The organism is Pseudomonas sp. CHM02 (genome assembly GCF_000612585.1).
Lineage (GTDB): Bacteria > Pseudomonadota > Gammaproteobacteria > Pseudomonadales > Pseudomonadaceae > Aquipseudomonas.
In genome coordinates this window covers 1-57671 of record NZ_JFCA01000020.1, presented here as the reverse complement: position 1 = coordinate 57671, position 57671 = coordinate 1, and the positions used below count along the sequence as shown (strand labels likewise).

At 55.6% G+C, this 57671-nt stretch carries 54 protein-coding genes, 3 tRNA genes and 1 pseudogene (1 of these 58 running past the window's edge); 42 read left to right on the top strand and 16 right to left on the bottom strand.

The window, feature by feature from the left end:
- From accD to BM70_RS0113210, 12 genes are all read left to right on the top strand, one after another.
- Positions 1–888, top strand: partial view of an acetyl-CoA carboxylase, carboxyltransferase subunit beta gene (gene accD, locus BM70_RS0113265; protein WP_025856447.1) — the 3' portion only. The gene continues 33 nt to the left of window position 1, outside the view; only the last 888 of its 921 coding nucleotides appear in the window; its start codon lies beyond the left edge, outside the window; it ends in the stop codon at positions 886–888.
- On the top strand, positions 885–2192 hold the full coding sequence (folC, locus tag BM70_RS0113260) for a bifunctional tetrahydrofolate synthase/dihydrofolate synthase (RefSeq protein WP_025856446.1): 1308 nt from the start codon (positions 885–887) through the stop codon (positions 2190–2192). Before accD ends, folC begins: the two co-directional genes overlap by 4 nt.
- Entirely contained in the window at positions 2176–2838 is a 663-nt protein-coding gene (locus BM70_RS0113255) for an SPOR domain-containing protein (protein ID WP_025856445.1), read from the top strand. The genes folC and BM70_RS0113255 overlap by 17 nt, the downstream gene beginning before the upstream one ends.
- A 202-nt stretch (positions 2839–3040) precedes the next feature.
- Positions 3041–3598: a CvpA family protein gene (locus BM70_RS0113250; RefSeq protein ID WP_003192538.1), complete on the top strand. Its 558-nt coding sequence runs from the start codon at positions 3041–3043 to the stop codon at positions 3596–3598.
- A gap of 41 nt (positions 3599–3639) precedes the next feature.
- The gene (gene purF / locus BM70_RS0113245; protein ID WP_015884965.1) at positions 3640–5145 is read left to right on the top strand and encodes an amidophosphoribosyltransferase; all 1506 of its coding nucleotides are present in this window, start codon (positions 3640–3642) and stop codon (positions 5143–5145) included.
- A gap of 65 nt (positions 5146–5210) precedes the next feature.
- Positions 5211–6422, top strand: a complete 1212-nt coding sequence (locus tag BM70_RS0113240) for an O-succinylhomoserine sulfhydrylase (protein ID WP_025856444.1) — start codon at positions 5211–5213, stop codon at positions 6420–6422.
- Positions 6423–6433: 11 nt separating this feature from the next.
- Positions 6434–7198, top strand: coding sequence for an SDR family oxidoreductase (locus tag BM70_RS0113235; protein ID WP_043274239.1), 765 nt, complete (start codon positions 6434–6436; stop codon positions 7196–7198).
- A 107-nt stretch (positions 7199–7305) separates the two neighbouring features.
- Positions 7306–7381, top strand: a tRNA-Val gene (locus BM70_RS0113230).
- Between the two features lie 55 nt (positions 7382–7436).
- Positions 7437–7513 (top strand) — tRNA-Asp (locus BM70_RS0113225).
- A gap of 105 nt (positions 7514–7618) precedes the next feature.
- Positions 7619–7695, top strand: a tRNA-Asp gene (locus BM70_RS0113220).
- Positions 7696–7928: 233 nt separating this feature from the next.
- The gene (locus BM70_RS0113215; RefSeq protein ID WP_025856442.1) at positions 7929–9239 is read left to right on the top strand and encodes an integrase arm-type DNA-binding domain-containing protein; all 1311 of its coding nucleotides are present in this window, start codon (positions 7929–7931) and stop codon (positions 9237–9239) included.
- Between the two features lie 197 nt (positions 9240–9436).
- Entirely contained in the window at positions 9437–10414 is a 978-nt protein-coding gene (locus BM70_RS0113210) for an IS5 family transposase (protein ID WP_025856441.1), read from the top strand.
- Between the two features lie 220 nt (positions 10415–10634).
- On the opposite strand, the gene BM70_RS0113205 is transcribed toward BM70_RS0113210, so the two are convergent.
- The 4 genes from BM70_RS0113205 to BM70_RS0113190 form a co-directional block, all read right to left on the bottom strand.
- Positions 10635–11369, bottom strand: a complete 735-nt coding sequence (locus tag BM70_RS0113205) for an SDR family NAD(P)-dependent oxidoreductase (RefSeq protein ID WP_025856440.1) — start codon at positions 11367–11369, stop codon at positions 10635–10637.
- Between the two features lie 381 nt (positions 11370–11750).
- Positions 11751–12104, bottom strand: a complete 354-nt coding sequence (locus tag BM70_RS0113200; RefSeq protein WP_051556755.1) for a putative quinol monooxygenase — start codon at positions 12102–12104, stop codon at positions 11751–11753.
- 76 nt (positions 12105–12180) lie between these two features.
- Positions 12181–12642 (bottom strand): putative quinol monooxygenase, encoded by a 462-nt coding sequence (locus BM70_RS0113195; protein WP_025856438.1) that lies wholly within the window; start codon positions 12640–12642, stop codon positions 12181–12183.
- A 106-nt stretch (positions 12643–12748) separates the two neighbouring features.
- Positions 12749–13522 carry an SDR family NAD(P)-dependent oxidoreductase gene (locus BM70_RS0113190; RefSeq protein WP_025856437.1) on the bottom strand — a complete coding sequence of 258 codons (774 nt, stop codon included), beginning with the start codon at positions 13520–13522 and terminating at the stop codon, positions 12749–12751.
- Positions 13523–13667: 145 nt separating this feature from the next.
- On the opposite strand from BM70_RS0113190, the gene BM70_RS0113185 reads away from it, so the two are divergent.
- Together BM70_RS0113185 and BM70_RS0113180 are read left to right on the top strand one after the other, a co-directional pair.
- A complete protein-coding gene (locus BM70_RS0113185; protein WP_025856436.1) occupies positions 13668–14549 on the top strand; it encodes a LysR family transcriptional regulator in 882 nt (293 codons plus the stop codon).
- Between the two features lie 115 nt (positions 14550–14664).
- Positions 14665–15060, top strand: a complete 396-nt coding sequence (locus tag BM70_RS0113180) for a lysozyme inhibitor LprI family protein (RefSeq protein ID WP_155952155.1) — start codon at positions 14665–14667, stop codon at positions 15058–15060.
- A gap of 136 nt (positions 15061–15196) precedes the next feature.
- Here BM70_RS0113180 and BM70_RS32345 read toward each other — a convergent pair whose 3' ends face one another.
- The 4 genes from BM70_RS32345 to BM70_RS0113165 all read right to left on the bottom strand — a co-directional run bounded on the left by BM70_RS32345 (position 15197) and on the right by BM70_RS0113165 (position 17923).
- Complete coding sequence (locus tag BM70_RS32345) at positions 15197–15511, bottom strand: YciI-like protein (RefSeq protein WP_081782063.1); 315 nt, start codon at positions 15509–15511, stop codon at positions 15197–15199.
- Between the two features lie 72 nt (positions 15512–15583).
- On the bottom strand, positions 15584–16606 hold the full coding sequence (locus BM70_RS0113175; RefSeq protein ID WP_025856434.1) for an aldo/keto reductase: 1023 nt from the start codon (positions 16604–16606) through the stop codon (positions 15584–15586).
- A 93-nt stretch (positions 16607–16699) separates the two neighbouring features.
- Entirely contained in the window at positions 16700–17257 is a 558-nt protein-coding gene (locus BM70_RS0113170) for a flavin reductase family protein (RefSeq protein WP_025856433.1), read from the bottom strand.
- A gap of 15 nt (positions 17258–17272) precedes the next feature.
- A complete protein-coding gene (locus BM70_RS0113165; RefSeq protein ID WP_025856432.1) occupies positions 17273–17923 on the bottom strand; it encodes an NAD(P)H-dependent oxidoreductase in 651 nt (216 codons plus the stop codon).
- Positions 17924–18491: 568 nt separating this feature from the next.
- On the opposite strand from BM70_RS0113165, the gene BM70_RS0113160 reads away from it, so the two are divergent.
- From BM70_RS0113160 to BM70_RS0113150, 3 genes are all read left to right on the top strand, one after another.
- On the top strand, positions 18492–19340 hold the full coding sequence (locus BM70_RS0113160; RefSeq protein ID WP_025856431.1) for an SDR family oxidoreductase: 849 nt from the start codon (positions 18492–18494) through the stop codon (positions 19338–19340).
- A gap of 133 nt (positions 19341–19473) precedes the next feature.
- A complete protein-coding gene (locus tag BM70_RS0113155) occupies positions 19474–20529 on the top strand; it encodes an aldo/keto reductase (RefSeq protein ID WP_025856430.1) in 1056 nt (351 codons plus the stop codon).
- Between the two features lie 225 nt (positions 20530–20754).
- A complete protein-coding gene (locus BM70_RS0113150; RefSeq protein WP_025856429.1) occupies positions 20755–21885 on the top strand; it encodes a mandelate racemase/muconate lactonizing enzyme family protein in 1131 nt (376 codons plus the stop codon).
- Between the two features lie 216 nt (positions 21886–22101).
- Here BM70_RS0113150 and BM70_RS0113140 read toward each other — a convergent pair whose 3' ends face one another.
- Together BM70_RS0113140 and BM70_RS0113135 are read right to left on the bottom strand one after the other, a co-directional pair.
- Positions 22102–23031 (bottom strand): AraC family transcriptional regulator, encoded by a 930-nt coding sequence (locus BM70_RS0113140; RefSeq protein ID WP_025856428.1) that lies wholly within the window; start codon positions 23029–23031, stop codon positions 22102–22104.
- 337 nt (positions 23032–23368) lie between these two features.
- A complete protein-coding gene (locus tag BM70_RS0113135; RefSeq protein ID WP_025856427.1) occupies positions 23369–24493 on the bottom strand; it encodes an NADH:flavin oxidoreductase/NADH oxidase in 1125 nt (374 codons plus the stop codon).
- 983 nt (positions 24494–25476) lie between these two features.
- Between BM70_RS0113135 and BM70_RS0113125 the strand changes: the two genes are divergently transcribed.
- Together BM70_RS0113125 and BM70_RS0113120 are read left to right on the top strand one after the other, a co-directional pair.
- Positions 25477–26022 carry a hypothetical protein gene (locus BM70_RS0113125; protein ID WP_025856426.1) on the top strand — a complete coding sequence of 182 codons (546 nt, stop codon included), beginning with the start codon at positions 25477–25479 and terminating at the stop codon, positions 26020–26022.
- 46 nt (positions 26023–26068) lie between these two features.
- Complete coding sequence (locus BM70_RS0113120) at positions 26069–26974, top strand: N-acyl homoserine lactonase family protein (RefSeq protein WP_025856425.1); 906 nt, start codon at positions 26069–26071, stop codon at positions 26972–26974.
- Positions 26975–27026: 52 nt separating this feature from the next.
- On the opposite strand, the gene BM70_RS0113115 is transcribed toward BM70_RS0113120, so the two are convergent.
- On the bottom strand, positions 27027–27992 hold the full coding sequence (locus BM70_RS0113115) for an LLM class oxidoreductase (RefSeq protein ID WP_025856424.1): 966 nt from the start codon (positions 27990–27992) through the stop codon (positions 27027–27029).
- Between the two features lie 71 nt (positions 27993–28063).
- Positions 28064–28816 (bottom strand): SDR family NAD(P)-dependent oxidoreductase, encoded by a 753-nt coding sequence (locus BM70_RS0113110; protein WP_025856423.1) that lies wholly within the window; start codon positions 28814–28816, stop codon positions 28064–28066.
- A gap of 423 nt (positions 28817–29239) precedes the next feature.
- Between BM70_RS0113110 and BM70_RS0113105 the strand changes: the two genes are divergently transcribed.
- The 8 genes from BM70_RS0113105 to BM70_RS0113070 are packed head-to-tail and all read left to right on the top strand — an operon-like array spanning position 29240 to position 38590.
- A complete protein-coding gene (locus BM70_RS0113105) occupies positions 29240–30445 on the top strand; it encodes a CaiB/BaiF CoA-transferase family protein (RefSeq protein WP_218187291.1) in 1206 nt (401 codons plus the stop codon).
- Between the two features lie 46 nt (positions 30446–30491).
- Positions 30492–31970, top strand: coding sequence for an aldehyde dehydrogenase (locus BM70_RS0113100; protein WP_025856421.1), 1479 nt, complete (start codon positions 30492–30494; stop codon positions 31968–31970).
- Between the two features lie 35 nt (positions 31971–32005).
- A complete protein-coding gene (locus BM70_RS0113095; protein ID WP_025856420.1) occupies positions 32006–32509 on the top strand; it encodes a MaoC family dehydratase in 504 nt (167 codons plus the stop codon).
- The gene (locus BM70_RS0113090) at positions 32506–33726 is read left to right on the top strand and encodes a CoA transferase (RefSeq protein WP_025856419.1); all 1221 of its coding nucleotides are present in this window, start codon (positions 32506–32508) and stop codon (positions 33724–33726) included. Before BM70_RS0113095 ends, BM70_RS0113090 begins: the two co-directional genes overlap by 4 nt.
- A 54-nt stretch (positions 33727–33780) precedes the next feature.
- A complete protein-coding gene (locus BM70_RS0113085) occupies positions 33781–35181 on the top strand; it encodes a GntP family permease (RefSeq protein WP_025856418.1) in 1401 nt (466 codons plus the stop codon).
- A 43-nt stretch (positions 35182–35224) separates the two neighbouring features.
- Positions 35225–36886, top strand: a complete 1662-nt coding sequence (locus tag BM70_RS0113080; RefSeq protein WP_025856417.1) for a GMC family oxidoreductase — start codon at positions 35225–35227, stop codon at positions 36884–36886.
- 9 nt (positions 36887–36895) lie between these two features.
- Complete coding sequence (locus tag BM70_RS0113075; protein ID WP_025856416.1) at positions 36896–37717, top strand: MaoC family dehydratase N-terminal domain-containing protein; 822 nt, start codon at positions 36896–36898, stop codon at positions 37715–37717.
- Between the two features lie 30 nt (positions 37718–37747).
- Positions 37748–38590 carry a CoA ester lyase gene (locus BM70_RS0113070; RefSeq protein ID WP_051556756.1) on the top strand — a complete coding sequence of 281 codons (843 nt, stop codon included), beginning with the start codon at positions 37748–37750 and terminating at the stop codon, positions 38588–38590.
- Positions 38591–38607: 17 nt separating this feature from the next.
- Here BM70_RS0113070 and BM70_RS0113065 read toward each other — a convergent pair whose 3' ends face one another.
- Positions 38608–39558, bottom strand: a complete 951-nt coding sequence (locus BM70_RS0113065; protein ID WP_025856414.1) for a LysR family transcriptional regulator — start codon at positions 39556–39558, stop codon at positions 38608–38610.
- Between the two features lie 130 nt (positions 39559–39688).
- On the opposite strand from BM70_RS0113065, the gene BM70_RS0113055 reads away from it, so the two are divergent.
- The 10 genes from BM70_RS0113055 (at position 39689) to BM70_RS0113010 (ending at position 50217) form a co-directional block, all read left to right on the top strand.
- Positions 39689–40471, top strand: coding sequence for an SDR family NAD(P)-dependent oxidoreductase (locus tag BM70_RS0113055; protein ID WP_025856412.1), 783 nt, complete (start codon positions 39689–39691; stop codon positions 40469–40471).
- 35 nt (positions 40472–40506) lie between these two features.
- Entirely contained in the window at positions 40507–41496 is a 990-nt protein-coding gene (locus BM70_RS0113050) for a quinone oxidoreductase (protein ID WP_025856411.1), read from the top strand.
- Positions 41497–41535: 39 nt separating this feature from the next.
- Complete coding sequence (locus BM70_RS0113045) at positions 41536–42285, top strand: SDR family NAD(P)-dependent oxidoreductase (RefSeq protein ID WP_025856410.1); 750 nt, start codon at positions 41536–41538, stop codon at positions 42283–42285.
- 43 nt (positions 42286–42328) lie between these two features.
- Positions 42329–43078, top strand: coding sequence for an SDR family NAD(P)-dependent oxidoreductase (locus tag BM70_RS0113040; RefSeq protein ID WP_025856409.1), 750 nt, complete (start codon positions 42329–42331; stop codon positions 43076–43078).
- A 48-nt stretch (positions 43079–43126) separates the two neighbouring features.
- Entirely contained in the window at positions 43127–44296 is a 1170-nt protein-coding gene (locus BM70_RS0113035; RefSeq protein WP_025856408.1) for an ABC transporter substrate-binding protein, read from the top strand.
- Between the two features lie 76 nt (positions 44297–44372).
- A complete protein-coding gene (locus BM70_RS0113030) occupies positions 44373–45248 on the top strand; it encodes a branched-chain amino acid ABC transporter permease (RefSeq protein ID WP_025856407.1) in 876 nt (291 codons plus the stop codon).
- Positions 45249–45250: 2 nt separating this feature from the next.
- Entirely contained in the window at positions 45251–47254 is a 2004-nt protein-coding gene (locus BM70_RS0113025) for an ATP-binding cassette domain-containing protein (RefSeq protein WP_025856406.1), read from the top strand.
- A 2-nt stretch (positions 47255–47256) separates the two neighbouring features.
- A complete protein-coding gene (locus BM70_RS0113020; RefSeq protein ID WP_025856405.1) occupies positions 47257–47979 on the top strand; it encodes an ABC transporter ATP-binding protein in 723 nt (240 codons plus the stop codon).
- Positions 47980–48004: 25 nt separating this feature from the next.
- Positions 48005–48307 carry a DUF1330 domain-containing protein gene (locus tag BM70_RS0113015; RefSeq protein WP_025856404.1) on the top strand — a complete coding sequence of 101 codons (303 nt, stop codon included), beginning with the start codon at positions 48005–48007 and terminating at the stop codon, positions 48305–48307.
- Between the two features lie 266 nt (positions 48308–48573).
- Positions 48574–50217 (top strand): acetolactate synthase large subunit, encoded by a 1644-nt coding sequence (locus BM70_RS0113010; protein ID WP_025856403.1) that lies wholly within the window; start codon positions 48574–48576, stop codon positions 50215–50217.
- Between the two features lie 234 nt (positions 50218–50451).
- Here BM70_RS0113010 and BM70_RS0113005 read toward each other — a convergent pair whose 3' ends face one another.
- Positions 50452–51354, bottom strand: coding sequence for a LysR family transcriptional regulator (locus BM70_RS0113005; protein WP_025856402.1), 903 nt, complete (start codon positions 51352–51354; stop codon positions 50452–50454).
- Between the two features lie 345 nt (positions 51355–51699).
- Between BM70_RS0113005 and BM70_RS0113000 the strand changes: the two genes are divergently transcribed.
- The 4 genes from BM70_RS0113000 to BM70_RS31240 all read left to right on the top strand — a co-directional run bounded on the left by BM70_RS0113000 (position 51700) and on the right by BM70_RS31240 (position 55008).
- A complete protein-coding gene (locus tag BM70_RS0113000) occupies positions 51700–52389 on the top strand; it encodes a nitroreductase (protein WP_025856401.1) in 690 nt (229 codons plus the stop codon).
- A gap of 434 nt (positions 52390–52823) precedes the next feature.
- Positions 52824–53666 (top strand): fumarate hydratase, encoded by an 843-nt coding sequence (locus tag BM70_RS0112995; RefSeq protein WP_025856400.1) that lies wholly within the window; start codon positions 52824–52826, stop codon positions 53664–53666.
- Between the two features lie 10 nt (positions 53667–53676).
- Entirely contained in the window at positions 53677–54240 is a 564-nt protein-coding gene (locus BM70_RS0112990) for a fumarate hydratase C-terminal domain-containing protein (RefSeq protein WP_025856399.1), read from the top strand.
- A 45-nt stretch (positions 54241–54285) separates the two neighbouring features.
- On the top strand, positions 54286–55008 hold the full coding sequence (locus BM70_RS31240) for a GntR family transcriptional regulator (RefSeq protein WP_051556754.1): 723 nt from the start codon (positions 54286–54288) through the stop codon (positions 55006–55008).
- 73 nt (positions 55009–55081) lie between these two features.
- Here the strand turns inward: BM70_RS31240 and BM70_RS0112980 are convergent, their stop codons facing one another.
- Entirely contained in the window at positions 55082–55465 is a 384-nt protein-coding gene (locus tag BM70_RS0112980) for a helix-turn-helix domain-containing protein (protein ID WP_025856398.1), read from the bottom strand.
- 577 nt (positions 55466–56042) lie between these two features.
- On the opposite strand from BM70_RS0112980, the pseudogene BM70_RS32340 reads away from it, so the two are divergent.
- Positions 56043–56280: pseudogene (locus tag BM70_RS32340) on the top strand (IS3 family transposase); the annotation flags it as partial.
- 511 nt (positions 56281–56791) lie between these two features.
- Here the strand turns inward: BM70_RS32340 and BM70_RS32335 are convergent.
- Positions 56792–57259, bottom strand: coding sequence for a MarR family winged helix-turn-helix transcriptional regulator (locus BM70_RS32335; RefSeq protein WP_081782062.1), 468 nt, complete (start codon positions 57257–57259; stop codon positions 56792–56794).
- Positions 57260–57671: the final 412 nt, after the last annotated feature.

The following is a 57671-nucleotide window of genomic DNA, read 5'->3' as shown; positions in this document are numbered from 1 at the left end:
TCGATCATGCGTTCCGAGGTGAAGAAAAGCTCGGTTCCTGAAGGTCTGTGGCACAAGTGCCCATCCTGCGACGCGGTGCTCTACCGTCCGGAGCTGGAAAAGACCCTGGATGTTTGCCCCAAGTGCAACCACCACATGCGTATCGGCGCCCGCGCCCGCATCGACATCTTCCTCGACGCCGAAGGCCGTAACGAACTGGGCGCCGACCTGGAACCGGTTGACCGTCTCAAGTTCCGTGACGGCAAGAAGTACAAGGACCGCCTGACCGCTGCGCAGAAGCAGACCGGCGAGAAGGACGCGCTGATTTCCGTCAGCGGCAAGCTGCTGGGCATGCCTGTCGTGGTGTCGGCGTTCGAGTTCTCGTTCATGGGCGGTTCCATGGGCGCCATTGTCGGCGAGCGCTTTGTCCGCGCCGCCAACTACGCCCTGGAAAACCGTTGCCCGATGATCTGCTTCGCCGCCTCCGGTGGCGCGCGCATGCAGGAAGCCCTGATCTCCCTGATGCAAATGGCCAAGACCTCCGCGGTACTGGCGCGTCTGCGCGAAGAAGGCATCCCGTTCATTTCCGTGCTGACCGACCCGGTCTACGGCGGCGTATCCGCCAGCCTGGCCATGCTGGGTGATGTGATCGTCGGCGAGCCAAAGGCACTGATCGGCTTTGCCGGCCCTCGTGTGATCGAGCAGACCGTGCGTGAGAAACTGCCGGAAGGCTTCCAGCGCAGCGAGTTCCTGCTGGAGCACGGCGCGATTGACCTGATCATCCCGCGCGGTGAACTACGTCCACGCCTGGGCAACCTGCTGGCACAAATGATGGGCCTGCCGACGCCTGTCTACGTCGCACCTAAAGTCGAGCCGATCGTTGTGCCGCCGGTGCCTGCGAACCTATGACCCAGCGTACCCTGGGCGAGTGGCTCGCCTACCTTGAGCAGTTGCATTCGTCCGCTATCGACATGGGCCTGGAGCGCTCGCAACAGGTAGCGACCCGCCTTGGGTTGGGCCGCCCGGCGCCGCGAGTGATCACGGTGACCGGCACCAACGGCAAAGGCTCTACCTGCGCCTTTGTCGCGGCGCTGCTGCAGGCCCAGGGCCTGAAAGTCGGCGTCTACAATTCCCCGCACCTGCTGCGTTACAACGAGCGCGTACAGCTCAATGGCGTTGAAGCCACGGATGAGCAGCTCTGCGAAGCCTTTGCCGCACTCGATGCCGGCCGGGGCGAGACTTCCCTGACTTACTTCGAGATGGGCACCCTGGCGGCGTTCTGGCTGTTCGAGCGTGCGCAACTGGATGTGGTGGTGCTGGAAGTCGGCCTGGGTGGGCGTCTGGACACGGTCAACGTGGTGGACGCCGATCTGGCGCTGGTCACCAGCATTGGTGTGGATCACGCCGACTACCTGGGCAATACCCGCGAATCCGTAGCTTATGAGAAAGCCGGGATCTTCCGCCGGGGCAAGCCTGCCCTGTGTGGTGACCTGGAACCGCCGCACACCTTGCTGGACAAGGTACGCGAGCTGGGTTGCCCGTTTTTCCTGCGCGGCCGGGAATTCAATCTCGAGATCGGTGAACACCACTGGCAATGGCGTGGGCACGATGCCCGTGGTCAGTCTGTAGAACTGCGCGATCTGCCGCTGCTGAACCTGCCGATGGAAAACGCCGCGCTCGCGCTGCAGGCCTATCTGCTGCTGGATCTGCCGTGGGATGCCGAGCAGATCGCCGCCACCTTGCTGGCGACTCGCGTGGTAGGGCGTCTGGATCGTCGTGAGCTTGACTGGCAGGGCAAGCGCCTGAACCTGTTGCTGGATGTGGGGCACAATCCCCATGCGGCCGAGTACCTGGCGCAACGCTTGTCGCGCATGCCGCCGGTCGGTCGCCGCCTTGCAGTATTTGGCTTGCTGGCCGATAAGGACCTGGATGGCGTGGTTGCGCCCTTGCTGGGCAATGTCCAGGCTTGGGCCGTGGCGCCGCTGGATACGCCGCGCAGCCGTCCGGCCGCCGAGCTGGAAGTGGCCTTGCAGAACCTTGGTGCGCCGGTGACGTCGTATGCAAGCGTGACCGATGCCCTTGAAGCACAGTGCGCCATTGCCACGCCCGAAGATGAGATTCTGTTGTTCGGGTCATTTTATTGTGTTGCCGAGGCGCTTGATTGGTTGGCCCGGCGCTCCACGGAGGAAGCTGCACATGGCATTACTGGATAGCGCATACAAGCAGCGAATGGTCGGAGCCTTGGTTCTGGTGGCATTGGCGGTGATTTTCCTGCCGATGCTGTTTTCTCGCCAGGACGAAGAGCGTCAGGTCGTCGTCGAAGCCCCGGCCGCCCCCCAGGCGCCCGCCGTGCCCCAGGTGCAGGTTGAGCCGGTGGTGGTGCCTGAACCCCAGGCGCTGCCGGAAGAAGAGCCTGTACCGACCGATGATGAAGTGGCTGCGCAGCAGGCACCGTCGATGCCGGTGCAACCCAGCGTGCCAGTGGTCAAGCCAGCACCTGCCGCGCCGGTTGCCGCCGCCAAGCCCGCTGCGCCTGCGCCTGCACCCAAGCCGGTAGCACCGCAACCTGCCGCCCCGGGCAAGCCGGACGTAGGGCAGAGCCGTATCGATCCGAATGGCTTGCCGATCAGTTGGTCGATCCAGGTGGCCAGCCTGGGCAATCGCGAAGGCGCCGACGCCTTGCAGAAGAAGCTGCGTAGCCAGGGCTATAACGCTTACATCCGTAGCGCCGACGGCAAGAACCGGGTGTTTATCGGTCCGCTGATCGAGCGTGCCGAGGCCGATCGCCTGCGGGACCTGCTGGATCGTCAGCAGAACCTTAAAGGATTCGTCACCCGTTTCCAGCCTGAGCGCGGCTGATTTGATCCCTGCTTGAGATGCGGCCGACCTGTAGGAGCCCGGCTTGCCGGCGATGGCGTCGATAAGATCGCTATCGCCGGCAAGCCGGGCTCCTACATTCAGGGGTACAACCCGTTGATTTGCAAAGCAGCCGTAATCACTGCTTACCGATAGCCCGACGCTCTGCTAAAATGCGCCGCCTTATCCGTCCGTAGGCTGAAACGTGCCATTTACCTGGGTTGATTGGGCGATCGTTGCAATCGTCGCCATCTCCGCTTTGATCAGTCTAAGCCGCGGCTTCGTAAAAGAAGCACTGTCGTTGCTGACCTGGATCATCGCAGGAGTCGTAGCCTGGATGTTCGGCGGTTCATTGTCGGTCTACCTGGCCGGATACATCGAGACACCTTCGGCACGCGTCATCGCGGGCTGCGCCATCATGTTCATCGCCACGCTGCTGGTGGGAGCAATGGTCAATTATCTTATTGGCGAGTTGATACGTGTCACCGGCCTCTCCGGGACCGATCGATTTCTCGGCATGGCCTTCGGCGCCGCGCGTGGCGCGTTGCTGGTGGTCGTGGCGGTCGGGCTGTTGAGCCTGGGGCCGGTACAGCAGGATTCGTGGTGGCAGGAGTCGGTACTCGTGCCAAAATTTCTATTGGTTGCAGATTGGTCCAAGAACCTCATTCTGGGGTGGAGCAGTCAGTGGCTGGCCAGCGGAATCAGCGTACCCGCTGATCTTCCGTTCAAGGAACACCTCTTGCCGGCCAAAACGCCTCAGTAAGTTGTGTTCAGTCAAGATTCATTAAGTAGGGGTTGCGTCGCATGTGTGGCATCGTCGGTATCGTCGGTAAGTCGAACGTCAATCAGGCGCTGTATGACGCGCTAACCGTCCTCCAGCACCGCGGCCAGGACGCTGCCGGTATTGTGACCAGCCACGACGGCCGGTTATTCCTGCGCAAGGACAATGGCCTGGTACGTGACGTGTTCCACCAGCGTCACATGCAGCGCCTGGTCGGGCACATGGGCATTGGCCATGTGCGTTACCCGACTGCCGGTAGCTCGACGTCGGCCGAAGCTCAGCCGTTTTACGTCAACTCGCCTTACGGCATCACCCTGGCGCACAACGGTAACCTGACCAACGTTGAGCAGCTGGCCAAGGAGATCTACGAATCTGACCTGCGCCACGTCAACACCAGTTCCGATTCGGAAGTGCTGCTCAACGTGTTCGCCCACGAACTGGCCCAGCGCGGCAAGCTGCAGCCGACCGAAGAAGACGTGTTCGCCGCCGTCACCGACGTGCACAACCGTTGCGTCGGTGGTTACGCCGTGGTGGCCATGGTCACCGGTTATGGCATCGTCGGCTTCCGTGACCCGCACGGCATTCGTCCGATCGTGTTCGGCCAGCGTCACACCGACGAAGGCGTCGAGTACATGATCGCTTCCGAAAGTGTGTCCCTGGATGTGCTGGGCTTCACCCTGATCCGCGACCTCGCGCCAGGCGAAGCGGTGTACATCACTGAAGATGGCAAGCTGCACACCCGCCAGTGCGCCGTAGCGCCGAAACTCACCCCGTGCATCTTCGAACACGTCTACCTGGCGCGTCCGGATTCGATCATCGACGGCGTTTCGGTGTACAAGGCGCGTCTGCGCATGGGTGAGAAGCTGGCCGAGAAGATCCTGCGCGAGCGTCCCGAGCATGATATCGACGTGGTGATCCCGATCCCGGACACCAGCCGTACCGCCGCGCTGGAGCTGGCCAACCACCTGGGCGTCAAGTTCCGCGAAGGCTTCGTGAAGAACCGCTACATTGGCCGGACCTTCATCATGCCGGGCCAGGCTGCGCGCAAGAAGTCGGTACGCCAGAAACTCAACGCCATCGAGCTGGAATTTCGCGGCAAGAACGTGATGCTGGTGGATGACTCCATCGTACGGGGCACCACCTGCAAGCAGATCATCCAGATGGCCCGCGAAGCCGGTGCGAAGAACGTGTACTTCTGTTCCGCAGCGCCTGCCGTGCGTTACCCGAACGTGTACGGCATCGACATGCCGAGCGCCCATGAGCTGATCGCTCACAACCGTTCGACCCAGGACGTTGCCGACCTGATCGGTGCCGATTGGCTGATCTACCAGGACCTGCCGGACCTGATCGAAGCCGTCGGTGGTGGCAAGATCAAGATCGACCAGTTCGACTGCGCCGTGTTCGACGGCAAGTATGTGACCGGTGACGTCGACGAGGCTTACCTGAACAAGATCGAGCAGGCGCGCAATGACTCGTCGAAGATCAAGACCCAGGCAGTCAGTGCGATCATCGATCTGTACAACAACTGAGTGACAACCGGCCCTGAGGGGCCGGTTTTGTATCTTAAATAAAGAATTGAGTAAGGAGTCGCAGCATGAGTCAGGAATGGGATGCCGGTCGGTTGGACAGCGACCTCGATGGCGTAGCTTTCGATACCCTGGCTGTGCGCGCCGGCCAGCACCGTACCCCGGAAGGTGAACACGGTGACCCGATGTTCTTCACCTCCAGCTATGTGTTCCGTACTGCGGCCGACGCCGCTGCGCGGTTTGCTGGCGAAGTGCCGGGCAACGTTTATTCGCGTTATACCAACCCGACGGTGCGCGCGTTCGAAGAGCGTCTCGCGGCGCTGGAAGGTGCCGAGCAAGCGGTGGCAACGGCCACGGGCATGGCTGCCATCCTGGCCGTGGTGATGAGCCTGTGCAGTGCTGGCGACCACGTGTTGGTGTCGCGCAGTGTGTTCGGCTCGACCATTAGCCTGTTCGAGAAGTACTTCAAGCGTTTCGGCATCGAAGTGGACTACGTGCCCCTGGCGGACCTGTCCGGCTGGGATGCAGCGATCAAGGCCAATACCAGGTTGCTGTTCGTCGAGTCGCCGTCCAACCCATTGGCTGAACTGGTGGATATCGCTGCGTTGTCCGAAGTGGCTCATGCCAAGGGCGCCATGCTGGTGGTCGACAACTGCTTCTGCACCCCGGCGCTGCAACAGCCGTTGAAGCTGGGCGCGGACATTGTCGTGCACTCGGCCACCAAGTTCATCGATGGCCAGGGTCGTTGCATGGGCGGTGTGGTCGCAGGTCGCAGCGAGCAGATGAAGGAAGTTGTCGGTTTCCTGCGCACGGCCGGCCCGACCTTGAGCCCGTTCAACGCCTGGATCTTCCTCAAAGGCCTGGAAACCCTCAACCTGCGCATGAAAGCCCATTGCGCCAACGCCCAGGCGCTGGCCGAGTGGCTGGAGCAGCAGGACGGTATCGAGAAGGTGCATTACGCCGGCCTCAAGAGCCACCCGCAACACGCGTTGGCCCAGCGCCAGCAGCGTGGCTTCGGCGCTGTGGTGAGCTTCGAAGTGAAGGGCGGCAAAGAGGGCGCCTGGCGCTTTATCGATGCGACGCGCCTGATCTCCATCACGGCCAACCTGGGTGACAGCAAGACCACCATTACCCACCCGAGCACTACTTCCCACGGTCGCCTGGCGCCGCAGGAGCGCGAAGCGGCAGGTATTCGTGACAGCCTGATCCGCATTGCGGTAGGCCTGGAAGATGTCGCTGACTTGCAGGCTGACCTGGCTCGCGGGCTGGCGGCGTTGTGATCGAGTGGTCCATGGAAGCTGCGGCCGCCAGTAACGGGCGTGTCGCGCTGGTCACTGGCGCGGCACGGGGCATTGGCCTCGGGATTGCTGCGTGGCTGATCAGCGAAGGCTGGCAGGTAGTGTTGACCGACCTCGACCGCGAGCGCGGTTCCAAGGTGTCCAAGGTGCTGGGCGAGAACGCCTGGTTTATCAGCATGGACGTGGCCGACGAGAAGCAAGTCGCCCAGGGTGTCGCCGAGGTACTGGGGCAGTTTGGGCGGCTGGACGCTTTGGTCTGCAATGCTGCAGTGGCCGACCCGCGCAACATCACCTTGGAAAGCCTGGACCTGGCTTACTGGAATCGAGTGCTCGCGGTGAACCTTAGTGGGCCGATGTTACTGGCCAAGCACTGCGCGCCGTATCTGCGTGCCCATGGTGGTGCCATCGTCAACCTGGCGTCGACCCGGGCCCGTCAGTCGGAGCCGGACACCGAGGCCTACGCGGCGAGCAAAGGTGGCCTGTTGGCCCTCACGCATGCCCTGGCGATGAGCCTGGGGCCGGAAGTGCGGGTCAATGCGGTCAGCCCCGGCTGGATCGATGCGCGTGATCCGGCAGCGCGTCGCGCCGAGCCGTTGAGCGACACCGACCACGCCCAGCATCCGGCGGGCAGGGTGGGTACCGTAGAAGACGTGGCAGCGATGGTGGCGTGGTTGCTGTCGCGCCAGGCGGGGTTTGTCACCGGGCAAGAGTTTGTCGTGGACGGTGGCATGAGCAAGAAGATGATTTACAGCGAGTAGGGCGGATAGCCGTCTTGAAGCCATTTTGTCTTTTTCAGAAAAACTTCAAGCAGGCTATTGACTTAGGTCCGCTACCTGCGTAAATTTCGCGGCCTCAACGAAGCAAAGGGTGATTAGCTCAGCTGGGAGAGCATCTGCCTTACAAGCAGAGGGTCGGCGGTTCGATCCCGTCATCACCCACCACTTCTTGAGAGTTTTGCCCCAGGGCAAGACGCAACGTTAAAGGTTGCACCGACGCGCAGCGGTAGTTCAGTCGGTTAGAATACCGGCCTGTCACGCCGGGGGTCGCGGGTTCGAGTCCCGTCCGCTGCGCCATATTTTCCAGGTTCGATGTGTCGGGCTTGAGATTGAACAGCCAAGGCTGATCGATCAGATGTTAAAAGACGGTTGAGGCGTTACGCTCAGCCGGTCAAGCGATACGCAGCGGTAGTTCAGTCGGTTAGAATACCGGCCTGTCACGCCGGGGGTCGCGGGTTCGAGTCCCGTCCGCTGCGCCATATTTGCTTCCACTAAGGCCCACTGAACGCCTGGAAGTCACGGAAATAGCGGCCTTGCGCCGCTTTTTTCGTTTTCTGAATTCCACCGGAATCCATCCCCAGCCACGGTTTTTAAGTACACATTTAAGTACACCGCTGGCACAGCCTTTTACGATTCCTTGCGCATCAATTTTCGTATTGGTCTGTCTACCGCTGAGTTGTATTCCCCTCCTTGATGCAAAAGGAGGTGTCTGATGGCTCTGACAGATACAGCGATCAAACAAGCCAAGCCCGCCAGCAAGCCTTATACGTTAACCGATGGGGATGGCTTGTCTCTGCACGTGCCCTCGACGGGTTCGAAGCGCTGGCATTTCCGTTTCTATTGGCATGACAAACAATTGCGTATTTCCCTCGGCATCTATCCTGACGTGAGCCTCAAGGAGGCTCGTCAGCGGAGAGAGGTTGCACGTGCGCTGGTGGCCAACAATATCGATCCCCGATCACATCGTCGTGCCGAGCGGCAGAAAGCCTCTCACGCTGCCAACAACACGTTTGAAGCGGTTGCTGATCGCTGGCATGAGTTCCGAAGTAAAAAACTGACGAAAAGTAAGAAGGGCAGTGCAGGGCAAGCCAGCAAATACCTGAAGAAGGACATGCTGCCGTGTTTGGGCGATCTTCCGATCGCGGATATTTCTCGTGGTGACGTGCTGGAGCTCATTAGGCGCATTGAGCGCAGAGGGGCGCTGGTCTCTGCTCGAAAGGTACGCACTTGGCTTAACCAGATCTTTCGTTTTGCTATGGCGGAAGGGCTCGTTGATGTGAACCCAGCAGCAGATCTTGATATCGTTGCCGAGATGCCGCGGCCAGTTCGCCATAATCCCTTCCTCCAGGTAGATGAACTTCCAGGACTGCTCAGGACAGTCACCCGCTATGGGTGTGCAGAAGCGACACGCCTTGGTATTCGTCTATTGCTGCTGACGGGCGTGCGTACAGGAGAGCTACGGGCGGCGACGCCAGACCAATTCGACTTCGACAAGGGTATCTGGCTGGTGCCGCCGGAGGGTGTCAAGCAGCTCCGGAGTCGTGTGCGAACACAGGGGAATGGGATTCCACCTTATGTGATTCCGCTTTCTACTCAAGCAATCGCAATTGTGCAGCGACTGATGCAGTTGAGGGCACGCGGTGCACGGTATCTGCTGGTTCACCGATACGAACCGCAGGAAATGATCAGTGAGAATACCCTCAACACCGCAATTAGCCGGATGGGTTACAGAGGGCGGCTCACCGGTCATGGCATCAGGGCCACTATCTCAACAGCGCTCAACGAGGTTGGTTTTGTAGAAGAATGGATTGAGGCGCAGCTCTCCCACGCTGATACCAACCAAGTTCGGGCTGCGTACAATCATGCAGAATACGTCGAGCCGAGACGTAGGATGATGCAATATTGGGCGGATTTATTAGATGCGCTAGAGGGCGGGATTTCGCCGCCTAACCCTGAAGCATACATGGCGCAGAACGCCCGACGCTCAATGGATTTTCTGAACGCGTATAGTATGGGGTGTTAGGAGGCGAGTGTTCGAGTCACCGTCCCGACCATATTCTTCAACGCCAGAGCCCAATCTGAAAAGGTTGGGCTTCTTCATGTATAAAAAATATTCCTGCATGATATTGACCTGCCACGCTGCCCGCTAAGGAAACTCTGAAACAGACTTTCAGATTTGGTGAAATAGTCGCCTGATCCGAACACGACGGTTGAGCCCAGATGAAACAAATGTCCTTCGCCGATGCCGAGTACGCCGGCAAACGTAAGCAGACACGCCGCGAGCGCTTCCTGATCGAGATGGATCAGGTCGTGCCCTGGAAAGGCCTGATTGCCTTGATCGAGCCGCACTATCCGAAAGGCGAAGGTGGTCGCCCGGCGTATCCGTTGATGGCGATGTTGCGGGTTCATCTGATGCAGAACTGGTTCGGCTACAGCGATCCGGCGATGGAAGAAGCGCTTTACGAGACCACTATCCTGCGCCAGTTTTCGGGGCTGCATCTGGATCGAATTCCCGATGAAACCACGATCCTCAACTTCCGGCGCTTGTTGGAGAACCATGAGTTGGCGGGTGGGATTTTACAGGTCATCAATGGCTATCTGGGCGACCGTGGACTGATGCTGTGCCAAGGCACGGTGGTCGATGCGACGATCATTCATGCGCCGAGTTCGACCAAGAATAAAGACGGCAAACGCGACCCCGAAATGCATCAGACGAAGAAGGGGAACATGTATTTCTTCGGGATGAAAGCGCATATCGGCGTCGATGCCGAGTCGGGTTTGGTGCATAGCCTGGTAGGCACGGCGGCCAATGTGGCGGATGTGACGCAGGTCGATCAGTTGCTGCATGGCGAGGAATCGTACGTGTCTGGCGATGCCGGTTACACCGGCGTGGACAAGCGTCCTGAGCATCAAAATCGCCAGATGATCTGGTCGATTGCGGCGCGGCCCGGCAGCTACAAAAAGCACGGGGAAAAGAGTTTGATCGGTCGTCTGCGGCGCACAATCGAATACGCCAAGGCCCAGGTACGCGCCAAGGTTGAACATCCGTTTCGGGTAATCAAGCGTCAGTTCGGCTACACAAAAGTTCGGTTTCGCGGCCTGATGAAAAACACCGCGCAACAGGCCACGCTATTTGCCCTGTCGAACCTGTGGATGATGCGAAAACGGCTGCTGGCTATGGGAGAAGTGCGCCTGTAATGCTGGAAAACGCCTTGGAAAGGTGCCATTTGAAGGTAAGTCGATGAATTAAAAGCGGGAAAGGTCTGATTATCTAACCGGGCGAGCGTTTTTGAACCTCAAGCCAGGAAGACATCAAAAATCGCTGACTACTTCAGACCTTCCCTAGCTGTCCATTCGGCATGAGAATTTCGTACTGCCCCGATGAAGTATTCATGTGCACAACACTACAGTTTGGTACTCACAGTGTGTATCCGCCGTCCGCCAAAATGTCTGCACCTGTGACAAAGGTGCTGTCGTCGGAGATCAGAAACAGAACGACCTTAGCAATTTCCTCAGGTTGGCCGAGTCGTCCGAGAATAGTATCCTTGGCCGCCTGTTCGTTCATTTCGGTGGAATTTGCGGACAAGATTTCGGTATCCACAAAGCCCGGAAGTACGGCGTTAACACGAATACCATACTTTCCAAGTTCTGCGGCAGCTGTCTTGGTAAGGCCACGCACCGCCCATTTGGTACTGTTGTAGGCGATGCATCCTTGGATTCCCCGAATGCCACAGATTGACGATGTATTGACGATCGAGCCGCCGCCACCCTTTTTCATCTCTGCGGCGGCATATTTCATACCGAGAAATGCCCCCTTCTGGTTAATCGCAACCTGACGGTCGAAGATCTCTTCCGAGGTCTCCTCCAGCGAGCCGGGCCGATAGATACCAGCATTGTTAACGAGACCATCCACTTGACCAAAGTTTGCCAGCGTCTCGCTGATTACTTTCTCCCAATCGGCTGCCAATGAAACATCGTGTTTTACGAAAATGGCGTTTTCGCCGAACGGCTGCGCTGCTGCAATGCCGTTGACTTCGTCAATGTCGGTGAAAACCACATTGGCCCCTGACTGACCGAGCAACTCCGCCTCGGCTCGGCCAATGCCGTTGGCTGCGCCTGTCACGATAATAGTTTTACCTTTAAGCGTTCTCATGGCAATTGAATTCCTGTATGAATGAGTTGTAATCGGCTAGTACTGTTTTTGAAGCCTGAGATAATACTGTTCGATACGCCTTAGCTCCTGATGGATAGAGTCTTGCTTGCATCGGACTGGTGTTGGATAACAGGACATATCTGGATGCTTCTGGTTTCCTGGGTGAGTCATTGGGCGACGCTTTGATATCCAGGCATTTAATTGAGGTGCATATGTCTAATAATTGACTCGCAGCATCACTTTCTTGAGTTGAGTTCGGTCTAATAGTCAGCTGATAGGGTGGTTAGTGGTATTTGTCAAAGCATTCTATTTGCTGCGGTATCGAAGTTTGTTCAACTCTGAGTCGGCGTCTGTGTCGTTGGTAGCGGTAGCTGAAACGTGTTAGTACTTGCGAGCAACTTTTGAAACCATCGAGCAACGGCGCAGATCCATTTCGCCTTCGAGCACGTCGGGAAGTGCGGCGACGAATGCTTTCATGTAGGGCAACTCGAAATGCGCTGCGAGATCAGAGGGAGCCTTCCAATTCTCATAGAGAACCCAAACGTCGGCATCGTCGTTAGAGCGGTGCAAGTCGTAATTGATGTTGCCGGGCTCAGCGCGAGCGGGCTCGACAAGAGTAGCGAGGCGGCGCCCCAACTCGTCGCCCAAACCGGGTTTGGCGCGGATAAAGGCAATGAGGGTCAGTTGCGTGTCGTTCACCGGAGTCGGCGTTACGGCAGAAGTTTGTGTAGTCATGTTGTTTCTCTCAACCTTTGGGGTTTTAGGTTACAAGCGCTCTTGTGCTGCGACACCCGCAGCCAGGCAGCTTGGCTCAACGGCACTCTGCGACCGATGCGGGCTCTGTCTTCGCCGGTGCTTTGCGGGCCTCAGGCTGGAGGTCCTGTACAAAGCGCAGGCCGCCTTCGGACAGCGGACGGGCTAGATTGCGGTCGAACATCGAAAACAAGGCGACGGTGTATGGGCGGGCGAAGTGGCTGTTCACCGCCGCATCGTTGCGCCAGACCTCGTAGAGAACGTAGTTCCGCTCGGTGCCGAGGATCTTGTGGACGTTAAAGGTGATGTTCCCCGGTTCCAGTCGCGAGCAGGTTACCGAACGGCGAAATACCTTCTCGAATTCGGCTTCGGCGCCGGGCTTCACTTCGAAATTGACGACGAGCGCAACTTCACCGTTCGGGCTCGGCTGAAGTACGATTTCCGCCATCGCTGCTTGCGACGAGATAAAGGCGGTCGCGGCAATCAGTGCACCGAGTGAATATTTCTTGAGACTGTTCATGATGTTTCTCCAACAGACGGATTGAATAGACAGGGAGAGCCCATCGCAGTGGACGACGTTCCGCTGCGATGGGAATTCCGATACCTCGGGTTAATGTTCGGGGCGGTCAGGCGATCGAATAACCGCCGTCGATGAGTAGGCCGTGGCCGGAGACGAACGAAGCATCATCCGAGGCGAGGAAGGCGACCACGGTCGCGATCTCTTCGGATGATCCGGCCCGGCCGGGAACGGTCGAGGCGGCGAAGGCGTCCTTCGCTTCGGTGCTCGGCCAGATACGGTCTTGGAACGGTGTGTCAATGATGCCGGGATTGACCGCGTTAACACGCACGCCTTGCTTGAACAGTTCGATTGACGCTGTCTTGGTCAGGCCGAGGACTGCATGCTTGCTGGCGATGTAGAGACCCGCATTTGCGAAACCAATGACGCCACCCATCGATGCGTTGTTGATGATCGTGCCGCCGCCTTGTTCCAACATTGCCTTCGCTTCGTGCTTCATCGACCAGAAGATCCCGCGCACGTTCGCATTGAAGATCGTGTCGTAGGTCTCGTTAGTCTGCTCGATGAAGGGCGAGAACGCGCCCTCGGTGCCGGCATTATTGAAGGCGATGTCGATGCGGCCGTAGGTCGAGATCGTCTTTGCAACCAGATCGATCACATCCTGTTCGACGTTGATGTCAGCGACTACAGCGGTGGCTTCGTAACCAGCCCCTTTAATGTCAGCTACGAGAGCTTCAAGTTCGGATTGACGGCGTGCGCTTGCAACGACTTTGGCGCCGCGACGGGCGAGTTCGAACGCCGTGGCACGGCCGATACCGGAACTTGCGCCGGTCACCAGGGCGACTTTGCCAGTGAGTGTTTGGGGGGCTTCGAGAGTGCTCATAAATTTTTCTCTTGATTCAGCGAATGGGGAGACGAATGAAAGAGGAGGATTCCCCCCTATTCCATTTCCTGTCAGTGATTCTGCGGCGCATGATTGATATGATAAAGTAGAGAATATTGCTTACGATGATGAATGAGGCTCACTAATGGAGAATGCTGAACTTGCCGAGCTTGCCGTATTTGCATCGGTTGCAAGACACCTGAGCTTCCGGCACGCAGCCACCGAACGAGGGACATCTTCCTCGGCAACAAGCCATTCGATACGCAGCCTTGAAGCGAGGGTAGGCGTACGCCTTTTTCATCGTACAACCCGCAGTGTTTCACTGACGGAAGCTGGAGAGATGTTGTACGCCCGGCTGGAACCGGCGCTTTCAGACATGCGAGCAGCAGTGGATGAATTGAACTGGTTTCGCGCTACGCCTTTTGGCACTGTCAGGATCAATGTTCCGAACTCAATCGCCCCCTATTTGTTCACTGAAGCAATGAGCCTGTTGGCTACTAATCCAGGACTGAAGTTGGAGATCGTTGCTACCGATACCCTTGTCGATATTGTGGAGGAGGGTTTCGACGCCGGGATCCGATTCGGTGAGGTGCTTTCCCAAGACATGGTCGCGGTTCGGCTTAAATCGAAGTTCCGGTTTATTGTCGTCGGATCTCCCAACTATTTTGAAAGGAATGAGCCTCCAGGAACGCCTCACGATCTCCAGCGCCACACTTGCATTCGATATGCATTCCCCAGCGGAAAACTTCTGGGATGGGAATTCGTTAAGGATGGAGAGACTGTGAAGGTCGACGTGACAGGGCCATTAACAGTCGATAGCCAAGAGCTTATGGTGGTCGCTGCATCAAGAGGTGTGGGTCTGGCGTATGTATGGGAAGACCGAGCAGCGCCGTATCTCCACGATGGCCGGCTCCAGCAATGTCTCGCCGACTGGTGTAATGTTGACGAAAGCCTGTTTCTTTATTTTCCAAGTCGTAGGCATCAGTCAGCAGGGCTTAGGGCACTGATTGAGGCGATGAAAGAGTAGGTTATCATTTACGATCGTAAAATGGTTATCAGGAAAAGCCTTATTCTATCTCTTTACTATTTTCGCCGAAGCGACGTAAAGTTAGCTCGACCCAACATATGATAGGATTCTTCTGGTGCGCTCTCTCTTATTTTTACTTATGTCGTTCAATTTCGTCGGCTACACTTATGGTGCTGATAAATGCGATTCGGTAATCACCCAGACTCAGATGAATGAATGTTCTGCGCTCTCGTATCGTGAAGCTGATACCCAGCTGAACACAATTTATAAGAGCATTATGGGGGATCTAAAAGTAGAGACGGAAATGGCTAAACATCTCAAGGCAGCACAGAAAATATGGATTATTTTCCGCGATGCAGAATGTAAATTTGTTGCAGATAGAAGTGCAGGTGGAAGTATACAGCCGATGGTCATCAGTGCTTGTCTTGATAGGCTGACCCGAGCGAGAACCGAACAGCTCAAAAGTTATACTCGGTGCAAAGAGGGCGATGTCAGTTGCCCGCTCCCGTGAATGTTGCCCTAAGCGATGTGGAAGCGTCTGACCAGGTGAAGGATTCGGTTTTCGGTTTAATCTGATCTTAGGTATAAGTGGCTGGCTGCGGCCAGCCACTGCCTGGGAGTTCATCCTAGCGATGAGGACATAGAATTTATGAAGGAGTTGAAGGTCGCACCGGAGAAGATGCATCCAAACCAACAGTAGTATGCCATTTCCTCACATGCCATTTTTTGACCAGCCCGTTTTGAACATAAGGATCATTCAGGGCAAATTGCTCTGCGGCTTCTGTTCCGTTGGCCGAAAACAAGATGATCGCACCGTCAATTGGATCAGTTAGCGCCCCTGCAAGGATCAGTTCTCCTCGTTCAACCGCTTCCCATGCCTTCGACAAGTGTGCGTTTCGAACCGTGTCGCGCTTCTCCAGATACGAATCACTGAACTCGAGAAATAAAATATAGTGCTTCATCGGGACTCCTATTCGTTAATGGATCTGTTGCCACGCGACTCTCTAGGGAAATTCCCCTGACTAACGAGCAAATCAACGTTGGAGATATTGTTTCTGCTGATACTCCATCATCCACCCCGGGTACTCGGGAGCCAAAGCGCTCGCACCTTCCAGGATGGCGAGCTCTTCCTGCGAAAGCTGAATGTCGATAGCCGCCAGGTTATCGTTGAGTTGATCGGTGTTCTTCGCGCCTATGACGACGGAAGTCACGAAGGGCTTACTCAAGACCCAGGCCAAGCCGATACGGGCGACGGATACCTCATGACTTGCGGCAATTCCGCGCATCACATCAATAATGTCGAACGTTCGCTCGCGGTCGATTGGAGGGAAGTCGAATGATGCTCGACGACCACCTTCGGGAGCTGTGCCATCGCGGTGGAACTTGCCCGACAGAATGCCCCCCGCCAGCGGGCTCCATACCATTAATCCCAGTGGATTTGCCTTGATGTAGGGCACGACGTCACGGTCCAGGCCGCGGCCAGCCAGGGAGTAGTAAGCTTGCAGACTGGCCAAGCGGTTCCAGCCATTCGTGTGTACCAGGCCTTGCGCTTGCGCGATGGCCCAGGCTGGCCAGTTGGACACGCCCACATAGCGTACGTAGCCGCGGCTGACCATGTCGTCCAGCGTGCGTAGCGTCTCTTCCAGGGGCGTTGCAGGATCGTAACCGTGGAGCTGAAACAAGTCGATGTAGTCGGTATCGAGCCTCTTTAGGCTGGCTTGGACGCTGTTCAAAAGATGTCCGCGTGAGGCGCCTCGATTGTTGGGTCCTGGACCCGTCGGCACATAGGCTTTGGTGGCCAGGACGATATCGCTGCGGCTCTTGCCACTATTGCGAATGGCTTGGCCGGTAATCTGCTCGGAAAGACCCTCCGAATAGCAGTCTGCCGTGTCGATGAAGTTCACGCCTGCTTCAAGTGCCTTCGAGACGATGGCGTCGGCGTCAGCCTGGCCGAGTTGGCCGATGGCGGCCCAGAATCCGGAGCCACCGAAGGTCATGGTGCCCAGGCATATCTTGGAGACGTACAGGCCGGTCTGGCCGAGTGCTTGATATTTCATGACGTGTTCCTTTCGAAGGATGGGCGCCTCCTCAACGACGGGCGACGCTCGTGTTGGGTTTTGTTCACTTTATTCGGCTTTCTGTCTCCCGATTTATAGCTCGACCTGGAATTGCTTCCATCGCGTCATGCGTTGACGCAGGTCGATGCGTTCGCCATCAGCGGTGAAGGTACCATCGCCATGGTGATGCAGGCAGCGGCGCTCCTGTCGTTCGTCGTTGACCCAAATGGCCACGGCTTCAAGGATGAAGAGCTGGTACTTTTCAACCATCTCACCGTCATGAATGACACATTCAATGTTGTAGAGGCAGTCGCGCAGCAACGGCGCGTCGACCTTGGCTGGCTTGGCGGTGGTCAGGTTGAAACGTGCGAACTTGTCCGTTTCCGCGCCGCTGCAGTTACCGATGTCTACGACCGTTTGCGCCAGGTCGACTCCTGGCACTGCGATAACGCATTGGCGTGTCCTGCGCAGAGCGGCGAAGCTATGGTCCCAGGGGCCAATGACGCAGCCGATTAAGGGCGGTGCGTGTTGGACCATCATATGAAAGCCCATTGTCATGACGTTTCGACGCCCCTCATCTTGGGTGCACACCATGACGATGGGGCCGGATTCAAGTATCCGGTACGCCCTTGAAGCATCGATCCTACGCATCACATCCTCTGTCTTTCAGACTGCTGCTTGTGCAAGTTGCGGCTCTGGTGCATCGACGCCTTCGGGCATTGACAGTGGAAGAAGTCGCGCCAAATGTTCTTGAAGACGTGCAATATCTTGGGAGACTTTCGGGTCTTTGACGACGTTAAAGCACGAGAAAGAAGGAAGAATCTCAGCACCGCAAAATTTATAGTTTGTAGTGTTTGCGATCATGACTTCATCTACGGACTTTCCTACAAACAGGTACTGATCTTTGTCGTCGAATGCAGCCCGAGGGGCATTCCAGGTCAGGGACAGCATGTACTTCTTGCCTTGCATCAGTCCTCCCGTTCCGTACTGTTTAGCTGGATCGGTTCGAGTGCGTCCATCGTCCACGATCAAGCGTTTCTGAAGTAGCCCTGCTGTGAATACTTCGTCGGCGTACTTCTTGTATATCCATGGAGCACCGAACCAATGAATAGGAGTCTGCAGGAAGATTATGTCTGCCCAGACATGTTTTTCAACTTCCTCATCGACAATATAGCCCCGTTCGATATTCGTCGTTCTGACGTCATAGCCTCTGCGCTCCATTTCTTCCTGAATCACATTGGCGATCGTCTCATTGAGCTCCCCTTTGGAGAAGTCTTCATAAAGTTGGAACGCGTTTATAATCAAAGCTCTCTTCATAACAATCCTCGATAGGCACTCGTATTGCCCGCACATGGCGTTTATGGTTTGGAGCCAAGGACACATCGGCCGTGTAATAAATAGATGGGGCTATCAGGAATTAGTCCGGCTCCAAGGGTGGTGCCGAGTATTCGTGAAAAGGGGCGAGCTAGGCTGTCCGTTTTGCCGAAGTTAGTGCATAAAAATCCGAATCCTGGCTTCTTCCTTTTCAGCTTGGGCCTAAGCACTTGAGTGTTCTCGGGTATTTGATTCGGCTGGATAGCGCGCGGATTGTGAATTAATACGTCGTGAAGCGCGAGGAGGGGGCGAGCGGCTGTCTTGCTGTAAAAAGTAGAGGTTGTAGTGGTGTTATTACACAGAGCACGTTCGGGTTTTTGTGCATTATTAATCGATGATTGTGCAGCTTGGCATCTGGTTGGCGGCAGATAATCCTTTAGCCAGGGATGGGATCAATTCTATTGATGCTCCTCAAGTAATGATTATGAGAGGGGCCAGCAGTGACATTACCTTTCCCTTCGGATTGCATGGCAGTTACTCCTAAATTATCAATTTATTTACCAGGATCATTATGAGCCAGAATGCTAAAACTTGGTTTGTCACCGGCGCCTCAAAAGGCATCGGCCTTTCGCTTGTGCGCAAGCTTCTGGAAGATGGTGCCAACGTGGTCGCCACTTCGCGCACGTCGGATTCGCTCGTCGAGCTAATTGGACCTGCTTCCGAGCGTTTTTTGCCCGTGCAGGTGGATCTCGTGGATGAGCGCAGTGTGCAAGCTGGCATCGAGCAGGCCATCTCCAAATTCGGACGAATTGATGCGGTCGTCAATAACGCAGGTTATGGCCTTCAGGGCACGATAGAGGGCATATCCGACGACGAATTGCGTCATAACTTTGAAGTCAACGTCTTCGCTCCGTCCAATGTGCTACGTCACGTACTGCCTCACCTGCGTCAGCAGCGTGGCGGGCATATCTTCAATGTGGGTTCTATCGCCGGCTTCCAGGGGGGTTATGCAGGATGGGGCATCTACGCTGCCACGAAGTTCGCCCTTGCGGGGCTGACGGAAGCGCTTGCGGCGGAAGTCGCGGAATTCGGCATTAAGGCCACCCTGGTCTATCCGGGCCCCGTTCGAACGGAATTCCTGTCTTCGGGCTCGCTGGTCGTTGCGCAGCGCAACATTCCGGAATACACCGCGGCACAAGCTTTGCTGGACGTACATCTCAATGAGATGGCCGGTAAGCAGGCCGGGGATCCGGACAAGCTGGCCTTGATGATCATTCAAGCCGCAGGTGCTGCCAAACCTCCTCTGCATCTATTCTGCGGCAAGATAGCGAACAACCTTGCCGCTGATAAGCTGGAAGCGGTAAAGCGAGATCTGGTGGCATGGCGGGACGTCTCGGACGCGACCGACTTTCCTGATTGAGTTCAGAGCACAAGAACCCGCCGTTCTCGTATGCGCTGTGCGATGTGCCAGGGAGGGCTCACGCTGATACTTGAACGCGAGCAGAACTGCTCAGGTCGGCAGGGAGTACATACCCTATTTGGAGGAACCCCGAATGAAATACAAACCTTTGGGCAATACGGGCTTGCTGGTATCGCAGCTTTGCCTGGGCACGATGACTTTCAGCGGCCAGCAGGGGGTCTACAAGCATATCGGCAGCGTCGGCCAGTCTGATGCTGACGAACTGGTAAAAGTAAGTATCGACGCCGGCATCAACTTCTTCGATACCGCGGACGTGTACTCGGCCGGTGAAAGCGAGAAAACCTTAGGTCAGTCAATCCGGAATCTTGGCATTCCCAGGCATGAGATTGTTCTTGCAACCAAGGGCTACAGCCGGATGGGACCAGGGCGCAATGACGTCGGCGCATCGCGTGGCCATTTGATGGATGCAGTCGAGGCGAGCCTGAAGCGCTTGCAGACGGATCACATTGATCTTTACCAGATCCACGCCACCGATACATTGACCCCGATTGATGAAACCCTGCGCGCACTTGACGACCTCGTCACACAGGGGAAGGTGCGCTACATCGGCGTATCGAATTGGGCGGCTTGGCGGATCGCCACCGCGCTCGGTATCTCCAGCCAAAAGGACTATGCGCGGTTTGCCACTGTGCAGTCCTACTACTCGATCGCCGGTCGTGATCTGGAGCGCGAACTTGTTCCTCTGATGGAGTACGAAAAACTGGGGCTTCTTGTGTGGAGCCCGCTTGCTGGAGGTCTGCTGTCAGGCAAGTTCAGCCGGAACAACCAGACCCCGGAAGGTTCTCGCCGTTCGGCGTTCGACTTTCCCATCGTGGACAAAGAGCGTGCCTGGAATGTGCTCGACGCTATCGCGCCAATTGCCTCGGCGCACGGCTGCAGCCCGGCACGGATTGCGTTGGCCTGGTTGTTGTCCAGGCCCGTCGTGACCTCCGTCATCGTGGGTGCGAAGCGGCTTCAACAACTAGACGACAATCTCGCTGCGATCGATATCGTCTTAAGTGAAGAAGAAATCAGGGTGCTTGATCAGGTCAGCACTTTGCCCCGCGAATATCCCGGGTGGATGCTGGACACCCAAGGGGCCGACCGACTCGGCCCGGTAGATCTGTGGGCTGACAAGGCGAGCACCTGATTGGCGCCAGGTCCTTGAGCAGAGAAGCGGACCGGCGCGGTTAGACCGAGTCGGTCCCATAACCTTGCGGCATTTGTACTGCATCCTGAATGGGGTGCCCCAAAAACAGGTACTCGCAATTGAACTGCGACAGGTTCTCATAGCCGTCGACGCAACAACGCCTGACTTCTTCGTCCCTGCCTTCGGGATGACCATTTCGACTGTTTCGACTATCAGGAATCGACCATGAAAATCGTTAAGGTGGAGGCATTTTCGTTGCGCGACAAAGGTGAGGGAAAGCCTCACTGGGTGAGCCATTTCAAGGTACCGCATGCAAACGAAATTCTGATCCGACTCACCACCGATGAGGGCATCGAGGGGTTTGGTCTCGCTACCAGCTATACGTCCAACGAGCCATTGATTCACGTATTGAAAACCGGACTGCCCGAAATGATTCTGGGAGCCGATCCGCTTACGCCAGAACGCCTGTATCACAGTTTGTTCTCGCTCACGTGGCAGCGTGTGGCCGCGGAGAAAGGGTGGACTAAAGAAGCGCTGGTGCGTCTTTCTGCCGCCACGGATATTGCCTGCTGGGACATCATCGGCAAGGCAGCGAAGATGCCGCTTTACAAATTGTTTGGCGGATGGCGTGACGAGATACCTTACTACGTCACCTGTGCCTACTATCAGGATGGAAAGGGTATCCCCGAACTTAAGGACGAGATGTATAAACTTCTCGACCAGGGCCACACTCGTTTCAAGGCAAAGGTTGGTGGGCTGAGTCTGGGTGAAGACATCGAGCGGCTCGAGGCCATTAGGGAGGTTATTGGCGATCGTGACTTGATGGTAGACGTGAATCGGGCATGGGATTTACGCACGGCTACGCAAGCGGTGCGCCTGCTTGAGCCCATCAAGCCGCGATGGCTCGAAGAGCCGCTGCGCTGGACGGACGACCGCCATGAAACAACGCTGTTGGCCCAGCGTACACACATTCCAATCACCGGCGGCGAGAGCGAGATGACGATTGAAGGATGTCGTGCATTCATTGACGAACGCGCGATCAGCGTTCTGCAGTTTGACGTCACGATGTTCGGTGGGTTTACAGGGGGGCGAAAGTTGGCCGCGCTTTGCGAGTTGAATCATGTGGACGTGGCTCCTCATCATGATGCCTACATCCATGCGCATATCGTTGCCGGTTCGCCGGCCGGGTTGATTGTTGAATCGTTCCCCGATCCGTCTCGCGACCCGTTGCAGGCAGAGCTCTTCGAGAATCCGCCGATTACCAGAAACGGGACGCTGAGACTCAATGATGAGCCCGGGTTGGGGCTTACGCTTTCCGACCGCGCTCTTGAAAAGTTCGGGACGCAGATAGTGTGACCGATAAGATGCACTCCTAGCCGCTCGACAATGGAGCGGCTGCCCGGGTCCTCCGAATCGTTTTGAACGAAGAGGAGGTTAGGGGTGCTTGAAAAGGTCAGCATTTTTCCCGCGAATATCCAGATACTGGAGATACAAGATCACCCAGCGCCTATGGACGGCCAGGACGAACCCCTGATTGGCTCCAATCCCTGAGCGGAAGTCGGGCCTGCGCGGTTAGATCGAGTCTGCCCGCAGCCGTACGGCATCCTGAATTGGAGGGGCCCCGAACAGGCGTTTGTATTCGCGATGGAACTGCGACAAATTTTCGTAGCCCACCATCGATGCAACAACACCCACATCGCTCGGTCGCTTTATCAGGAGGCGGCGTGCCTCGAGCAGCCGAAGGCGCTTCTGATATTGCAGGGGGCTCATCGCGGTCGCATCTTTGAAGTGCTGATGTAACGAGGAGACGCTCATATTCACATGACTTGCCAACTCGTCGATGCTTATCTGCGCGTTGTAGTGATCCTTGATCCATTCGACCGCTTTGCTGACCTTGAAGGCGCGGCTATCGGCGACCAGCGTATGGCGCAGCCTCATGCCTTGGCTGCTCATGAGCAGGCGATAAAGAATCTCCTGTTCGATCAGGGGGGCCAGGGTTGGAATATGTTTGGGCGTATTGAGCAGGCGCGCCAAGCGATAGGCAGCCTCCAGCAGCTCGGCAGGTAGTTTGCTCAGACTGATACCGAGGCCGGTCGGCGGCTCGTCAGGAGGTGGTAGCTCATGCGAGGCGACAATGTCGGCGACCTTCTGCATGTCTAATTCCAACGCGAAGCAAAGGTAGGGCGCGTCTGGACTCGCCTGTGTGACTCGGCCGATAACCGGCATGTCGAGCGATGTAACCAGACAGTGTTTCGTGTCGTAGCTGTAGGACGCGTCGCCCACGGTGACAGTCTTTGCGCCTTGTGCCGCGAAGATTAGCGCGACCTTGGTGAAGGCTGATTCTTCTTTCGCCGGGGTGGAGTACCGGTGGAAAGTCAAGGACGGGATGGCTGTGCGATGTGCACCGTCAATAGGGGTAAAGCGCCCTATGATCGCTGCCAGATCCTTTGAGAGCGCTTCCTGAGGCGGATGATCTGACGATGTGTAATCTGGGAGATCCATGTTCTATGAGCCAATAACTGTGTCATTGAATTATCCATGTATAACCGAAGATGGGTATCCCAACCCTGAATATTCGGAAAATCGTGCATAGAATGCCCACTATCGTAGAGCTTGGCTGGAGGGCACAGGAAGAGAATTTGATGTTGAGGACCAAAAACAGACAAGAGGGGGCGTTCGTCCGAGTACTTCTGCGGCCGCTTGATCCATACCATTTGCCAAAGCAGCGATGAATGCGAGCCTGTATATGAGGCAGTCGAATCGCAATATTCCCGGATCACTCAATACCGGAAAATTCAAGCGGAAGGGGCTGCGGCACGTTTTGGCCGCAGCCGATTCATTACTTGTGACCGAGCTGCTTTTCTCGGCCGGTCAGCCAGTGGCCTGACTGGATTGGCCAGTTGGAATAGTCGAGCACTTCCTGACCCAGTTCGCGACGCGCGTGATTCGGCCATTGAGGATCGAACAATGCTTCACGGCCCAGCGCGACGAGATCCGTCTGGTTGGCGCTGACGAGGGCTTCGGCGTGTCTGGCATCGGTGATGAGGCCGACTGCCATGCCCAGAATCCCGGTTTCTTCCTTGATGCGCTGTGTGTGAGGAACCTGATAGCCAGGGAAGCTTGCGCCTTCATACCCACGCAAGCCGCCTGTGGAGCAGTCGATGACGTCAGCACCCAAGGCTTTGGCTTTGGCAGCAAAAACAACGCTGTCATCCTGGCTCCAGCCACCCGGCATTGCATCTACAGCAGAAATACGAACAAACATCGGGAGGTCATCAGGCATCGTTTTGCGCACGCGCTCAATGACTCGCAGCGGGAAGCGCATACGGTTTTCAAGGCTTCCGCCATATTCGTCGGTACGGCTGTTCGCCAATGGCGACAGGAACTCGTGCAACAGATACCCATGGGCACAATGCACTTCGATGATCTCGAATCCGGCTTTCAGGGCACGTTTGGTAGCAGCCTCCCAAGTATCGAGCATCGCTTCCAGGTCTGCTTCGTCAAGTGCTCGCGGCGTATGCCAACCGGGAGCGTGAGCTTCAGCAGAGGGGCTGATCGTTGGCCATGGAGCATCACCTCGCTGTATGTCTTTCTCTCCGAGCGGGCCATCACCTTCCCATGGACGTTGGCTTGAGGCTTTGCGTCCAGCATGTGCGAGTTGAATCCCTGGTACGGATCCATTGGCCCGAAGGAAGCCTGCAATATGAGCCAACGCTGTAGCCTGCGCATCGTTCCAGATGCCCAGATCCCCGTGAGTAATTTGGCCATCGCGAGCTACCGAGGTTGCTTCAAGGATGACAGCGCCGAATCCGCCGAGGGCGAATCGCCCGTAGTGAACCAGATGCCATTCATTGGCTATGCCTTGGCCTGCCGAGTATTGGCACATGGGTGAAACAACAAGACGATTTTTCAGTTGCACTGAGCGCAGGTTGATCGGGGTAAACAAAGCGGGAAGTTGTGACATGATTTTCAGGATCTCTTCATGGCGGCGTCCGTTCGGACATCTGTGAGGAGATAGTAGGTCGCTGTGAAAATCGTGACTATTGTATAAATCTGCATATAGTGCCCCAAAGCGTACTGTGGTCTGGCGCAGGCATACTGCATAACTGAATTGTTAACAATCCTCAGACGTTATTTTAGCTGATGCCAAATGGATTGGTATTTGAGCGGGAACAGACTGTTATTGTTCTGCTGGTTAATTCTGCGAACTCGGCGTGCGAGGATTCGATCCCTCTCGAAGACTACGCTGGCGCTTATCATGAAATTCGCATTAGGCTTGTCACTTGCTGCATCCGTTCTTACGCTTTTCGCATTCACAATCAGTGCATCGATTAAAAGCCCCTCTGTTCCAGCTGTCCCGCGTGTATTGCACCCTGCCAAATTATTTCTCGCTTCGGATAACGGTACTGGCAGTCTGGAGCGTTTGGACAAGAGAACGTAGGTCTTTCGGCTGTTTTATAATCGTATTGGCTAACCGCTCGAGGGGATCACTCAACCGAGCCTTCCCGCACGTAGCCAAGCCTTTAAACGTTACCTTGCCTGTCATCATGCTGGTCATGGTTTCTTCATTCTTAATAAGAGTTCAGGCTTCTGGTATGTGAGGATATTGATTGATTGGCTTGCATAATGTGTTCAGAAAATTAAATAGATAAGATGCGTTCTTCCCGTTAAGGTTTTTTACGAATAACTAAAAACCAGAATTTCTGGAGGTTTCTGTATCGTGTCAGGTTGCTTGCCGTCCCGGCAGGGTGTCTAGCGCTATCGCCCCCAAAGTCCTATATCAAGCGTCAATATCATCATTTTTCCTGAGGGGCGGGCAAAGTACTGTTCTGGAAGGACCCAATACCCATGCGCAACACAAGTATTCCTTAATTAAAACAATATATCTGTCGGAACGGACGTCGTTTGAACAGCGCGGTCTATTCGGCTCATACAGAGGTGTGATCCATGAATCTCAGCTTTGCCGGCGAGAAACTCCACTTTACCGATCAACAGGCTTCCCTTGCACCATCTGCGGTTCGTCTCGACGCCGTAATTGGTGACAATCAACGTTCTGATGAGTGGATGTATTACGCAAGCTGCGTGCGCCCTCAATACGAACGGATGAACCGCCTGATTGGGCAAATTGGCGGGTTGCTTATCCTGGGTCAGGCAAATGGGTGTTTCGATACCTACTTCGAGATGTCCCGCACTCCCAAGGAGCAGACTGAAGCCTGTCTTGACGAGTTAAATGCCGTTGTTGCGCCTGTGGGAGCCGTTCCACATCTGAATCATTTACGAAGCGCAGCCCGAAAGCTGGATGTGGTTGCCCACGACCTCAATGGTGCTGTGCGCGATGCTCATCGGCTTTCGGCTCGGCTAGACGAATGGCTGGCTGCGTTGAAATCGGTGAGCGCCATGCTGCACTGCGCCGCCGATCCTGTCGTGTCACTGCAACCTGTCGCATTCGAGGATGCCTGCGCCTGCTGCGTGGCCAGTCTGGCCACGTCGTAAACCGTCCTGCAACTGTGCAACGGCTAAAAACAACAAGGAGCACACTATGTCTGAAAACGCCTACTCCATCTGGGTGGCTGAATACGCTTACGTTACTAACTACCCTGTCAGCGGTGTCCTTTCCGGCGCGCACAATCAAGGTGTTCGCAAGCTTCCCTATTGCTATGTGGTGATCAAGGGAGGAGGGCGAACGATGATGGTCGACGTGGGTTACAACGACGAAGCCTATGGCACAGTGCTGGGTGATCGATTCGGGGTAGAGCACTGGCATTCGCCGCGACAGGTTTTGGCTGAGCTCGGAGTCACCCCTGAAGAAGTGGATACCGTATTCATTACCCATTCACATTTCGATCATCTCGGTAACACCGATGCGTTTCCCAACGCGACGTTTTATATCCAGGAGCGTGAGCTGTCGAAGTGGATATGGGCAATGGCCCAGCCGGAACACATGCAATGGATGATGGCTGGCACCGACCCTTCAGACATTTTAAGAGCGGTGGAATTGACCAGGCAGGGACGTCTAAAGTGCATCGATGGTCCACAGGAGGACGTTCTCCCTGGCATCGATCTTCATGTGGCCTACGACAGCCATACTTACGGATGCATGTGGGTGCATGTGCGCAACGACCTGGCCCGACAGTCTCAGAACGGCTGGGTACTGGCCGGTGATCTGGTCTATGTCTATGACAACCTAGTCAATAATCCCGAAGTTGCTCAGGGAAGGATAGAGGGCAAGTTGAGCATCAAACCTGTGGGTCTTGCGATGGGTAGCAATACGAATCTGGTCACTGCCTCGGATGAAATGCTCAAGGCCGTCGACTATCAGGTCAAGCGAGTCATACCCATCCACGAGGAACGGCTCAAGGATGTGTTTCCTTCGCGGATAACGCAAAACGGCCTTCGTGTGAGTGAGCTATGCCTTGCAGGCGGTCAAGCTTCGGCTGTCCTTTGAACCCGGGTCAACCCATATAGTTATCAGCGCTGCCCATAACCATGGGTGGCGCTCAATCTGCAAATTGTGGAAGGACATACTCAGCCAGTTCATCCAGTGTTTCATTCACCGGTCGATGCGAAACCCTCATGTTCAGTGCGACATGGGACAGCCCCTGGTCTTGTTGCCTTTTCCATAAATCAATCAGCGCATTACGACCTGCATGCAATCCGCCCCCGGTTCTCAGTGGCGCGTGAGGATTTTTGTCCAGCTCAAAGAACACGCCGTAGCCGTAGGGCTTGAAGAACTCAGGGCCACAACTGCGGCGCCACACGTTGATCACTTCCGGCAGCCTGTCAAAATTGCTCTGGTGCCAGATCCACCCATCCATGTTTTGCGCAAGCCATTCGATGTCTTGACCGCAGCGACCAATGGCCAGTGTAGGCAGCCTTTCCTGAGCAGGCTTCGGGATCAAGTCAAGCGATCCATCGAGCTCGCCATAGTGAGCGCTTTTGTAAGTTGGGAAGCGTTGTTCAAGCACGGCGCGCATTAGCAGATGAGCCTCTCTGAAACGCTCCGCTCTGTTTTCAAAGCCAACCCCGAATGCAGGGTATTCACGTGGACGATCACCCGTAGACAACCCCATGATGAATCGACTTTGGGTGAGGTGATCGAGCGATGCTGCCTGTTTGGCGACGATGAGCGGATCGCGCAACGGGAGAACAATTCCCGCAGTCCCGATGGCAATCTTTTTGGTCGCAGCGGCAAGCCACGTGCCATACACCATAGGATCGAATATCTGGCCTACGTCTCCAAACGACGGATCGTGGAAGGGAACGTCTCTGAGCCAGATTGCGGCAAAGCCCTGATCATCGGCTTGTTTGGCCAGTTCGGTGTGCTGATACAGGGTGGGCGACGCAGAACCTGGATAGCCCTCCAGCGGCGCGATCAAGCCAAACGTCAGCGCGCCAGGACGAAACACCTTCGGGAAGATGCCACTCTCCAGACCCGGAGGAAACGTGGTTCTATCAGTTTGCATGGGGATATTTCCCTCAAGGGCGAGCGAAGTGCCCGCGGATCGTGGCCGCGGGAACGACACCCTTTGGTGCCTTAGAACGAGTAACGACGCATCCCGCCATCCACCAGCAGTACAGTGCCTGTGATGTAACGAGCGCGCGGTGAGGCGAGGAAGGCTACAGCGTTACCAACATCTTCCGGTTCGCCAAAGTCACGCATTGCGATTTCACGCTCGGCGAACTTCTTGCGTTCCTCGCCGGGGTACAGGCGACGTATCTGTGCGGTATCGATCAGACCAGGTTGGACACAGTTCACGGTAATGCCGTGCTGACCCAGTTGCTCGGACAAACCTTTGGCCCATACGACCAGACCTGCTTTAGCGACCATCGCTGCGTTGACAACTTCAGGCTCCAGGTTGCCCGAGATGTTGACGATAGAGCCGGATTTGCGCTCAAGGAAATTCGGCAACAGCTTCTGAGTCACTTGGCGGTGGCGGTCGAAGTTCAGGGTCATGCCTTCAACCCAGTGCTCTTCAGGCGCATCGATGTCCATCGGGCGGCTACCGCCGGCATTGTTAATCAGGATATCGATGTGCCCCATCGCGGCCAGCGCAGCGGTGACGATTTTCTCGGGGCCGTCAGCCGCAACGAAGTCTTGAGCGAAGGTAACGGGAGCGACTCCACCCGATGCCTCGATTTCAGAAACCAGGCTGGCCAACAGCTCTTCATTTCGCGCGGTGGCGAAGACCCTCACGCCTTCAGCAGCCAGCGATTTGGCAATTGCCCGCCCCAGCCCTTGGCTGGCGCCCGTGACCAGGGCAGTTTTTCCTGCGATTTGCAGATCCATAATCAAACCTCGTCATCTAGAAAGTGCATCGGGTTGAAGACATTCAGCCCCGATTCGAGGTTTGGATTTTGGACAGACTGAGGAGAGGGATAAACAGCCCTGACTGAAACATATTAGGATCATAAACCTACTAATCGCCGTGCCATCTGTTCTTGTGCGGGAATAGTTTCCTGTCCGGAGACAGCGCCCTGGAACATAGCGACGGACTCAGGTCGCGAGTGACATCACCCAATCAGGTAATCCCCGGCACCGCCATGTCTTTGCGAGCACGTATTTAGGTGAGTGAAATAGACTGATTGATAAAATCGAATAATGTAAATAATTATTCGATTAGTGTGGTTTCCCGGATTCTCTTAGGATCACTTCAGCTCGCGAGTGCAGCTCCATGCACCTGTCGATGAACAGCAGCTGAGGAATCTCAAATTGGGCCAGACAAATAACAATCAGCCTATGGCAGGCGTCCGTGTCCTGGATATTGCAACGTTCGTTGCCGCCCCGTTTTGCGGAACCATTCTCGCCGATTTTGGCGCGGAGGTTATCAAGATCGAGCAGCCGGCGGGGGGCGATACCCTCCGCAAATTTGGAACGCCAACGGAGTGCGGTGACAGCATGGTCTGGCTCAGTGAGGCCAGGAACAAGAAATCTGTCACTCTGGATTTACGCTCCGAACAAGGCGCAGATTTGTTCAGGCAGCTTGTAGCAAAGTCGGACGTTGTGCTTGAGAACTTCCGGCCTGGCACCCTGGAAAAATGGGGGCTCAGCTATGAGTCACTGCGCGAAATCAACCCTAAATTAGTCATGCTGCGGGTCAGCGCCTACGGGCAAACCGGCCCTAAGCGCGGTGAGCCCGGGTTTGCACGTATTGCCCATGCTTTTGGTGGCCTTTCGTTCCTCGCCGGGGAGGCGGACGGACCACCCGTTGTCCCCGGCTCGACATCGCTGGCCGATTACATCTCCGGGATGTGGGGCGCCATTGGCGTGCTTCTGGCCCTGCGCTCCGTGCAAGCAGGCGGAATCGGACAGTACGTCGATATCGGGTTGTATGAGTCGGTCTTCCGGCTGCTCGATGAAATTGCTCCGGTCTACGCGAAATATGGGTACGTGCGCGAACGCATGGGCGCTGACACCATTAACGTCGTTCCCCATAGCCACTATCAGACTCAGGACGGGAAATGGATTGCGCTGGCCTGCAGTAATGACCGGATGTTCCAGCGTCTTGCCCAAACAATGGGAAGACCGGAACTAGCCCTCGAATATCCAACCAGCCCTGACCGTGTAAAGGCGCGCGCAAAGATCAACGCATTGGTCGCGCTTTGGGTGTCGGGTTTTACGCAGCAAGAGTTGCTTGATGTCTGCAAGGAAGGGCAGGTGCCAGCCGGTCCACTGAACTCTATCGCCGATATTTTCGAAGACCCGCAATTTGCCGAGCGTGAAAACTTAATCACGGTTCAAGACCCGCGAATCGGCGAGCTCGTCCTGCCCAACGCCATGCCTCGACTTTCTGAAACGCCCGCTGCCTTTGTTTCTACCGGCCCAGCCCTTGGGGCGAGTACCGAGGATGTCTTGAGCCGTCTCCTGGGCGTTTCTCCCGAGGCGCTGCAAGCCCTTAAAGCCAACAACGTGATTTGAAAATCCGTGATTTGAAAATCCGTGATCTGAAAAAAAGGAAACCAGAATGACCAGTTATAAAATGTATATCGGTGGTGAATGGGTTGACGCTGCCGCTGGTGAAACCTTTGAAACCAAGAATCCTTACTCAGGCGAAATCTGGGCGACGATGCCTCGTGGCCGCGCTGCTGACGCCGAGCGAGCTGTAGCGGCAGCCAAAGCAGCGTTCAACTCACCTGAATGGTCGAAGATGAAGCCAAGTGCCCGCGGCCAATTGCTGCGCCGTCTGGGTGATCTGATCGCTGAAAATGTCGAGCATCTCGCGGCCATTGAAGTAGCGGACAACGGCAAATTGCTCGCAGAAATGCGCGGTCAGATGCGCTACTTGCCACAATATTTCTATTATTTTGGCGGTCTGGCCGACAAGATCGAAGGGGGTGTACTGCCAATCGACAAGGTCGACACTTTCACGTTCACCCGCTATGAGCCGCTTGGTGTCTGTGTCGCGATCACGGCCTGGAACTCTCCTCTGTTACTGGCCGTGAACAAGCTGGCTCCGGGGCTTGCCGCGGGAAACACTTTCGTGCTCAAGCCTTCGGAGTTCACTTCTGCCTCTTCTCTGGAGCTTGCCAGACTCATCGAGAAAGCGGGCTTTCCAGCAGGTGTCGTCAACGTCGTGACCGGCTTTGGCCTTGAGGTCGGAGAGCCTTTGGTCACCCATCCGGACGTTGCCAAAATCGCATTCACCGGTAGCGAATACGGTGGGCAAAAGATCTATGAGTCGGCGGCCAAAAACCTCAAGAAAGTCACGCTGGAGCTCGGCGGCAAGTCGCCCAACATCGTTTTCGACGATGCCAATCTTGATAACGCTGTAAAGGGTGTTGTGGGCGGCATCATGGCTGCCACTGGCCAGACGTGCGTTGCGGGCTCGCGCTTGCTCGTTCAGGAGTCCATCCACGACGAGTTCGTGGAAAAGCTCCTGGCCTTCGCCAGTACCGCAAAAATGGGTGACCCGATGCTGGCGACCACTCAGGTGGGGCCGGTAACAACCCCTGCCCAGTACCAGAAGATTCTCGACTACATCGCCATCGCGAAAGATGAGGGTGCAGTGTGCCGACTGGGGGGGAATCCATCGACCAGACCCGAATGCGGGAACGGACTGTTCGTAGAACCCACCATTTTCACCGGCGTCAATAACCAAATGCGCATTGCGCGTGAGGAAGTGTTTGGCCCGGTACTCAGCATCATTCCGTTCAAGGACGAAGAAGATGCAATCGCTATCGCCAACGACACGCCTTATGGCTTAGCCGCCGGGGTGTGGACGCAGAGCACTCGTCGCTCTTTGATGATGTCCGAGCGCCTTCAGGCGGGCATGGTCTGGATAAACATGTATCGCGCGGTCAGCTACATGGCCCCGTTTGGCGGCTTCAAGCGTTCAGGTGTCGGGCATGAGAACGGCCAGGACGCCATCTATTCCTACCTGCAGACAAAGACCGTGTGGATCAGCACTGCGCTCGAAACCCCCGATCCCTTTGTCCTCGGCTGATCCGCGCAGACGCTGATTGCAGATAAGGAAGAAAAATGACCACGCAATTTCCAATGCCCGGCCGCTTTTTGGAAGACTTCAAGGTCGGTGACACCTATCGCCACTGGCCTGGGCGCACTATCACCGAGGCAGACAACATTCAGTTCAGTTTGATGACGATGAACCGGCACCCTCTGCATTGCGACAGCCATTTCGCTTCGAAGAGCGAATTCGGCCGTCCACTTGTCAACAGCGGTCTCACCGTCGCAATCGTCCTGGGCATGACAGTCGATGACATCAGCCTCAATGCGATCGCCAACCTGGGCTGGAAGGACATCACGCTCAGTGCTCCGGTATTTCCGGGCGACACGCTGTACGCACGCTCCGAAGTCACCGAGGTGCGTGAGAGCGCCAAACGGGCGGGGCAGGGGATCGTTACGACCCGTACCGAAGCGTTCAATCAGGAGGGTACGGTCTGCATGAGTTTCACGCGCGCATGCCTGGTGCCTACTCGGCAGAACGCTACCGAGTCGCGGTCGCGAGGAGCGGAGGGCTCATGAATTACGACCTGCTTAAAGGGGTTCGCGTCATTGAGAGTTCGGCATTCATCGCGGCTCCACTGTGTGGAATGACCTTGGCGCAGTTGGGCGCCGAGGTCATTCGCGTCGATCTGATTGGCGGCGGAATCGATTATCAGCGTCTCCCGTTGATGCCTGAAGGTCGAAGTATTTACTGGACGAGCCTGAACAAGGCCAAGAAATCGGTCGCGATTGATATCAAACGTCCCGAAGGGCGCGAATTGCTTCAGCGCCTGGTAGGGGCACCCGGTGATGCCGGCGGGATCCTGCTCACCAATATCGGTACCCCTTGGTTGAGCCACCAGACGCTGTCTGAGCTTCGCCCGGATCTGATCTCCTGCACCATTGAAGGCAATTTCGATGGCAGCACGGCAGTTGACTACACCGTCAACTGCGCTACGGGCTATCCGATGTTGACGGGAAATGGATCTCCCGACCGCCCGGTCAACCATACGCTTCCGGCATGGGACGTTATCTGCGCCAATCAGGCTGCTACTGCGATTGTCGCTGCATTGGCGCGCCGTCAAAGCACCGGAGAGGGCGCAGAGATTCGTCTTGCTCTTTCCGACAGCGCGTTCTCCACCCTGTCCCATTTGGGGCTGTTGACTGAGTCCGAGCTTATAGGCCAGCAGCGCGAGTCGCTCGGGAATTACCTGTATGGCGCTTTCGGTCACGATTTTGCGACCGCCGATGGTCGGCGAGTAATGATCGTGGCCATCTCCTCACGGCAATGGCGTGCGCTCGTCAAAGCCTGCGACCTGCAGCGTGCAGTGCAGTCACTGGAAGCGGCTCTGGGCGTGAACTTTGACAGTGAAGCGGATCGATTCGAAGGACGCGAATTGCTTGCTGCGTTGATCAAACAGTGGTGCATCAAGCGGTCACTGGTCGAAATTGAGGTTCACTTTAACCAACACGGTGTGGCTTACGGGCCGTATCGCACTGTTCGCCAACTGCTGCAGGAAGACAAGCGAGTCTCCCTGGACAACCCGATATTCGAGCGTATCCAGACACCTGGCGTGGGTGAGCATTTAGCAGCCGGCACTCCACTCAGGTTTGGTCAGGCGACTCGTCATGCAGTGCAGGCAGCGCCAGAACTGGGGCAGCACACAGATGAGGTGCTTGCCGATGTTCTGGGGCTCAGTCACCAGGAAATCGGGGCGTTGCGCGACAACGGTATCGTCGCTGGCGCTTCAGGATAAGCGTCAACGACTGCAGGAACGTGTGACTTACAAAAATAAAAGCGAGCGATCTGAATGAGTAGTCTTTTTATTTGCCTGGCGTCGCTGGGATTTCTGATGTTCGTTGCGTATCGGGGCTTCAGTGTCATTCTTTTTGCTCCGGTCGCAGCGTTGGGGGCGGTATTACTCACTGAGCCTGCGATGGTTGCTCCGGCCTACAGCGGGCTGTTCATGGACAAGATGGTAGGGCTTTTGAAGCTCTATTTTCCCGTGTTCATGCTGGGAGCTGTCTTCGGCAAGCTGATTGAGGTTTCAGGTTTTGCGCGCTCGATCGTGACCGCCGTCTCGAAGGTTTTTGGTAGCAGCTACTCGATCACCTGCATTGTTTGCGTAGGTGGAGTACTGACTTATGGTGGTGTATCGCTGTTCGTAGTGGTGTTCGCACTTTATCCCTTTGCCGCTGAGCTGTTTCGCCGCAACAACATTCCAAAGCGACTGATACCTGCAACGATTGCTTTGGGCGCGTTCACGTTCACCATGGACTCGCTTCCAGGCACGCCGCAAATCCAGAACATCATCCCGACTGCCTTTTTCGGCACGGATGCTTACGCCGCGCCATGGCTTGGAATCATTGGCGCAATCTTCGTCGCAGGTTGCGGCATTACCTATCTGGAAATGCGTCGCCGCAGCTTGATGGCAAAAGGAGAGGGCTACGGAACAGGGCACAACAACGAGCCAGAAGCGCCTGCCAATGAGGCCCTGATCAGTCCATGGCTCGCCATTTTGCCCCTGTTTATCGTTGGAGTGGGCAACAAGCTGATTCTTGATCTGATCCTGAGTCAATACGGTGCTGGCAACCAGGTGCTCGTAGCATTCCGTCCTGACGCCACCGCCGTTGCGCAAGACGTCACGAAGATGGCAGCCGTATGGGCTGTTGAGGGGGCTTTGGCTCTTGGCATTCTTGCGACTCTTATTCTGGGGTGGGGCAGGATCCGCGGAAAATTTACGAACTCGACTCAGGTTGCTGTTGCGGGTTCGCTGCTCGCCGGTGTCAACACTGCATCCGAATACGGATTCGGTGCCGTTATTGCCGCGCTGCCAGGCTTCAAGCTGGTGGCCGACACGCTCTCGAATATCGAAAACCCGCTGGTCAACCTGGCGGTGAGCGTTAACGTGCTCGCAGGGATCACTGGCTCGTCGTCGGGCGGATTGAGCCTGACTTTGGGCGCGCTAGGTGACCATTTTGTCGCCCTTGCCCAACAGCACGCGATACCGGCTGAGGTCATGCACCGTGTCGCATCTATCGCAGCCGGGGGCATGGATACGCTGCCGCACAATGGCGCGATCATCACGCTCATGGCTGTGACCGGATTGACCCATCGGCAAGCTTACGGCGACATCTTCGTCCTGACGATTTTCAAGACCATGGCCGCCTTCGTGGTCATTGCCGCTTTCTACCTGACTGGCCTGATTTGACCGGCCACCTTCCAACAAAAAAACAAGGGATAGGGGTGAACACATGAACGTTAAATCTTATGACTACATCATCGTAGGCGCCGGCTCGGCGGGCTGCGTGTTGGCGAACCGACTCAGCGCCGACCCTTCCAAACATGTGCTACTGCTGGAGGCCGGCCCTGCCGATGACCTGCTCTGGATCAAAATTCCGGCCGGAATGACTCGTCTGTTTTCAAACAGCAAAGTGAACTGGCGGTACCAGGGTGCAGAAGAACCAGGGTTCAACAACCGTACCTTGTACTGTCCTCGTGGTAAGACGCTCGGCGGGTCCAGCGCCATCAATGGCCTGGTCTACATGCGGGGGAATTCCTACGATTACGATGCCTGGCGGGACGAGGGTAACGAAGGGTGGGGCTGGTCGGACGTGCTTCCCTACTTCAAAAAAAGCGAGCGGCAGTTACGAGGCGGCGACGAGTACCACGGGGCAACAGGTGAGCTTGCTGTCTCTGATGTGGTGAATCCACATATCGCCTCCCTGACGTTTATTGAGTCGGCAAAGGCGATTGGCATTCCATTCAACAAGGACTTCAACGGAGCCCAACAGTACGGTGTTGGTTACCCGCAAATGACCGTTGAAAATGGGGTGCGTCAATCAACAGCGACAGCCTTTCTCAAGCCTGTTCGAGAACGTCCGAACCTTGAAGTACAGGTGAATGCTCATGCCGAACGAATTCTGTTCGAGGGCAATCGGGCCGTAGGCGTTCGCTTCGCAATCAAGGGCCGCAAAGACAAGCAAGAGGTCTTCGCCAAAGAAGTCATTCTGAGCGGTGGCACGATTGCTTCGCCGCAGTTACTGATGCTCTCAGGCGTAGGTCCCCGAGAACATCTGCAAAGCCATGGTATCGATGTCGTCCATGACCTCCCGGGGGTCGGTGAAAACCTCCACGACCATGCGTATGTTCACTTCCTTAATCAGGTGACGCCGAAATTCTCGATCAACCATGAGATTCAGGGCTGGCGTCTGATTCCTCACGTGCTGCACTACGTGGGCGCCCGTAAAGGACTGCTGACTTCAGCAGCCGCTCAAGTGTGCTGCTTCATCAAATCCGATCCATCGATGGTCTCGCCCGACCTGCAGATCCAGTTCAGGCCCTTCAGTATCATCGTGACGGAAGACGGGAAGATCGTGCCTGAGAAGATTCCGGTCGTCACCGCTTCATGCAGCCAGATCCGGCCAAAATCACGCGGTCGGATTCGCCTTAATTCGGCGAATCCATACGACGACCCGAACATTCTGATGAACTACCTGACCCACGAAGATGATTGCAAGGCGCTGATCGCAGGCATCCGCTGGATGCGCAAGATTTACGCCGCAGAGCCGCTGTCCGGGCATGTCGTGAAAGAGACGATGCCAGGCAGTCATGTGCAGACGGACGAACAACTGCTCGATTACCTCAGGAAGTTCGGCCAGTCGATGTATCACCCGGTGGGTTCTTGCCGTATGGGCAACGATGAGACCGCGGTGGTCGATTCCAGATTGCGCGTCAGAGGCGTTGAGGGGCTTCGAGTCATCGACGCTTCGATCATGCCCAGTATCAGTTCAGGCAACACCAATGCCCCAGCCATCATGATCGCGGAAAAGGGGGCGGACATGGTGCTTGAAGACGCCCGTTCAACAAACGATGCAGCCGGCCGAAGCTTGAAGACCAACGCCGCGGTGGCATAAGGAGGACTCGTGGATTACGCACGGTGGATCGGGACAACTCAGGATCGCGCAGAAATCATTACGCAGGCAAACGCGGCCAGGATAGCCGCGACGCTTAATGAGAAACCGCCTGCCAACGGCGAGGCTCTACCCTTGTTGTGGCATTGGGCGTATTTCCAGGATATTGCGTCTACCGAGGCCCTACGCGACGACGGTCACGCGCTGACGGGTGACTTCCTTCCTGATGCGGGTGATCGCACGAGAATGTGGGCAGGCGGCAGACTGTCGTTCAAGACACACTTGTTAGTCGGGGCTTTGGCACACCGCCGATCTACGATCCAGGACATTAAAGAAAAGCAAGGTAAAACAGGCTCTCTGCTATTTGTCACTGTTCGGCATGAGTACAGCCAGAACGGGGAACTCGCACTGGTGGAGGAGCAGGACATTGTCTACCGAAAGGTAACTACGCCCGTTCTGGGGCTGGGGGATCCTTTACCAGAAGCCCAGTGGAGTGAGGGGATCGACGCCAGTCCCACGATGCTGTTTCGTTACTCAGCGGTCACCTTTAATACGCATCGTATCCATTACGACTGGCGATATGTGACTGAGGTTGAAGGGTACCAGGGGCTTGTTGTGCACGGCCCTTTAACCGCCACTCTCGTGATGCGCGCATTCTCCAAGAATGCCCCGGAGTCCGTCGTGCGAACATTCGCGTTCCGGGGGGTACGCCCTTTGATCGCCGGTGACCCGTTGACAGTTGGAGGCCGTGTTGTGGAAAACGGCAAGGCCTGCGTTTGGGCGGGTAATACGCAGGATGGTATAGGGCAGCTTGGCGAGATTGGATTTGAATGAAATTCCCGCGATGTGAAGGCAGACCAAATCATGAATGATGTTCCATCCAAGCATTCAGGCCATGGCCTGGTGCGCTCTGCGCTCTTTGTGCCCGGTGATCGACCGGAGCGGTATGGCAAGGCCCTGAACAGTGGTGCAGACCGGGTCATAATAGATTTTGAAGACGCCGTCGAGGAATCGGCCAAGCGCGGTGCCAGGACGTCATTGGGCGAGTACTTGGTCAAGCATCCACAGGTTCGTGTGTTGGTGCGTATTAATGCTCCAGGTCACATCGAACAGGGGGAGGATCTGGCGTTCTGCAGGCGTCACGCGGGGGTAGTCGGGATCATGCTCCCCAAGGCAGAAACCGCTGCTCAACTGAAAACGGCTGTGAGCACAGGCAAGCCCGTTTTACCCATCATCGAAAGCGGTTTCGGGGCCGCTAATCTAGCTGAGCTCGTTGCGGTTCCTGGCCTGGAAAGGCTGTGCTTCGGAGCCATCGATATGGCCCTGGACTTAGGCCTCACGGACGGATCAGCGGGCGCGGCACTGGTTCTGGATCAGCTTCGTGTATCTCTCATCTTGCAGTCGCGCATCAACGGACTGGCGCCTGCCCTGGACGGCGTCTTTCCTTCGATCAGTGATGATTCGGGTCTGACGTACGCGGTGCAAAGGGCGCAACAAATGGGATTCGGCGGCGTACTGTGCATTCACCCAAAGCAAGTTGGGACTATTCACGAGGCCTTGGCTCCCGCCCTGGAAGACGTCAGTTGGGCCCGCCGCGTCCTGGACGCGGCGCAGACGCAAGGCGGTGCCTTTAAGCTCGATGGGCAAATGATCGATGCCCCGGTGCTATCGCGTGCCAGGCGAATCCTCGGCACGATAGGTAACTGAAAGCTGCTGCTTCGACTTCAGCTTCTGTTGCGTTGGCGAGCGTTAGTGTGAGGTGTTGAGATTAGTAGACGTACAAGCTGTGCCAGGCGTGACGCGGCAGGGGACATTGTCCGGGCCCTTACGGTAATGATCGCGACTTGCCGCGCAATCTCCGGTTCGACAATCAACATTTCGTGAGTATCGGGATGAGGGTGCTCTGGTAACACGACGGCGGGTAAAACCGCCGCGCCCAGCCCTGCGTTCGCCATCGATATGAGCGTCTGCGCCTGGTTGAATTGGTAGCGCGTCTTGAGCTCGAGTCCCATCGCCTTGGCCGTATCGTCGACAGCCGCCCGCAGTGCCGTCGCCTGATTGAGCAACAGCAGGGGGAGTTTGGCGAGCTCGGTCATTGTGATGGTCTGGCCACCGTCGCTTCTCAGTTTTTTCGGTACCAGAGCGTAGAGATTCTCCGTAAGGATCGGTTCGAAATTGAAGTCCGGAATGTCACTCATCGGGCCGATACCGAAGTCCACTTCTCCCTTGCGAAGGCTGTCATGCATATCACCGGAAGTGAGTTCACGCACAAACACTTCAATTCCGGGGAAGCTGCCCTCAAAAGCCGCAAGAATATTCGCAAGGCGGGTTGCGGCGACAGTGGTGGAACACGCGAGAAAAATTCTTCCTCTTTTTAGATCCGTCGTCTCCTGAATACGCCGCAGCCCCAGCTCAACCTCATGAACCGCTCGCTTGGCGCTCTCAAGCAGCTCAACGCCAGATTCGGTAAGGCTCACTTGCCGAGTGGTGCGATGGAATAGCTGAACGCCCAACTGCCCCTCAAGCTGTTTGATCTGGCTGGTCACCGCTGACTGAGATTTGTGCGTGAGGTCAGCTGCCTGGCGAAAACTGCCATGTTCAGCGACAAGCATGAACGCCTGGAGAAGCTTGAGATTGACGTTTGGTAATGGCCGAGAATCAAGAGGAGAGGACATGCTGCTGCTCATTATTAGATTAGATTGCATAATCCTAATGATAATTGAATTGGTCGTTTTTACCAGCGAGCAGTACGCTCGATTTCACCAAAACGGTAATGGCGCCATACAAAAATAAAAGGAGCCCGCTGTGTATTCTGACCTCGTACCTTTCGTAGCCCCAAGCTTCCGTCTAGATGGCAAAACCGCATTGATCACGGGTGCGGGTGGCGGTATCGGCGAGGGCATTGCCCTGACGTACGCCAGAGCCGGTGCCCACGTCATCCTGGTCGGTCGAGACCGGGATCCTCTTGATCCCGTTGCTGTTTACATCCGCGCCCAAGGGGGGCAGGCGACCGTCGCCGTCTGTGATGTCACCGACAGTTCCGCTATTCGCGCGTTGATCGATGAGCTCCCCGAGCTGGACATTCTGGTCAATAACGCAGGCACCAATTTTCCGGAGCCGATGGTGGAAGTCAGTGACGAGCACCTGGATGGCATGCTCAACCTGAACGTTCGAGCATGCTTTGTAACCGCGCAAGCGGCTGCGAAGAAAATGCTGAGCACGGAAAAGGACGTTCCTGGGGTGGTCATCAATATCACTTCACAGATGGGGCATATCGGCTCGCCGAATCGCACCGTGTATTGCATGACCAAACATGCGGTGGAGGGGCTGACCAAGGCTATGGCCATTGAATTCGCAGATCGTGGCCTGCGGGTGAACAGCATCGCTCCCACCTTTGTAGATACGCCGTTGGTGCGCAGCATCGTCAATACGCCAGAGAAGCTGCAGTTTCTCGTCTCCAGGATCCCTCTCGGTCATATGGCCCAGGTCGACGATATCGTTGGCGCCGCTCTTTACCTTGCGAGTCCTGCGGCCCGTATGGTGACAGGGACAAGCCTGAAAGTGGACGGTGGCTGGACGGCTCAGTAACGCACTCCAACGAACATTAGAAGCGAGGTATTGCAATGAGCAATTCAACTGGCGCAATGATCGTCGAGAAAACCGGCGGCCCTGAAGTGCTGAAGTGGAAAGAAATCGAGCTCCCGGACGTCAGTGATTCGCAGGTTCAGATTCGTCAGGAGGCCATTGGGGTCGATTTTATTGATACCCAACTCCGTTCGGGCCTCTTACCGCTTCCAACGCTGCCAAGCGGGCTGGGATTTGCCGCTGCCGGGGTCATCGAAAAAGTCGGCAAATCGGTTTCAGGGCTGGCCGAAGGTGACAAGGTTGTTTATCACTTCCTGACACCGGGCGCATATGCCGAAAAGCGCAACGTGCCGGCTGAACGTGTTTTCAAGCTGCCGGATCAAAACCTTGATTCCGCTACAGCGGCTGGCGCACTTTTCCGCGGCCTCACGGCCTGGTATCTCGCTACGCGCTTGAAGGACATCAAGGCAGGTGACTGGGTTCTGGTACACGCGGCGGCAGGTGGAGTAGGGCTGATCCTTTGCCAGTGGCTTGCCCACTTGGGCGCACAGGTCATCGGCACCTGCGTGGGAGACGAGAAAGCCCGAATACTCACTGAGTATGGCTGCGCCCATCCCATCAACATCGAAAAGGTCGACTTTCTCGAGGAGACCAAGCGCCTCACCGATGGCAAAGGCGTTAGCGTCGTCTATGAATCCATCGGCAAGGATACGTTTGAGAAATCGCTTGATTGCGCTCAGCGCTTTGGGCTGGTTGTGTCCTTCGGTTGGGCCTCGGGCGATGTTCCGCCAGTCGATCTTGCCTACTTACGCAACAAGGGTTCGCTGTTTATCACGCGTCCAACCATTTCTCATTACGTCGCAGAGTCAGCTGATTTCCAACGAGGGGCGAGCGAACTGTTTGCATTGGTCAAGTTCGGTGATTTGCGTATCCGCGTAGACAATCGCTACCCCTTGAAGCAAGCGAGCGTTGCTCACCAGGATCTGGCGTCTGGCAAAACAAGTGGATCAGTCATCCTCACCGTCTAAAACGACGACTTCTCCAAAACAAGAACAACGGAGATCACCATGTTACTAAAAGGCAAGACAGCCATTATTACGGGCGGCGCCTCACTGAAAGGAATCGGCTGGGCTACCGCAAAATGTTTTACCGAAAACGGTGCACGCGTTGCGCTACTCGATCTCGATCAGAGCGCACTGGACGCAGCGACTGCCGAACTGGGAGGCAATTGCATCGGGCTACGCTGTGACGTTCGATTTCCCGATGCGTGTCAGCAAGCAGTTGAGTCAATCATCAAGACGTTTGGGCAAGTCGACATCCTGATCAACAATGCCGGCGTCAGCCAGCCGTTCAGACTCATGGCCAGCACCATGGACGATTACGAGCTCGTCATGGACGTTAGCCTGCGTGGCGCATTCAACATGTCTCGGGCATTGGTTCCACATCTGCGCGCTCGTCGTAGCGGCGTGATTGTGAACATGGGGTCGGTTGCCGCGCAACGAGGCGGCGGTGTACTGGGCGGCCCGCATTACGCCGCAGCCAAGGGCGGTACGCAGACACTGGCCAAAGCCATGGCACGCGAGTTGGCCCCCGACGGTATTCGCGTCAACGCTATCGCTCCAGGTTTGGTCGATACCGAATTGTTGGTGGGCAAGTTGACTGACGAGGGACGGCAAGCGGCACTGGCCGCCACGCCCTTGGGCCGTCTTGCCCTGCCCAAGGATATCGCCGACGCCTGTCTCTTCCTGTCGTCTGACCTTTCAAGCTACGTGACTGGCGTCGTTCTGGACGTCAATGGCGGACTGCACATTCACTAGCGCTGGAAGCCGGAACGCACTGGCTTGCGAAGGAGATACCGAAATGTTGCTCAAGGATAAAGTGGCTGTTGTAACAGGTGCCGCATCGCTCAACGGTATTGGATGGTCGATCGCCAGGCGATTTGCCGAAGAGGGGGCGAAGATAGTCCTCCTTGATATCGCCGCTGACAAGCTTCAGATGGCGACCGAAACCCTGGGTGAACCTCACCAGGGTTTTGTCTGCGATGTAAGAGATCCTCTGGCGTGCAAAAAGGTGGTCGAACAGACCGTTGCGGCCTTTGGACAGATCGACATTCTGGTCAACAACGCCGGGGTAAGTCAGCCGCGACGTTTGCTTGATATCGATGACGAGGGATACGACCTGGTTATGGATGTAAGCCTGCGTGGGGCTTTCAATATGTCCAGGGCCGTCGTGCCATACCTGCGCAAGGCAGGGCGTGGAAGCATTCTTTGCATGGGCTCGGTTTCTGCACAACGCGGGGGCGGCGTCATGGGCGGTGCTCATTACTCCGCAGCAAAGGGCGGGATTCAGTCATTGGCAAAAGCCCTGGCAAGAGAGCTTGCGCCGGACGGTATTCGCGTCAACGCCGTCGCGCCTGGATTAATCGAGACAGATTTGATCGCAGGGAGGCTCTCCGACGAAAACCGCGAACTTACGCTTACCGCCACGCCATTGGGACGAATAGGTCAGCCAGTGGAAGTGGCCAATGCTTGCCTTTATCTGGCTTCAGATATGGCGAGTTACGTGACAGGCGTCGTGCTCGATGTGAATGGAGGCCTTCATATTCACTGATTGATGCACCACTACACGATTTGAAAACAATAACAATGGAGACAAATCATGCGATCTTTGCTGCGTACGACGCTGGCTGTATCGACCCTGTTGCTCGCCATGGGCTCCATGGCTGCCGAGCCAATCAAAATTGGTGCGCCCGGCCCATACACAGGCGCGTCTTCCCCCATGGGCGTGTCCATGCGTGATGCGATGCGCATGGCGGTAAAAGAAATCAACGATAAAGGTGGCGTCTTGGGGAGGCCGCTCGAGCTCATCGAACGCGACGACGAAGCCAGGAACGAGCGTGGGATTCAGGTCGCACAGGATCTGATTTATAACCAACAGATTGTGGCCGCTGTCGGCGTAATCAATACGGGAGTGATGCTCGCCAGTCAGCGCTTCTACCAGGAATCCAGGATTCCAGTGGTCACTCCGGGTCCTTCAGGCACCGACGTTACCAAACCCTATCTGCCTGACAGCTACATATTCCGGGTCTCGCTCCCCGATCGCATTCAGGCCGAGATGATCGTCAAAGAGGCGGTTGATGCTCGCAAACTCACCAAGGTAGCCATCCTGGCCGACTCCACGAATTATGGACAACTGGGGCGGGCTGATCTTGAGGCAGTCCTCAAGGAGAAGGGGATCGAGCCGGTCGCTGTCGAGAAATTCAATATCAAGGACGTCGACATGACGCCTCAGCTCTTGCGTTCCCGGATGCGAGGCGCCGAAGCCATCCTGACCTACGGGATCGGGCCGGAGCTTGCACAGATTGCCAATGGCATGGCCAAACTCGGTTGGAAGGTTCCCATGATTGGCAGTTGGACGCTGTCGATGCCCAACTTTGCGGAAAACGCCGGTGCCAATGCTGAAGGGGTCAGGATGCCTCAGACGTTTATCCTGGATGGCACGACCGATAAGCGTCGGGCCTTCATCGATAAATACGAGAAAACGTACTCCGTGGCTCGTATCCCGGGTCCGGTGTGGGCGGCTCAAGGTTACGACTGTATCTACATCATGGCCGCGGCCATCGAGCAGGCTGGCTCTACCGATGGCACCAAAATCAAGGAGGCTCTTGAAGACCTTCAAAAGCCCGTCGAAGGCCTTGTGATGACCTACAACAAGCCTTTCTCGAAAACTGACCACGAGGCATTCAAATCACCCGCAGTCGCGGTGATCGGCGAGATCAAGGACGGCCGCGTCGTCTATGCCTACGAATCCGATCGCAATAAACGTTAGTTCCAAGAGCTGACATGCGGGCAGTGGAGACCTCTGCTGCCCCTACTATCGACCCCGGAAAGGGGAGGACATATCAATGGACGGGCTCCTGTTACAGGTACTGCTCAGCGGTATCTCTGTAGGTATGATTTACGCAGTCATCGCCTTCGGCTATCAACTTACCTTTGCAACTTCAAATACTCTGAACTTTGGCCAGGGCGAGGCATTGGCACTTGGCGCGTTGGTCGGCCTCACCCTTTACCCCTATGTCGGGTATTGGGTCGCTATTCCTTTGGTCATGCTGTTCGGTGCCTTGCAAGGGGTGCTGGTCGAACGCATCGCGGTACGCCCTGCGATGAAAATTAAATCTGAGTTTGGCTGGATCATGTCGACGATTGCCTTGGCAATCATCTTTAAGAACGTTGCCGAAAACATCTGGGGCAAGGATGACATGAAGTTTCCTTCTCCGCTTCTTGAAACTCCCCTTCAGGTTGGAACGGCATTTGTGATGCCGATGGAGCTTCTGGTTGTGGCGGGCGCCATCCTGATGATGCTTTCCATCGAATTCTTCAACCGCAAAACGATCTTCGGCAAAGCGGTTGTCGCCACCAGCTCGGACCGGGATGCAGCAGGCCTGATGGGCATCAACACAGGCTCTGTGATCACGTTCTCTTATGCGCTTTCATCTATGACCGCAGCTTTCGCGGGGATTCTCGTCGCCCCGTTGACCTTGACCGGCGCCAGCATGGGGGTCGCGTTAGGGCTGAAAGCTTTCGCGGTCGCAATCATCGGCGGTTTGACCTCGGGTTTTGGCGTCATCGTCGGGGGCATCATTCTGGGCGTCACAGAAACCGCGACAGGCTTTTTCCTGTCTACCGGTTACAAGGATGTTCCGGGACTGGTGCTGTTGCTTATCGTTTTAATGATCAGGCCTGCCGGCATCTTCGGCAGAGCCGCGATCAAGAAGGTGTGAGTATGCGCAAAGTCCAGCTCATCTTTAGTTGCCTCCTGCTGGTTGTGGCCGCTGTATTACCTCAGGCGTTCCACAATCCCTACTACCTCCACCTGGTCGTCGTAATCGGGATCTATGCGGTGCTGCTCTTCGGTATGGACATTCTGGTGGGGTATACGGGCGAAGTGTCGCTCGGTCACGCAGGATTGTTTGCGGTCGGGGCGTACACAGCAGGGCTGATTGCAACGAAGCTCGGATTGCCTTTCTACGTGGCGGTACCCGCGGCCATGGCGGTCACGGCAGTGTTTGGCGGGATGTTAGCTTTCCCTGCTTTGCGGGTTACGGGGCCTTATCTTGCGATGGTAACGCTCGCGTTTTCGACGATCATTTTAATCCTCGTCAACGAGATGGAATTTCTTACCAATGGCCCGCAGGGCTTGCAGGTACTCAAGCCGGTTTTCTTTGATCACAGGCTTACATCTGACGAGTTCTACTACGTCGTCCTGGCCGCAGTCGTTTTGTCCTACATTGCCGTCACCCGAATCCTTCGTTCTCCGCTAGGGCGCGCTTTTGAGGCGCTCAGAGGCAGTCCGGTGGCGGCTGATTGCATGGGCGTCAACGTGTATCGGTACAAGGTGGTTGCATTCGTAATCAGCGCTACGTTCGCCGGTCTTGCAGGCAGCCTGTTCAGTTATTCAGAGGAGTACATCGCTCCCAACGGGTTTGGATTCGAGCTAAACGTACTGTTCCTTCTCGCCCTCATCCTCGGTGGCAGAAAGAGTCGGGTTGGCGCGTTAATCGGTGCGGCCGTGGTTGTGTTGCTGCCCAACTGGCTGTCCGACCTTGCGTTGTTTCACTCTCTGGTCGTAGGGCTGGTGGTCATCGTTGCTGTTTCGGTCGGGCTTGGATTAGCCCGAAAACGCTTCACATCAACTCAGATCGCTATGCCTTGTCTGGCACTGGCTGCGTTCGTGATTTTCGCCTTCAACATCGGCGACATCACCGAACAGCGATTGACGATCTTCGGCTTGATGATGCTTGCGGTGATCTACTACCTGCCCAATGGCGTGATGGGCTTTCTCAAAGCACCGTTCTCAAGGTTCATCACCGAGCAATCCCCAGTCGTCAGCATCACTCGCCCTCGCGCGGTGGCCCCTTGGGACGCTGGCACTTCCATTCCAGTGAGCAGCGAACCGCTGTTTCAAGCCGAAAACATCGTGATGCAGTTCGGTGGGCTCAAGGCGCTCAATAGCGTGAACCTGTCTGTGGCCCGCGGATGCATTCATGGCTTGATTGGTCCCAATGGCTCAGGCAAGAGCACGATGATGAACGTCATCACAGGCATCTATGTACCGATCTCGGGCGCAGCGGTTTTCGAAGGTCAATCGATCGTCGGGCGGTCACCTTCGAAGATTGCATTGGGCGGCGTTGCCCGGACGTTCCAGAATGTTCAGCTGTTTGGTGAGATGAGCGTTCTGGAGAACGTGTTGGTGGCATTCAACCATACGTTCCAGCGTGGTCTGCCAGCGATCCTGTTGAACCTTTCGGGCTATCGGGCTGAGCAGCAAGCGGCCAAAGACAAGGCTCTGAATATCCTGGACTTCATGGGGCTCAAATCACTGCGTAACGAGCAAGCCCGGAATCTGCCGTATGGCAAGCAACGCCTGCTGGAAATAGGCCGTGCCCTTGCGCTTCAGCCCAGGATGCTTTTGTTGGACGAGCCAGCAGCAGGATTGACCGCCCCAGATATTGCCGAGCTCATCCAGATCATCAAAAAAATCAGAGACCATGGGGTGACCGTCGTCTTGATTGAGCACCACATGGACATGGTCATGAGTATCTGCGACACGGTGACCGTATTGGATTTCGGACAGAAAATTGCCGAGGGCAAGCCTGTCGACGTCCAGGCAAATCCGCGTGTGATTGAGGCTTATCTGGGCGGCACAGCGGCAGGGGCCGGGGAGGCCGTGGAAGTGGGGGCCGTCGCACCCAGCACACCGCTTGTTCTTGTTCAAAAAGGGGCCTGACCATGCTTAAAGTCAATAATCTGCATGCTGGTTACGGGAAGATCCAGGTTCTCCATGGCATCACCCTTGAGGTACCAAAAGGGCAGGTCGTGAGCCTGATCGGCAGCAACGGTGCCGGTAAAACCACAACCATGCGAGCGTTGTCTGGAATGATTTGCCCTCAGCAGGGCTCAGTCGTGCTTGGAGACAAGAACATTGCGGGCCTTCCTTCCCACAAGATAGCCAGATGTGGCCTGGCGCATTCTCCAGAAGGGCGGCGAGTGTTCCCGACGCTGTCGGTGGTCGACAACATCACATTGGGCGCTTTCCCTCGGTTCATGCGCAGCAGGCCCAGAGGCAATATTGCTCAAGACCTGGAGCGCGCGCTGGAGCTTTTCCCGCGTTTGCAGGAGCGGCGGCAACAGCTTGCAGGCACGCTATCGGGAGGGGAGCAGCAAATGTTGGCCATGGCACGTGCCGTCATGCTTTGCCCCGAAGTTATTCTCCTTGATGAACCGTCGATGGGCCTTGCGCCGATTCTGGTGGACGAAGTATTTCGGATCATCGAACGGTTGAAGACGACGGGCGTGACGATGCTGCTTGTCGAGCAATTTGCAGCTGCCGCGCTTGAAGTAAGTGACTACGCCTACGTGCTGGAGAACGGACGCATCTCTGTCCATGGCCCGGCAAGCAAGCTGCGTAGCGATCCCGCTGTGCGAGCAGCCTATCTAGGCTCGGCCCACTGATTCCACAACAACAAAAGGTGCTGTTATGCAAAAGAAAGGTTTTATCTACGCTGAGCTGGTCGTGACTGATCCAGACTATTTCTATAACGAATACATGACGCGTGTCGGGCCTGTTCTGGATAAGTGGGGGGCGACGTTTGCGATTGCTGGCGGAGAGCCTGAAGTGCTGGAAGGTGATCGCAACGTTGAGCGAGTGGTGCTGGTTGAGTTCGAAAGCCCTGAAAAGGCTCGCGAATTTTATCATTCTCAAGACTACCAGGATGTGATTGGTTACCGGATTCGGTCCGCCAAAACTGACCTGTACCTGTTGGAAGGAACCGCCTCGTAATGAAATATGGATGCTTATCCTCTCCACGCCGAGGATAAGCATCCTGATCAGTAGACGAGGTGATTAGTATTCTGGCGATAACAGTCTGTATCCACGCGGCGCCTTTCTCGCCTCAGGCGACGGGGCTATCTTGACTACATGGGTTCCGCTTAGGGATACGCACCGTGGGCAAGATCTTTGAATTTCATCGAGTAGTTCTTGGCCCTTATCTAATCATCCCCGGATCGGCCTGATCGAATGGGGTTTACTGAGAATGAGTAAAGACGATGGCGAAGGCTTCGGATGTAGTGGTGCAGTGCCTTGAAAATGAAGGCGTGGAGTATATTTTTGGCATTCCGGGTGAGGAGAATCTCGACCTGCTCGAGTCGCTGAGAAAATCGAGTATCAAGCTTGTGCTCACGCGTCATGAACAGTCTGCCGGGTTCATGGCTGCCACCTACGGACGCTTGACCGGCAAGACCGGGGTGAGTCTGTCAACGCTGGGCCCTGGTGCCACCAACCTTATCACCGCAGGCGCATATGCCTATCTGGGTGGTATGCCGATGTTGATGATTACCGGGCAAAAGCCTATCAAGAAGTCCAAACAAGGTCGTTTCCAGATACTGGACGTAGTTGGCATGATGCAACCGGTGACTAAATACACTCATCAACTTGCTTCGGCCGACAACATACCGTCCCGCGTGCGTGAAGCCTTTCGGTTGGCAGAAGAGGAGAAGCCGGGCGCTGTGCATCTGGAACTGCCGGAGGATATTGCCGACGAGCAGACCGAGAGTACGCCACTTCCACCTAGCCTAAGCCGCCGGCCGCTGGCGGAGCACAAGTCGATCTGCGCTGCGGTAGACAAGCTTCGCAATGCCCGCAGCCCTATTCTGGTGATCGGCGCGGGCGCAAACCGCAAAATGACAGCGAACGTGCTCAAGCAACTGATCGACAAAACCGGCATTCCGTTCGTGACCACACAGATGGGTAAGGGCGTAGTGGATGAGCGCCATCCGCAGTTCCTCGGCAACGCTGCGCTGTCTGCCGGCGACTTCGTTCATCGGGCCGTCGAGGCGGCTGACCTGATCGTCAATATTGGGCACGACGTCATCGAGAAACCTCCGTTTTTCATGGTTCGTGGGGGGACTGAGGTCATTCATATCAACTTCCGCTCCGCGGAGGTCGATCCTGTTTATTTCCCCCAGATCGAAGTAGTAGGCGACATTGCTAACGCGGTGTGGCAGATCAGTGAAGCGCTGGACGATACTTCCCACTGGGAGTTCTCTCGCTTACTTGCGATACGCGAGGCGAATGAAGCCCAGATCGCCGAAGGCGCGGACGACGGACGCTTTCCGATCTACCCGCAGCGTCTGGTCGCGGATGTGAGGAGGGCGCTGCCGTCTAATGGTATTGTTGCGCTGGATAACGGCATCTACAAAATCTGGTTTGCCCGCAACTACAAAGCCCACATGCCCAATACCGTGTTGCTCGATAACGCGCTGGCCACCATGGGGGCAGGTCTTCCTTCTGCGATGGCCGCATATCTTGTTTATCCTGACAAACCCATCGTTGCTGTCTGCGGCGACGGCGGGTTCATGATGAATAGTCAGGAACTGGAGACCGCCGTTCGCCTCAAGATGAACCTCACGGTGATTATTCTTCGAGACGACGGCTACGGGATGATCCGATGGAAGCAATCGAATATGGGGTTCACCGATTTCGGCCTTGATTACGGCAATCCGGATTTTGTCCAGTACGCCAAGGCCTATGGGGCGCATGGTCATCGCATTGAAAGCGCAGAAGGATTTCTTCCATTGCTGCTTGAGTGTTTGAGTACTCCGGGCATGCATGTGATCGACTGCCCTGTTGATTATTCCGAGAACGACGCCATCCTCAACCATGATCTCAAAAAGCGTGCGGCGCTCGTCTAAGTCGACTACTTGGCCGCAATGAGCACAAGTCAAATACTTGTGCTCATTGTGTAATAAACAAAAAATGCCCGACTTTATAGATAGCGGGGCATTTTGTTGCGTTTCGGATCAGGGCTTATATCTGATGGATCGAGCGCTGTAGCTTGCAGGGATGACCCAACGTGCATTGCCAGTGATTTACACCGCTTCAACCAAATGAGCTTACGAAGCTCGGCTTGAATGCGGGTGAATCAATTAGGCTTTTAGGACTCGATCCTGAAACAGTGCTGAGAGCCAATCCATGAACGCCCGTACCTTCGGTGACCGGTATTTACGGTCGGTCAGAAGTAGAGAAACAGGTTTGGGAATGGTTTTGAGGTGAGTCAGGATCTCTACCAGTTCGCCCGAATCGATATGTGGCTGTAGAGAGGGCCGCAGGCCTTGCAAGATTCCCAACCCCGCCAACCCACAGCTTAAAAATGCCTCGGAGTCATCCACTACAATCCCGCTTTTGAGCGTCATCGATACGCCCTCACCATCGCCCTGGAATTTCCAGGGCATGATTTGCCTGCGGTGATCGATCAGAAAATTGACCGCCAAGTGATCCGCCAGGTCTTCGATTTCCATTGGCACGCCGTGCTGTTCGAGATACGCAGGCGCGGCGCAAGTGACCATTGAAACGGTGCCAATCCGACGCGCTATGAGGCTTGATGAGTCCAGTTCGCCCAGCCTGACCGCGCAATCCACACCTTCAGCAATCAGGTCAATTTGGTGATCTGTAGAGCCGAGAATCAGCTCAATCTCAGGATAGAGTTCGCGAAATCCGGGAAGAGAGGGAATGATGAGGGCTTTTGCCAGTGCCACGGGAACATCCACGCGTAGCTTGCCCCTGGGGGGACGGTCAGGCGAGAACCACGCGATTGTATCGGTGAGATCTGTCAGTAACTGCTTGCAGCGGCCGTAAAATTCTTCCCCCTCGGGCGTCACATGAATCCTGCGGGTCGTGCGATGGAGAAGCTGTACATTGAGTTCCTGCTCAAGATTCTGGATGGCCTTGGAGAGCGCAGGGCGGTGAAGTCGTAATGACTCGGCAGCGCGCGTGTAGCTACCTTGCTCCACCACGGCGACATAGATTTCCATTGCCTCGATCATGTTCATTTTTAAGGTCTTCAACTGCGAGTTTTGACTGGACACTGACCAGGTACGATTTCGTCCTGCCAAGCAACGCATTTCTCATCCAACGGCGTCTCAGTTGCCCGTGTCTGAGGGCTTTTAGCACACATTTAACCCAAAAGCCCGACACCGAACCTCCCAAAATGACGCAATGATAAGTATCGGTATGCGAGGGTGGCTTTCTCGCGACGTTCTGATCCTGGTTATCTGATCCCATAGTCGGGAACGTGGTCGGTAGGATCGTCATAGATCTTGAACAAGAGCAAACACACATCGCGTTGGTTGTGCTGAAATGCTGCCGGAGCGTCACAATATCTTTTCGGAGGATAAATGTCTGAGCGAACGATGAGTGTGGTTGAAGCGATGAAGACTCGTCGCTCCGTCAGAGCATTCCTGCCTGACCCGATTGAGCGCACTGTCCTTGAAGCCATATTGGCGGAGTCATCGCGAGCCCCCTCCGGTAGCAACATACAGCCTTGGAAAGTGCATGTGTTGACAGGGAATTCTAAAGCCGGCCTGTCGCGCCGGATCCTTACAATCCAGCAAGACCCTGAGCAAGATGCACTCCACACTGAAGAGTTCGCTTATTACCCTAAAACCTGGAAAGCACCTTATATAGAGCGTCGTCGGGCGTTAGGTTGGGGGTTGTACTCCCTGCTCGGGATAGCTCGTGAAAACAAGCTGGCCATGAAGGCCCAGCATGCGCGCAACTTTAATTTTTTCGATGCTCCCGTTGGCCTTATCTTTACTACTGATCGGAGTATGGAGCAGGGGGCTTGGCTGGACTTTGGCATGTTTGTCCAGAACATCATGCTGGTGGCCCGGACGTTCGAGCTCGATACCTGCCCACAGGCAGCTTTCAACCGCTACCACAGAGTAGTGGCGGAACAGCTGAGCCTGCCTGATGACGAGATGTTGGTATGTGCCATGAGTCTGGGATACGCAGATAATACGAAGATCGAGAATACCCTGGCGAGCGAGCGGGTACCGGTGGGAGGCTTCGCCAGATTCCACTCCTGACGACTTCAGATCTCAAGCGATCAGGATCGGGTTTTAGGAGCGCTTAGTCTTCCTTAGCGGTCTGTTGGCGCCGTCACTTTTTCGAGGGGAATATCAGGCAAGTTCCCGCTCAATGATAATCAGCTCGTCCTGCTGCCTGAATCGCGAAATTCTTCACCTTCGGGTAGACAAGATCGTCGTACCTGGCTGTGCCATCTCAACTTAGGCAAGCGCTCCGCCAAGTCACGTTGCGTGACCCAAAGTCCATGACCATATCTGTTTTTCGCCTCAGCGGATGTCGATAGGTACAGCACCTTCTTCAGCAATGGCGATTCAGTGCCACCCAGTATTTCGTTGCTGCGGAACACGGCTTGTATTTTAATAGTTCGCACCATTAATATGTTCGGACTATTAAGGTGGTTTTTCCATCCACCAAGCCTGACCTGAGGTAAAACATGCGTACGATCAAGGTTCAGCAAATCAGCGACGCAGTGGCAACGTTGTGTATCCGGGCATGCCACGAGCTTCCAGACAATCTCATCCAGAGCTTTCATGCCGCAGCGGCACATGAGGTTTCCCCCCAAGGGAAATCGGTGCTCCTGAAGCTGATCGATAACGACAAGATTGCTCGACAGAATCAGGTTTCCTATTGCCATGACACCGGCCTGACAATCGTTTACGCGGAGGTCGGACAAGACGTGCACCTGATAGGCGGTGATTATTCGCAGGCCATTCAAGCGGGAGTACGCAAGGGGTATGCCGAGGGCTACATGCGTAAATCTGTGGTTAGCGATCCCTTGCTGCGCGTCAATAGCAATGACAACACGCCAGCAGTGGTGCACACCGAGATCGTTCCTGGCAGCAATATCAAGCTGACGGTCCTCCCCAAAGGAGGTGGCAGCGAGAACTGGAGCACAATGAAATTCCTGCTGCCCGGAGAAGGGGCTGAAGGCGTCAAAAAGTTCGTCCTGAGCGCAATCGAAGCGGCTGGCGGAGCGGCTTGTCCTCCGCTTACCGTTGGTGTAGGTATTGGCGGCAGCTTCGACAAAGTCACGGCCATCGCCAAGGAGGCAATCCTTCGCGATATTGGCGTTCACCATGAGGAGCCGCACATCGCCGCGCTGGAGCGAGAGCTGCTCGAAGCCATCAACAAGACGGGCATTGGCCCTCAAGGCTATGGTGGAAGTACTACGGCGCTGTGGGTATCCATCGAGACCTATGCGTGCCACATCACCGCTCTGCCAGTTGCGGTGAACATCCAGTGCCACGCTGGCCGTCGCGCCACCATTTCCCTGTGAGGACGCAAGCATGACGATACATCGCATAAGCACGCCGCTGTCCAATGAGGTCGTCGTCCAACTCAACGCAGGGGATGAAGTGCTTCTCTCAGGGGTGATCTACATGGCGAGGGACGCAGCGCATAAACGGTTTTTGGATACTTTGGCAAGAGGGGAGAGTCTGCCGGTCGATATTCGCGGGCAGGTTCTCTTCTATGGGGGACCAGGCCCTACCAAGCCAGGCCATGTCATTGGAGTGGTCGCACCGACATCCGCTTACCGGATGGATCCCTATGCCGTCGAGCTGTTCGAGCTTGGTGTCAAAGGTGCTATCGGCAAAGGTAATCGTGGCCGACAAATGCGTGACTGTTGTCAGGAAAATACCTCTGTATGTTTTTCGGCCATTGGAGGCATCTCGGCAACGCTCTTCTCATGCATAAAATCAGCCGAGATCGTCTGCTACGAGGACTTGAAAACCGAAGCAGTGCAAAGATTGGTCGTTGAGGACCTACCATTGCTGGTCACGAATGACGCCCATGGCCTGGATATGTATGAGGTTCAGGTCGAGAAGTATCGCGCCCTGCTGAATGCTTGATATGAAGGGGTTAAGATGGTCCCCTGAGCACCTCTAGAGACGACCATGCGCTATACAGAACTGGCCAATATTCTGACCAAGAAAATCACCGATGGAGAAGTTGCCATCGGTGAGCAACTCCCCAGTGAGCTTGCGCTTTCCCACGATTATCAAGTAAGCCGCAGCACCGTCAGGGCTGCTCTAGACATTGTCCAGGAACTCGGTCTGGTCACTCGGCGGCGTCGTGCTGGCACCATCGTGACGGCGCATACGCCACCCAACAGCTATACCAAATCCCTGCACAGCATCGAAGATCTGGTCAACTATGCGGCTCACACCGAACGCCACGTAATCGATACGGCGTTGGTGGTTGCCGACGATACCTTGGCGGCAGCATTGGAGTGCAAGCCTGGCACTAAATGGCTGCGAGTTCGCATGCTCCGTACAGAAATCGGCTCTCGGGACCCACTGTGCTGGAATGAGGCTTATATCGAACCCGCCATTGGCGAACGTGTGATTGATGTCATACCCAATGGCACCGGCTTGCTCTGCCATATCATCCTGGATGAAATCGGCATCGCTGTCGCTGATATCAAGCAGACGATAGGGGCAGTGATTGTGGAGGGGGAAACAGCCAGACAACTCTGTATCGCTGACCGTACCGCAGGCCTGCAGATCACCAGGTCGTATCTCGATGATGGTGGCCGAACATACCTGGTTACCATCAACACGTATGCAGCAGAGAAATTTCGCTTTTCGTTTTGGATTCACCGTGCTCATCGGACCTAGCGGTATTGCCGAATTCCAGTACGCTATTCGCAATAGCCGCTCACGGCAACGGCCAGAATGCAAAGGTCTGGAATCAATTCCCGACAGCCGTTGCCCTGATTTTTTCCTCCGGTATCGTCATGCCTCTGCGCTCCAGCCAACCTTTGCCCCAAGTGCTCAAGCCCATCAAAAACGGCTCAAGACTTCGGCCTTCTTCACTCAGGCTATATTCGACTTTGGGGGGGACGACGGCGTAAACGGTTCGTACGACGAGGCCGTCTTCCTCAAGATCCCGTAGCTGCTTGACTAGCAGCCGAGGAGGGATGCCTGTCAACTGGCGTTGAAGCTCATTGAAGCGGTGAGTGCCGTCCAAAAGCAGGTGGTAAAGGATCACTCCTTTCCATTTACCGCCAATGATGTGAAGCACGGCCTCCATCGAGCAACCCGGGGCTGAATCGTAATTGCGTAGCTTGGTCACTGAAAAACCTCAGATGTCTTGCTCTGTGAGGAGTGTCACATAGGAAACGACATTTAAAGCAGCGCTCAATTTATTCATGTGATATTTGCACTTCTGAGGTGGCCTATCCGTGCAGCGAAGTAGTCCAAGGCCCTAATTTTGGCTTTTGGTCGAGTCTGAATGCCGAGTGGATCCAGTGTGGTGCCTGCGGAAATCAATAAATTTGCGGTCGTCCTGTCGATGAGTCCTAGCGCATATATATTCTCGCTGACTAATCCCCGATCTTCCGGCTAGACCAAATAAAACTGGGCTGTAATCCCATTTTCTGTATGGCCGAGGTGTCCAACACAGCTAGCTTTTAGCAATTGCTAGAGTCTCTTAGGGATGCCTGCGTGATGTTGTATAAAAATTTCTGATTGTTATTGCGAGGGTGGAAAAGGCTTAACTATCTACTGAATTCATTGCCATTGGATTCGCGTTATATACCTCGAACATCCTATCCGCTCGACGGGGTGGGGGGGGTGTTTGTTTCTACAGTTTTAATGTACAAAAGTCCGAATTCATAGTGGAATAGGTTTTGGACGCGTCCGCCTTCAGTAAACCCAAAGCAAGAGTTATCGTGCATTCGGATCAGGGTAGCCCAATATGGCAGCGATGACTGGAAGCGTTTCTGTCTGGCCAACCACCTAGAGCCTAGTATGAGTCGTCGAGGAAACTGCTGGGACAATGCCGTGGCGGAGTCTTTTTTCAGCAGTCTGAAAAAAGAACGCATCCGCAAAAGGATCTACAAAACCCGAGACATGGCACGAGCTGATGTGTTTGATTACATTGAAGTGTAAATGCCTACGGGAACGGGGGAGTCCAACGCACGGCTACACAAGCGGTGCGCCTGCTTGAGCTAGTTAAGCCGTGACGGACCGAAGAGCCGAGGCGCTGGACGGACGATTGGCTCCAGATTCTTGAGCAGAAGTCGGGCCTGCGCGATTAGATCGAGTCGGCCCGCAGCCGTACGACATCCTGAATCGGTGGGGCCCCGAACAGGCGTTTGTATTTGTGGAAAAATTTATTCACCACCGACGTGGTGGGGCAAAATTAGGAGCGCCTTAACTGCAGGGGGAAATCAGTTTATTACCAATCCGATCCACGTCGCTGTAAGGGAGGGCTGGTTCGGTAGCGCTCGGGCGTTTCTATACAACTTGGGTTGGGTCGTTGCTGAGTTGTTCGGGGTCCACAGGGGGGGCAAGATGAAATGACTCAGAAACGGTGCGCTTGTCCGGTTGAAAAATGCTTCCAGTGAAGTTCGAATGCATGGCTTTCTTGGACTCGCTCACCTCTCGCCCAGCTCAATCAAGGTGAAGGATCATACTCATTCACGTAGTTCACCTTTGTATGTAGCCGTCCCAACAGATTTATCAGAGTATCAATCTCTTCCGGAGAAAGGTCACTGAGCAGTCTACGCTCTCGTTCCAGCGCAACTTTCAGCACCTGATCATGTAGTTCGTGGCCGCTTTCTGTGAGGCTTACGGTATTGCGTCGAGCATCCCGGCTGTCCACTTGACTGCTAACGTATCCCGATGATTCTAGAGCTTGGAGCGATCGACTTATTGCGCTCTTGTCCAGACCGATAACTTGGCTGATTCTATTGGCCGTAATGTGATTCTCCACGGCTAGCATAGAGAGCATCCGCCACTCCACAACGCCTATCCCAAAGTGTTTTCTATAGCAGCTTGAGGCGCCCGTTGCCAGCTTGTTCGCAAGGAAGGTTAAGAGACCAGGGATGTAACGTGAGAGATTAAGTTTTGATTTTTGGGACATAAGGGGGCACGCCTTGAGAACAAATTGTTCAGTTATATTTGTTGATACCGCAACCAATTGAGGCAAAGATAACCTCTACCACGGTTCCTGTCAGCATGACATGCCGTTCGTTAACCTCAAAAAAAAATTACGGGGTTTTAGCCATGGTCAATCCTGCTTTTGTCTTCGCTTGCCTGCGCTGTCGTACGACGTTATCTCAACTCCCCAAGGCTACGCCTGCCGCTTAACTTATCGAGCTTTCTCTCTTTTACAGCCATTTTGATGTGTGGGGGGAAGTCACGTCCGAGGCCAGGGCTTCAGATCTTTGCCGCATTCATCGGTCGCTGACTCCAGGGCGTACTAACTTCATTTCTAAAGTCGCGCGCTCATTGCGTTTATAAAAAGGAGGACGTATGTCCGATAATAGAGGTGT

Excerpts from the sequence above, each read along its gene's own strand:
- folC (WP_025856446.1), top strand. The coding sequence starts at position 885 with ATGACCCAGCGTACCCTGGGCGAGTGGCTCGCCTACCTTGAGCAGTTG.
- BM70_RS0113255 (WP_025856445.1), top strand. The coding sequence starts at position 2,176 with ATGGCATTACTGGATAGCGCATACAAGCAGCGAATGGTCGGAGCCTTG.
- purF (WP_015884965.1), top strand. The coding sequence starts at position 3,640 with ATGTGTGGCATCGTCGGTATCGTCGGTAAGTCGAACGTCAATCAGGCG.
- BM70_RS0113240 (WP_025856444.1), top strand. The coding sequence starts at position 5,211 with ATGAGTCAGGAATGGGATGCCGGTCGGTTGGACAGCGACCTCGATGGC.
- BM70_RS0113235 (WP_043274239.1), top strand. The coding sequence starts at position 6,434 with ATGGAAGCTGCGGCCGCCAGTAACGGGCGTGTCGCGCTGGTCACTGGC.
- BM70_RS0113215 (WP_025856442.1), top strand. The coding sequence starts at position 7,929 with ATGGCTCTGACAGATACAGCGATCAAACAAGCCAAGCCCGCCAGCAAG.
- BM70_RS0113210 (WP_025856441.1), top strand. The coding sequence starts at position 9,437 with ATGAAACAAATGTCCTTCGCCGATGCCGAGTACGCCGGCAAACGTAAG.
- BM70_RS0113205 (WP_025856440.1), bottom strand. The coding sequence starts at position 11,369 with ATGAGAACGCTTAAAGGTAAAACTATTATCGTGACAGGCGCAGCCAAC.
- BM70_RS0113200 (WP_051556755.1), bottom strand. The coding sequence starts at position 12,104 with ATGACTACACAAACTTCTGCCGTAACGCCGACTCCGGTGAACGACACG.
- BM70_RS0113195 (WP_025856438.1), bottom strand. The coding sequence starts at position 12,642 with ATGAACAGTCTCAAGAAATATTCACTCGGTGCACTGATTGCCGCGACC.
- BM70_RS0113190 (WP_025856437.1), bottom strand. The coding sequence starts at position 13,522 with ATGAGCACTCTCGAAGCCCCCCAAACACTCACTGGCAAAGTCGCCCTG.
- BM70_RS0113185 (WP_025856436.1), top strand. The coding sequence starts at position 13,668 with ATGGAGAATGCTGAACTTGCCGAGCTTGCCGTATTTGCATCGGTTGCA.
- BM70_RS32345 (WP_081782063.1), bottom strand. The coding sequence starts at position 15,511 with ATGAAGCACTATATTTTATTTCTCGAGTTCAGTGATTCGTATCTGGAG.
- BM70_RS0113175 (WP_025856434.1), bottom strand. The coding sequence starts at position 16,606 with ATGAAATATCAAGCACTCGGCCAGACCGGCCTGTACGTCTCCAAGATA.
- BM70_RS0113170 (WP_025856433.1), bottom strand. The coding sequence starts at position 17,257 with ATGCGTAGGATCGATGCTTCAAGGGCGTACCGGATACTTGAATCCGGC.
- BM70_RS0113165 (WP_025856432.1), bottom strand. The coding sequence starts at position 17,923 with ATGAAGAGAGCTTTGATTATAAACGCGTTCCAACTTTATGAAGACTTC.
- BM70_RS0113160 (WP_025856431.1), top strand. The coding sequence starts at position 18,492 with ATGAGCCAGAATGCTAAAACTTGGTTTGTCACCGGCGCCTCAAAAGGC.
- BM70_RS0113155 (WP_025856430.1), top strand. The coding sequence starts at position 19,474 with ATGAAATACAAACCTTTGGGCAATACGGGCTTGCTGGTATCGCAGCTT.
- BM70_RS0113150 (WP_025856429.1), top strand. The coding sequence starts at position 20,755 with ATGAAAATCGTTAAGGTGGAGGCATTTTCGTTGCGCGACAAAGGTGAG.
- BM70_RS0113140 (WP_025856428.1), bottom strand. The coding sequence starts at position 23,031 with ATGGATCTCCCAGATTACACATCGTCAGATCATCCGCCTCAGGAAGCG.
- BM70_RS0113135 (WP_025856427.1), bottom strand. The coding sequence starts at position 24,493 with ATGTCACAACTTCCCGCTTTGTTTACCCCGATCAACCTGCGCTCAGTG.
- BM70_RS0113125 (WP_025856426.1), top strand. The coding sequence starts at position 25,477 with ATGAATCTCAGCTTTGCCGGCGAGAAACTCCACTTTACCGATCAACAG.
- BM70_RS0113120 (WP_025856425.1), top strand. The coding sequence starts at position 26,069 with ATGTCTGAAAACGCCTACTCCATCTGGGTGGCTGAATACGCTTACGTT.
- BM70_RS0113115 (WP_025856424.1), bottom strand. The coding sequence starts at position 27,992 with ATGCAAACTGATAGAACCACGTTTCCTCCGGGTCTGGAGAGTGGCATC.
- BM70_RS0113110 (WP_025856423.1), bottom strand. The coding sequence starts at position 28,816 with ATGGATCTGCAAATCGCAGGAAAAACTGCCCTGGTCACGGGCGCCAGC.
- BM70_RS0113100 (WP_025856421.1), top strand. The coding sequence starts at position 30,492 with ATGACCAGTTATAAAATGTATATCGGTGGTGAATGGGTTGACGCTGCC.
- BM70_RS0113095 (WP_025856420.1), top strand. The coding sequence starts at position 32,006 with ATGACCACGCAATTTCCAATGCCCGGCCGCTTTTTGGAAGACTTCAAG.
- BM70_RS0113090 (WP_025856419.1), top strand. The coding sequence starts at position 32,506 with ATGAATTACGACCTGCTTAAAGGGGTTCGCGTCATTGAGAGTTCGGCA.
- BM70_RS0113085 (WP_025856418.1), top strand. The coding sequence starts at position 33,781 with ATGAGTAGTCTTTTTATTTGCCTGGCGTCGCTGGGATTTCTGATGTTC.
- BM70_RS0113080 (WP_025856417.1), top strand. The coding sequence starts at position 35,225 with ATGAACGTTAAATCTTATGACTACATCATCGTAGGCGCCGGCTCGGCG.
- BM70_RS0113070 (WP_051556756.1), top strand. The coding sequence starts at position 37,748 with ATGAATGATGTTCCATCCAAGCATTCAGGCCATGGCCTGGTGCGCTCT.
- BM70_RS0113065 (WP_025856414.1), bottom strand. The coding sequence starts at position 39,558 with ATGTCCTCTCCTCTTGATTCTCGGCCATTACCAAACGTCAATCTCAAG.
- BM70_RS0113050 (WP_025856411.1), top strand. The coding sequence starts at position 40,507 with ATGAGCAATTCAACTGGCGCAATGATCGTCGAGAAAACCGGCGGCCCT.
- BM70_RS0113045 (WP_025856410.1), top strand. The coding sequence starts at position 41,536 with ATGTTACTAAAAGGCAAGACAGCCATTATTACGGGCGGCGCCTCACTG.
- BM70_RS0113040 (WP_025856409.1), top strand. The coding sequence starts at position 42,329 with ATGTTGCTCAAGGATAAAGTGGCTGTTGTAACAGGTGCCGCATCGCTC.
- BM70_RS0113035 (WP_025856408.1), top strand. The coding sequence starts at position 43,127 with ATGCGATCTTTGCTGCGTACGACGCTGGCTGTATCGACCCTGTTGCTC.
- BM70_RS0113030 (WP_025856407.1), top strand. The coding sequence starts at position 44,373 with ATGGACGGGCTCCTGTTACAGGTACTGCTCAGCGGTATCTCTGTAGGT.
- BM70_RS0113025 (WP_025856406.1), top strand. The coding sequence starts at position 45,251 with ATGCGCAAAGTCCAGCTCATCTTTAGTTGCCTCCTGCTGGTTGTGGCC.
- BM70_RS0113020 (WP_025856405.1), top strand. The coding sequence starts at position 47,257 with ATGCTTAAAGTCAATAATCTGCATGCTGGTTACGGGAAGATCCAGGTT.
- BM70_RS0113015 (WP_025856404.1), top strand. The coding sequence starts at position 48,005 with ATGCAAAAGAAAGGTTTTATCTACGCTGAGCTGGTCGTGACTGATCCA.
- BM70_RS0113010 (WP_025856403.1), top strand. The coding sequence starts at position 48,574 with ATGGCGAAGGCTTCGGATGTAGTGGTGCAGTGCCTTGAAAATGAAGGC.
- BM70_RS0113005 (WP_025856402.1), bottom strand. The coding sequence starts at position 51,354 with ATGAACATGATCGAGGCAATGGAAATCTATGTCGCCGTGGTGGAGCAA.
- BM70_RS0113000 (WP_025856401.1), top strand. The coding sequence starts at position 51,700 with ATGTCTGAGCGAACGATGAGTGTGGTTGAAGCGATGAAGACTCGTCGC.
- BM70_RS0112995 (WP_025856400.1), top strand. The coding sequence starts at position 52,824 with ATGCGTACGATCAAGGTTCAGCAAATCAGCGACGCAGTGGCAACGTTG.
- BM70_RS0112990 (WP_025856399.1), top strand. The coding sequence starts at position 53,677 with ATGACGATACATCGCATAAGCACGCCGCTGTCCAATGAGGTCGTCGTC.
- BM70_RS31240 (WP_051556754.1), top strand. The coding sequence starts at position 54,286 with ATGCGCTATACAGAACTGGCCAATATTCTGACCAAGAAAATCACCGAT.
- BM70_RS32335 (WP_081782062.1), bottom strand. The coding sequence starts at position 57,259 with ATGTCCCAAAAATCAAAACTTAATCTCTCACGTTACATCCCTGGTCTC.